Source organism: Actinoplanes siamensis, from assembly GCF_016862395.1.
In the GTDB taxonomy this organism is placed as follows: Bacteria; Actinomycetota; Actinomycetes; order Mycobacteriales; family Micromonosporaceae; genus Actinoplanes; species Actinoplanes siamensis.
The window spans coordinates 57672-114970 of the sequence record NZ_BOMW01000028.1; the positions used below are offsets into that span (position 1 = coordinate 57672).

The window sequence follows — 57299 nt, forward strand, 5'->3', positions numbered from 1 at the left end:
GCCGGCACCGCGCTGGTGCTGGTCCTGCTCGCCCAGTTCGGGCACGGACTGGCCACCAACCCGGGCTGGGACTGGTCCACGTTCGCCGGCTACTTCCTGGAGAAGTCGGTGCTCCAGGCCCTGCTGCTGACGCTGGAACTGACCGTGGGCGGCGCGCTGCTCGGCTTCCTCGGCGGCGTCCCGCTGGCCGCCATGCGCCTGTCCCGCAACCCGGTCCTGCAGTCGGTGAGCTGGACCTACATCTGGGTGTTCCGGTCCGTGCCGCTGATCGTGCAGCTGCTGTTCTGGGCCAACCTCGGTTACCTCTACGACAGGCTGCAGATCGGCGTCCCGTTCGGGCCCGGCTGGTCGTTCAGCACGTCCAGCCTGGTCAGCTCGTTCGGCGCGGCGCTGCTCGGGCTGGCGCTGCACGAGGCCGCGTTCGCCGGCGAGATCATCCGGTCCGGCCTGCTCAGCGTCGACCAGGGCCAGCACGAGGCGGCCGCCGCGCTGGGCCTGCCCCGGCGCCGGCAGTTCTTCCGGATCGTGCTGCCGCAGGCGATGCGGGCGATCCTGCCGAACGCGGCGAACCTGCTGGTCAATCTCCTCAAGAGCACGTCCATCGTGTACGTGCTGGCGATCGGCGAACTGTTCTACCAGGTCCAGGTGATCTACGGCCGCAACGGGCGGGTGGTGCCGCTGCTGATGGTCGCCACCGTCTGGTACGTCGTCCTCACCGCCCTGCTCTCCATCCTGCAGTACTACGTGGAGCGGCACTTCGCCCGCGGCGCCGTCCGCACCCTGCCGCCCACCCCGTTCCAGCGCCTGCGGGCGGCGATCCGCGGATGATCGAACTGACCGGTGTGCACAAGTCCTTCGGCACCCTCGACGTGCTGCGCGGCATCGACCTGACCGTGGCGGCCGGCACCGTCACGGTGATCCTCGGCCCCTCCGGCTCCGGCAAGTCCACGCTGCTGCGCAGCATCAACCACCTGGAGAAGGTGGACCGCGGCCTGGTCCGGGTGGACGGCGAACTGATCGGCTACCGCCAGGCCGGCGGGAAGCTGTACGAGCTCGGCGAGGGCCAGATCCTCGGACAGCGCGCCCGGATCGGCTTCGTCTTCCAGAACTTCAACCTCTTCCCGCACCTCACGGCCCTGGAGAACGTCGCCGAGGCGCCGATCTCGGCGCTCCGGAGGAACAAGACAGAGGTGTACGAACTCAGCCGCGCCCTGCTCGCCCGCGTCGGTCTCGCGGACAAGGCGGACGCCTACCCCCGGCAGCTGTCCGGCGGTCAGCAGCAGCGCGTCGCGATCGCCCGCGCCCTGGCCCTGGAACCCCGGCTGATCCTCTTCGACGAGCCGACCTCGGCACTCGACCCGGAACTGGTCGGCGAGGTGCTCGACGTGCTGCGTGACCTGGCCGCGGCTGGCACCACGATGATCGTGGTGACGCACGAGATCGGCTTCGCCCGGGAGGCCGCCGACACGGTGATCTTCATGGACGAGGGCCGGATCGTCGAGCAGGGTACGCCCGCGCAGGTGCTCGACCACCCCCGGCACGAACGGACCCGGACATTCCTCTCCAAGGTCCTCAATTAAGCAGAAACAGGGAGCCCCTTCCGTGCGTACCACAAATCTGGTTTTCGCCCTTGTCGCCGCCACGGCGCTGAGCCTGACCGCCTGCGCCGCCCCGGAGGAGAAGCCGGCCACGGCCGCGGCCGGGCCGTCCGCCGCGGCGGGCCCCGCGCTCAACCTCGGCCCTGATCAGAATCGGATCATCCCGGCCAAGGACGACGCCCTCGCGGCGCTCGTCCCCGCGGACATCCGCGCGACCGGCAAGCTGACCATCGGCGTCGGCGCGGCCGGATCCGGCTTCCCACCCCTGTCCTTCACCGCTACCGACAACAAGACGCTGATCGGCAACGAGCCGGACATCGGCTACGCCGTGGCCGGCCTGCTCGGGCTCACCCCGGCGGTCGACAACACCTCCTGGGAGAACCTGTTCATCGGCCTGGACAGCGGCAAGTACAACGTCGGCATCTCCAACATCACCGTCACCGAGGAGCGCAAGGAGAAGTACGACTTCGCCACCTACCGCCAGGACAACCTGGCCTTCGTGACGAAGAAGGGCAGCGGCTGGAAGGTGACCGGGCCGGCCGACGTCGCGGGCAAGAAGGTCGCGGTCAGCTCCGGGACGAACCAGGAGAAGATCCTGGTCGAGTGGAGCAAGCAGGCCGAGAAGCAGGGCCTCGAGCCGGTCGACATCAAGTACTACCAGACCAACCAGGCCACCTACCTGGCGCTCGGCGCCGGCCAGATCGACGCCTACCTCGGCCCCAACCCGAGCGTCGCCTACCAGGTCGCCATCGATGGAAAGCTCGAGATAGTGGGCACCTACTCGGGCGCCGGCGCCGGACTGCAGGGCAAGATCGCGCTGACCACGAAGAAGGACAACGGCCTGGTCAAGGCGCTCGGCGCGGCGGTCGACAAGCTGATCGCGACGGGCGACTACCAGAAGATCCTGCAGCGCTGGAACCTCACCAACGAGGCGGTCGCCTCCTCCGAGATCAACCCTCGGGGCCTGCCGAAGGAAGGAAAGTGACCACCTCGATCGAGGCCGGCCGGGTGTTGGACAACCCGGCGTGGCTGGCACTGCACGCCGAGCACGCCCGGTTCGCCCAGGTCAACGGGCTGGCGGCGCGCTATCACAGCGACGTGGCGCCGTTCCACGCGCTCGGCGACCCGGACGATCCGCGGGCCTGGGACGACCTTTGCGCGTTCGTCCCGCCCGGCGAGCAGGTTCTGCTCGCCGGGCTGGGCGAGCGGCCGGGCCCCGGCTGGCGGGTCGAGCGCAGCGTTCCCGGGGTGCAGCTGGTCGACGTGGCCCTGCGCGCCGAGCCGGATCCGGCCCTGGTGGTGCTGACCGCCGACGACGTTGCGGAGATCCTGCAGCTGATCGCCCGCACCCAGCCCGGGCCGTACCTGCGGCGGACCATCGAACTGGGCACCTACCTGGGCATCCGGGACGAAGGGAAGCTGGTCGCGATGGCCGGGGAGCGCCTGCGCCCGCCCGGCTGGACCGAGATCAGCGCGGTCTGCACCGACCCCGCCCATCGCGGCCGGGGCCTGGCCACCCGGCTGATCCGCGCGGTGGCGGCCGGGATCCGGGCCCGCGGTGAGACGCCGTTCCTGCACACCGGCGCCGCCAACGTCACTGCGATCCGGCTCTACGAGAAGATCGGTTTCGCGCTGCGCCGGACCGTCGACTTCACGGCCTACTCGCGTCGTCCGTAGAGATCAGCACGTGGCGGCACGCCTGCACCGCCGGCGTCAGCGGCCGGTCGCGGTGGTGGATCACCCCGGTCGGCGGATGCGCCGGCGGTGCGTGCAGGTTCCGTACCATGATCGCCGGCTCGTGATCTTTCTCGGCCACCGACCGGCCCAGCAGGGCGACGCCGAGACCCGCGGCCACCAACTCGCGGATGCTCTGCGGGCTGTGTGTCTCGAACTGCACCCGCGGCGTGAACCCGGCGGTGCGCGCCGCGTCGTCCAGGATCCACCGCAGGCCACTTCCCTCGGGCAGGCAGACGAACGGCTCGTCGCGGACCTCGCCCAGGGTCAGCCGGCCCTGCCCGCCCAGCGGGTGGCCCACCGGCAACGCCAGGACCAGCTGCTCGTCGGCGAGCGGCAGCGCCTCGAACCGGGCCGGCAGGTCCGCGTGCACCGGCCCGACCACCAGATCCAGTTCGCCGTTGTCGAGCGCGCCGAGCAGCCGGGTGATCGACCCGGACCGCAGCCGCAGCGCGATGCCGGGGAACCGGTCGCGGAACCGGGCCAGCGCCGCCGGCAGGTCGTAGGACCCGAGCACCGCCGTCGCGCCGACCGTCACCCGGCCGGTGACCACCGCGGTGATCTCGCCCATCTCCAGGCGGGCGCCGTCCAGCTCGGCGAGCACCCGCCGGGCCCGGGCCACGAACATCTCCCCCGCCGGGGTCAGCGCCACCCGCCGTGTGGTGCGGGCGAACAGCGCCACCCCGAGCTCCGCCTCCAGCGCCCGGATCTGCGCGGAGACCGCCGACTGGGCGACGTGCAGCCGCTCGGCGGCGCGGGTGAACCCGCCGTACCGGGCCACCGCCTCCACGTAGCTGAGCTGCCGGAGTTCCACCGGTCCATCGTGCCGCACGATCAATGCGCCGGAACCAGGTCCGGGACATATCAATCGGCGGGGCGGCTTTCCGGGCCCGCCGGCCATGCTCCCGGCCGGCGGCGAACAGTCCGATCCTCACCATACGGGCGAACCCCGAGCCGCTACGGCAGAGGTTCGTCAAGCGACCGAGACTCCCCCGGGAAGCCAGCCGGGCGAGCGGTCAGGCGGCCCACTCCTTGGCGAGGAGTTCGTAGGAGTGGACGCGGTCCGCGTGCCGGTGGGTGATCGTGGTGACCAGCAGCTCGTCGGCGCCGGTCACCCGCCGCAACGTCTCCAGCTTCGCCGCGACCGTCGACGGCGAGCCGACGAACTGCGTGTCCACCCGGTCGGCCACCAGCGCCCGGTCCTGCGGGGTCCAGGCGAACGCGGCCGCCTCCTGCTCGCTGGGGAACGGCACCGCCCCGAGCCCGGACCGGATGCTGCGCACCCAGTGGGCGTACGGCGCGGCCAGCCGCCGGGCCGTCTCGTCGTCCTCCGCGACCACCACGTCGGCCGACACCATCAGGTACGGCCGGGCCAGAGTCGCCGAGGGCACGAACGACTCCCGGTACGCCGACACCGCCTCCAGCACCTTCGCCGGCGCGACGTGGTAGTTCGCGGCGAACGGCAGCCCCCGTGCGCCGGCCGTGCGCGCGCTCTCCCCACCGCTACTGCCCAGCAGCCAGACCGACAGGTCCGCGCCAGCCCCGGGCACCGCTGTCACCTCGTTGCCCTTGCCGTCCGGGTACGGCCCGGCGAGCAGCCCGAAGATCTGGTCGAGGATCTCGTCGAGCCCCATCGGCTCGGCGCCGGGCTGCGCGAGCAGGCTGCTGGCCAGCGCGGTCCGGTCGGAGGCGAAGATCGGCGCCCAGGAGAACGGTTTCGGGATCAGCAGCCCGTCGACGACGCGATCCCCGGCGGGTTCGGCCGCCGCGGCGGCCGCGCGCAGCGCCTCCTTCTTGGCCTGCCCGGACCGGCCCAGCCCGAGGTCGAACCGGCCCGGATAGAGCGCGTCGAGCAGGCCGAATTGCTCGACGATCGACAGCGCCGTCTGGTGCCCGGTCTGCACCGCGCCGGATCCGAGCCGGATCCGTGAGGTCACCGCGGCGATCTGCCCGAGCAGCAGCGCCGGCTGGGCCGAGGCGACGCCGGGGGTGAAGTGGTGCTCGGCCACCCAGTACCGGTGGTAGCCGAACCGCTCGGCGCTGCGCGCCAGATCGAGCGTGCGGCGCAGCGCGTCGCCGACGTCGCCGCCGGACACGAGTGGGGCGAGGTCGAGGACCGACAGGGGTACGGACATGGCTTACCGACCTTTCAACTGGCGTAGCACGGGGGCGACCTCACCGGCGAAGAGCTCCAGGCTGGCCCGCTGCTGCTTCTCGGTCAGGCCTTCGGTGTCAGCGGACAGGTGGGTGAGCTCGTGACCGAACCGCTCGTGGTAGCGGTGCACCTTGTCGATGATCTGCTGCGGGCTGCCGATCAGCGCGGAGCTGCGCTCGACGGCGTCCTCGATGGTCGGGAACACCGGCTCGACCCCGACCTTACGGAACTGGTCGATCCGGGCCTGCCAGATCGGCCGGTACACGTCGAGCGCCTCCTGCGACGTGCGTGCGACGTAGAACCCGGCGCTGCCGGCGCCGATCCGGATCGCTGCCGGGTCGTGGCCGTGGAAGGCCCAGCGTTCCCGGTAGAAATCGATCAGTTCGGCGTACGGCTCGATCGGGTTGGTGACGTTCGCCGAGAACAGCGGGTCGCCGTACCGCGCGGCCAGCTCCACCGAGGCCCGGCTGGTCGCGCTGCCGTGCCAGACGGTGATCGGCTGCTGCAGCGGCCGGGGCCAGGTCTCCGCGTCGGTCAGCGACGGCCGGAACCTGCCTTCCCAGGTCACCGTGGGTTCGCGCCACAGCCGGCGGAACAGTTCGTAGCTCTCCCGTTGCCGTTCCCACTGGTCCTCGACGGTGACGTGGAACAGTTTCGCCTGCGCGGTCCCGTTGCCCTTGCCGACGATCAGTTCGAGGCGCCCGCCGCAGAGGTTGTCCAGCGTGCTGTAGTCCTCGAAGGCGCGGACCGGGTCGAGCAGGCTGAGCGTGGTGACGCCGGTCCAGAGCCGGATCCGGGACGTCCTGGCGGCGATGTGGCTGAGCACGACGGGCGGCGACGAGGACAGGAACGGCCGCTCGTGCCGCTCTCCCACGGCGAACCCGTCGAAGCCGAGCTCCTCGCCGAGGACCGCGCTGTCGACGACCTCGCGCAGCCGCTGCGCCGGGCTCTTGTCCCGGTCGAAGTGGGTGATCAGGGTGAGCAGCAGGAATTTCATGCCAGCCCCAGGTGGCCGCGCAGGGTCGTGGACGAGTACTCGGTACGGAACACGCCGCGCTCCTGCAGCAACGGGACCACCTGGTCCACGAAGTCGTCCAGGCCGGCCGGCGTCAGGTGCGGGACCAGGATGAACCCGTCGCAGGCGTCGGTCTGCACGTACTCGTCGAGCTGCTCGGCGACACGCGCGGCCGTGCCGATGAAGTTCTGCCGCCCGGTCACCTCGATCACCAGGTCCCGGATCGACAGCTTCTTGGCCTCGGCGAGGGCCCGCCACTCGTTGGCGGTCCTGATCCGGTCCGGGAACATGCCGGCCCGGCCCTTGATGATCGTGTCGTCCTCGTCGAGCACCGGGTCCGCCGTGGGCAGCGGCCCGTCCGGGTCGTAGGCCGACAGGTCCTGGTTCCACAGCTGCTCCAGCAGCAGGATCGCGGTCTGCGGGCTGACCTGCTGCCGCCGGATGTGGTGTGCCTTCTCCTGCGCGTCGGCGTCGGTGTCCCCCAGCACGTAGGACACCCCAGGGATGATCTTCAAGGAATCGGGACGGCGGCCGTACGCCGGCAGCCGGTCCTTGACGTCGCGGTAGAACTGCCGCGCGTCCTCCAGCCGGTGGTGCCGCGAGAAGATCGCGTCGGCGTGCCGGGCGGCGAGTTCGCGCCCTTGCGCCGAGTCGCCGGCCTGCAGGATCACCGGGTGTCCCTGCGGGCTGCGCGGCGCCCCGAACCGCCCGTGGATGTCGAACTGCGAGCTTCTGATCGCGAAGTCGCCGCCGTCGGTGTCCCACAGGGTGCGCGCCGCCTCGATGAACTCGCCGGCCCGCCGGTACCGGTCGGCGTGGTCGAGGAATCCGCCGCGCCGGAAGTTCTCGCCGAAGAACGCCCCGTGTGAGGTGACCACGTTCCACGCGGCCCGCCCGCCGGACAGGTGGTCGAGCGTCGCGAGTTGCCGGGCCAGCTCGTACGGCTCGTGGAACGTCGCGTTCAGCGTCCCGGCCAGACCCAGGTGCTCGGTGACCGCGGCCAGCGCGGCCAGCACGGTGAGCGTGTCCGGGCGGCCGACCACGTCGAGGTCGTGGATGAGCCCGCGCTGCTCGCGCAGCCGCAGGCCCTCGGCGAGGAAGAAGAAGTCGAACCTGCCGCGCTCGGCGGTGCGGGCCAGGTGCTCGAACGACGAGAAGTCGATCTGGCTGCCGGAATCCGGGTCGCTCCAGACGGTGGTGTTGTTCACGCCGGGGAAGTGCGCGGCGAGAATGATCTGCTTAGGCACGGGCGGCCTCCTGGTAACGGTTGACCGCCGCCGGCAGGCCGAGGCGCTCACGCAGGGTGGTGGCGGTGGAGGGCTCGAACAGGCCGCGCCGCCGCAGTTCGGGCACCAGGTCTGCGGTGATCGTGGCGAGGTCGCCGGGGCCGCCGGGGCGCAACCGGATGCCGGCGATCCCGGCCGGTTGCCACCCGGCGATCAGGTCGGCGAGCTCGGCGGGCGTGCCGGCGAAGACGGCCGCGTCGGAGGTGGTGGCGCCGCGCCGGCGGATCGCGGCCTCCTGGTCGGCGTCGAGGAACGCGACGATGTCGGCGAAGACCAGTTTGCCGGCCGGGATCCGCCGGACGAACCCGGCGGCGCTGCTCACGTCGGCCGGGGTCACGAAGTAGACGTCGACGTCGAGCCGCTCCCAGGCCTGCGGCCCGTGGGTGAGCGCGGCGACGACCGGCTGGCCCTGCGGCGGCCGCGGCACGATCGACGGGCCCTTCACCGAGAAGTACGTACCGTCGAAGTCGATGTAGTGCAGTTTGTCCCGGTCGATGAACCGGCCGGTGGCGACGTCCTTGATGATCGCGTCGTCCTCCCAGCTGTCCCAGAGCCGGCGCACCACCTCCACCGCGTCGGCCGCCTCGGCGAGCAGCTCGTCGGCGCCGAGCGGCTCGCGGCGCCCGAGCAGGGCCGCCTCGGCCGGGTCGGCGGAGACCCGCACCTGCCAGCCGGCCCGCCCGCGGCTGACGTGGTCGAGGGTGGCCAGCGAGGTGGACAGGTGGAACGGCTCGGTGTGGGTGGTGGTGGCGACCGGGATCAGCCCGACGTGCCGGGTCAGCGGCGCGACCCGGGCGGCGACCAGCACGGCGTCCGGGCCTTGCCGCCCGAACCGGTCGTCGAAGGTCACGAAGTCCAGCCGCGCCCGGTCGGCCTGCCGGACCGCGTCGATCCAGTCGGCGGCCGCGAAGGAGGCGTCCTCCAACGCCACCGCGATCCGTAGGGTCATGCGGGAACCTCCAATGTCGGCACAGCGGCCAGCAGTTCGCGGGTGTACTCGTGTGCGGGCCGGTCGAAGACGGCCGATGCGGGGCCCTGCTCGACCACCCGGCCGTCGTGCATGACCAGGACCCGGTCGGCCAGGTCGCGGACCACGCCGAGGTCGTGCGAGATGAACAGCAACGCGGTCCCGTCCTGTTCGCGGATCTCCGCGAGCAGGTCGAGCACCTGCGCCTGGACCGAGACGTCGAGGGCGGAGACCGGCTCGTCGCAGATGATCAGGCTCGGTCGCGGGGCGATGGCGCGGGCGATCGCGACGCGCTGCCGCTGCCCGCCGGAGAGCTGCCGCGGGTACCGGTCGAGGACGTCCTCGCCGAGCCCGACGCGCTCCAGGAACGGCGCCGGGGACGCGCCGCGGGGCAGGGCCTCGGCGACGATGCGCCGCACGGTCCAGCGCGGGTCGAACGCCGACAGCGGGTCCTGCGCGATGAACTGCAGCCGCCGGCGCAGCGGCCGCCGGGCCCGCTCGGGCACCCCGCTGAACCGCTGCCCCTCGAACCGGACCTGCCCGGACGTCGGCTCGGCCAGCCCGAACAGCAGCTGCGCCACGGTGGTCTTGCCGGACCCGGACTCGCCGACCAGCCCGACGATCTCGCCGCGCCGGACCGTCACGTCGACGTCGCGCACCACGGCCCGGTCGCCGTAGACCTTGCGCAGCGCGGTCGCCTCCACGACCACCGGGCCGGGTGCGGGGCCGGTCGCGCGCCGGCGTCCGGCCGCGGCTTCGACCAAAGTCCGGGTGTACGTGTGGACAGCGCCCGTGAGCAGTGCCTTCGTCGGCGCCGACTCGACGATCCGGCCGTCCTTCATGACCAGCACCCGATCGGCGAGCTGCGCCACCACGGCCAGGTCGTGGCTGATCAGCAGCAGCGTCTGGCCGGCCGCGCGACGCTCGGCGAGCAGCCTGAGGATCTGCGCCTGGACGGTGGCGTCCAGCGCCGTGGTGGGCTCGTCGGCGATCAACAGCTTCGGGGCGGCGGCCAGAGCCGAGGCGATCAGCGCGCGCTGGCGCAGGCCACCGGAGAGTTGATGCGGGTACTGCCCGGCCCGCCGCTGGGGTTCGGGGACGTGCACCTCCTCCAGGAGACGGTGTGCCTGTCTCGTACGAGCGGACCGGGAACGCTCGCCATGGACCCGCAGGACCTCGGAGATCTCCGCCCCCACCGTGCGCAGCGGATCGAGCGAGACCAGGGCGTCCTGCAGCACCAGCCCGGCGAAGCCGCCACGCAGCCGGCGCCAGTCGCGCGGCGCGAAGCGCCGCGCGTCCTGCCCGTCGACCTCCAAACGGACCGCGTCGACCCGGGCCCCCGGACCGGCCAGTCCGACCAGGCTGCGGGCGGTGACGCTCTTACCCGAGCCGGACTCGCCGACGATCGCGACGCACTCGCCGGGTTCGATCTCGAAGCTGACGCCGCGCACGGCGTCCACGGTCCGCCGGGGCAGCTGGAAGGTGACCCGCAGGTCTTCGACCCGGATCATGCGAGCTCCCGCCCCTCGAAGCGGCGCTGGTAGAAGCGCCCGGCCACGGTGAGCGCGACGATCGTGGCGGTGACCACGGCGCCCGGCAGCACCGAGGCCCACCAGGCGACGTGCAGGTATCCACGGCCTTCGGAGATCATCGCGCCCCATTCGGGTGAGGGTGGTTGCGGGCCCATGCCGAGGAAGCTGAGACCGGCGGCGAGCAGGATCGCCTCGCCCAGGCCGAGCACCGCGAGCACCGGGACCGGGCCCAGCACGTTGGGCAGCACGTGCCGCACCACCAGGCGGGACCGGGCGGCGCCGAACGCGACGGCGTGCGTGACGTACGCGGCCCGGCGCACCACGAACGTCTGCGCCCGCACCACCCGGGCGAAGTGCGGCACCAGCGCCATCCCGATCGCCACGATCAGGCTGGTGGTGCCCGTCCCGGCGATCGCGATGAACAGCAGGGCGAGCAGCACCAGCGGGAACGCCGACAGCGCGTCGAACGAGCGGCTCAGCGCCTCGTCGGCGATCTTGTGGCTGAGGCCGGCGAGCAGGCCGAGCAGGATGCCGGCGCCGACCGCGATCAGGGTGGCGGCGACACCGATGGACAACGAGTGCCGGGCGCCGTGCACCACCCGGGCGAACACGTCGCGGCCGAGCTGGTCGGTGCCGAACCAGTGCTGCCCGGACGGGGCCTCCAGCACGTGCAGCGGGTCGGCGGCCAGCGGGTCGCCGGCGAACAGCGCCGGCCAGAGGGCCGCGAGCAGCGCCAGGACCAGGAACACCGCGGCCGCGGCCAGGCCCGGCCGGGGCGCCCGCAGGCTGCGCGCCCGGGCGGCGCCGGGCCGGTCGAGAGCGATGGTCATGGTCAGCTCCTCCGCAACCGGGGGTCGATGAGCAGGTAGGCCAGGTCGGTCACGGTGTTGATCACGACGAACACGGCGGCCGCGAGGATCACCACGGCGAGCACCACCGGCAGGTCGCTGGAGTTGACCGCCTGCACGGTGACCTGGCCCAGCCCGGGCCGGCCGAACACCTGCTCGACGATCACGGTGCCACCGATCAGCACCCCGAACGACCAGCCGAGCATGGTCACCGCCGGCAGCAGCGCGTGCTTGAGCGCGTGCCGGATGAGCACCCCGCTCTCCCGCAGGCCACGGGCCCGCGCGGTGACCGCGAACGGCTCGTCCAGGGCGCGGTCCAGCCCGTCGCGCAGCACCTGGGCCAGGGTGCCGGCGATCGGCAGGCCCAGCGTGATCGCCGGCAGCACCAGGGCGGCGAAGCCGCGGTCCCCGGAGACCGGGAACCAGCCGAGCCGGAACGAGAAGATGCTGAGCAGGATGATCCCGATCAAAAACGGCGGGGTGGAGACCAGGATCAACCCCGCCGTCGAGGTGAGGCGGCGGGCGGTGACCGCGAAGAGCAGCGCCAGGACGACCCCGAACACGGCAGCCGCCACGGCCAGCTTCAGCGTCGGCGCGAGCTGGCTGCCGATCACGGCGGAGACCGGGCGCTGCAGCAGGTACGAGCGGCCCAGGTCACCGTGCGCCGCGCGCAGCAGGAAGTCCAGGTACTGCACCACGGCCGAGCGGTCGAGGTGCCACTCCTGGATGATCTGTGCCCGGATGCCCGGGGTGTCGGCGCCGTCGCCGACGATCGCGTCCACCGTGTCGCCGGGCGCGGCGAGCAGCGCCAGGTAGGCGGCGGTCGCGGCGGCCCAGAGGACCAGCAGCCCCGCGCCCGCCCGGCGCAGGATCGCGGTGATCACTTGCCCAGCCAGAGGCGGTAGGCGCTGCCCGGGACGCCGGCGGTGGGCTCGAACCCGACACCGCCCACGCTCCTGGACGCCGCGATCTGGTCCTGCGGCGCGTAGAGCGGGAGCACCAGGGCCTGGTCGGTGATCACCAGTTGCTGCACCTTGCGGTAGAGCTCGGTGCGCCCGGCCTGGTCGGTGGTGGCGACCGCGTCGTCGAGCAGCTTGTCCAGCTGCGGGTTCTTGAAGCCGGTGCGGTTGATCGAGCCGGTCGAGTAGAGCATCAGGTTCAGCGCGGCGCCGGCGTCGGTGTCGGCGCGGGAGTTGTCGAACAGCTCGTAGGCGCCGTCGGCCAGCGCCTTGGTGGCGGTGCCCTGGTCGACCAGCTGGACCTGCAGGTCGATGCCGGCGCTCTGCTTGACCGCGGCCTGCACGGCCTGGGCCAGCACGTCGCGGCGGTCGCGGACGAACGGGGCGGACTGCACCAGTCGTACCGTCAATCGCTTCCCGTCCCTGGTCCGGAAGCCCTCGGCGTCCCGAGCCGTCCAGCCGGCCTGGTCCAGCAGCTGGTTGGCCTTCTGCGCGTTCGCGCCGTAGGTGTTCTCCAGGCTCTTGTCGTAGAACGGACTGGTCGGTCCGATCACGCTCCAGGCGCGCGTCGCGGTCTTGCGGTAGACCCCGGCGAGCACCGCCGGCACGTCCAGCGCCTCGCGGAACGCCTGCCGGACCAGCACGTCGTCGAAGGGCGCGTGCGCGGTGTTGAAGTAGTACGAGTACGTCGACCCGGAGTTGAGCCCGCGCTGCAGCGACAGGCCGGGGGTCGCGCTGATCAGCGACTCGTCGGTGGCCGGCACGCCCTCGATCAGCTGGACCTGGCCGGAGGTCAGCGCGCCGACGCGCACCGACGACTCCTTGAGGAACCGGTAGGTGATCTCGTCGAGGTAGGCCGGGCCGCTGTGGCCGGCGTTCGGCGGCGCCCAGTTGTAGGCCGGGTTCCTGGTGAAGTGCACCTCCTGGCCGGGGGTGTAGCGGTCCAGCACGAACGGGCCGGTCCCGGCCAGTTGGGGGCCGCCGGCCTTGAGGTTCTCGGCCTCCTGCAGCGACTTCGGGGAGATCTGCGCGCCCTGCGGGGAGGAGAGGAAGTCGAGGATCAGCACGTCCGGTTTCCTCAGCCGGAAGACCACCGTGGCGGCGTCCCGCACCTCGACCTTGTCGAGGTTCTTCAGCTGTACGGCGGCGACGGCCGGCGCGTAGTTGGGCGCGAGCAACTGGTCGACGTTGGCCTTCACCGCGGCCGCGTCGAACCGGGTGCCGTCCGAGAACGTGACGTCGGTGCGCAGCTTGAAGGTGTAGGCCCGGCCGTCCGGCGACACCTCGTAGCCGGTGGCCAGCCAGGGCAGGTAGCCACCCTTGTCGTCGTGGGTGAGCAGGGCCTCGAAGGTGTTCCAGACCAGCAGCCGGGTCTTGGCCTGGGCGTACTGGTGCGGGTTGAAGGTGATCGGCTCGGTCTCCACGGCCCAGGTCAGGGAGCCGCCGCTGACCGGCTCACCGGCCTGCGCGGCGTTGCCGCCCGGCGAGCCGGACGAGCAGCCGGCGACGACCAGGGTGGTGGTGACGAAAAGACTGGCAAGGGTGGCGCGAAAGCGACGCATGGACGTCCTCCTCTCCATATTTCCTATCGGTTGCATAGGAGAAAGGCAAGAGGGCTATGACGTCGGTGACACCGAGTTGGTCACCCGCCTTGAACCTTCCGCGGGCACCGTCCGTTCCCCAAGGCGTGCAACCGACTGAGCTTGCCGACCAGCAGGAGACGCCCGCTCCCCGCAGCCGCGTCCGAACCTTTCTGCAGCGCCGCGGGGTCAACCGGACCCTCACCGCGCTGGCCTGCCTGATCATCTTCGGCGAACTGCTGTTCCCGAACATCCTGCGCCGCATCGCGGTGGGCAGCTTCACCCGGATCCCGATCGAGGCGGCCGTCGCCATCGCCGTCCTGATCGTGCTGCCGCTACGCGCCCGGCGCATCGCCGCCGCCCTGTTCGGTTTCCTGCTCGGCTGGCTGGTTATCGAGAAGTGCCTGGACATGGGCTTCTTCCACGTGCTCGCCCGGCCGTTCGACCCGGTCCTGGACTGGGTGCTCCTCGACGACGCGTACAGCTTCGTCATCGACTCCTACGGCACCGCCGGCGCCGTCGGCGCGCTCGCCGCGATCGTCCTGCTGATCACCGGCGTCCTCGGCGTCACCGTCTGGGCCATGCTGCGCGTCACCCGCCTGCTCGGCCAGGACCGGCGCAGATCCGCCGGCACCGCCGGCGGCATCGCGATCGCCTGGGGCCTGACGTTCGCCTTCGGCGTCACCACCCTGCTGCCCGGCGTGCCGGTCGCCGCCCGCACCACGTTCAGCTACGCCTGGGACCGGGTCGGCCAGGCTCGCACCGGCATCAGGAACGAGGCCGCGTTCGGCCGCGAGGTCCAGGTCGACGCGTTCCGCGACGTCCCCCCGGACCAGCTGCTCACCGGCCTGACCGGCAAGGACGTCATGCTCACCTTCGTCGAGAGCTACGGCCGCAACGCCGTCGAGGCCCCGAACCTGGCCCCCGGCGTCGACCCCGTCCTGACCGCCGGCAGCGCCAAGCTCAAGGCTGCCGGCTTCACCGCCCGCAGCGGCTGGCTCACCTCACCCACCTTCGGCGGCGGCAGCTGGCTCGCGCACTCCACCACCATGTCCGGCCTGTGGATCAACAACCAGGGGCGGTACCGCAACCTCACCGCCAGCAACCGGCTCACCCTGCCCAGCCTGTTCCGCTCGGCCGGCTGGGACACCGTCAGCGTCATGCCGGGCGCCACCCGCGCCTGGCCGGAAGGCAACTTCTACGGCTTCGACCGGGTCTGGGACAGCCGCAACCTCGGCTACAACGGCCCGAAGTTCAGCTGGGCGCCGATGCCCGACCAGTACACGCTGAAGAAGTTCGGCGAGGTCGAATACACCAAGGCCGGGCGCGGACCGCTCTTCGTGGAGATGCCGCTGGTGTCCAGCCACACGCCGTGGGCGCCCCTGCCCGAGTTCATCGACTGGGATCAGGTCGGTGACGGCTCGGTCTACCACGCGATCGTCGCCAAGCAGCCCGCGAAGGCCGACATCTGGACCGCATCCTCCAAGGTCCGCGGCCAGTACGGCAAGTCGATCCAGTACACGGTCACCACGCTCGTCGACTGGATCGCGAAGTACGGCAACGACAACCTGGTGATGATCTTCCTGGGCGACCACCAGCCGTCCCCCGTCGTCACCGGCGACAACGCCAGCCACGACGTGCCGATCACGATCGTCGCCAAGGACCCGGCGGTCATCGGGCGCATCGCCGGCTGGGGCTGGACCGACGGCATCAAACCGGCGGCCGGCGCCCCGGTCTGGCCGATGAACGCCTTCCGCGACAAGTTCCTGACCGCGATGGGCCCCGGCGGCACCAACCACTGACCGGGTATGGCACAGCCCTCGACCGGTGCCGCACGCGCCGCTCACCCCAGCAGCGGCCGCAAGGCCTCGAGCACCGCCGGGTCCTCGATGGTCGACGGCACCGGAGTCTCCGCGCCGTCGGCCATCCCGCGCATCCTGCCCCGCAGGATCTTCCCGGACCGCGTCTTCGGCAGCGCGGCGACCACGTCCACCCGGCGCAACGCGGCCACCGGGCCGATCTGCTCACGGACCCGCGCGATCAGTTCCGCCTCCAGCCCGGCGCCGTCCGCACCGGCGGTGAGCACCACGAACGCCCGCGGCGCCTGGCCCTTCACCGCGTCGTGCACGCCGATCACCGCGCACTCGGCGACCGCCGGATGCGCGGCCAGCACCTCCTCCATGGCGCCCGTCGACAGCCGGTGCCCGGCCACGTTGATCACGTCGTCGGTGCGGCCCAGCACGTACAGGTAGCCGTCCTCGTCGAAGCGCCCGCCGTCACCGGTCAGGTAGTTGCCCTGATACGCGGAGAGGTACGACCGGACGTACCGCTCGTCGTCCTGCCACAGCGTGGGCAGGCACCCCGGCGGCAGCGGCAGGCCGATCACGATCGCCCCCTCCTCCCCCGGCGGGAGATCATTTCCGGACTCGTCGACCACGCGCACCCGGTACCCGGGCATCGGCACCGAGGGCGAGCCCGGCCTGGTCGGCAGCTCCTGCAGGCCACGCGGGCTCGCCGCGATCGGCCACCCCGTCTCGGTCTGCCACCAGTTGTCGATCACCGGAACGCCGAGCAGCTCACCCGCCCACCGGTAGGTCTGCGGATCCAGCCGCTCGCCGGCCAGGAACAGCAGGCGCAGGGCGCTCAGGTCGTACCCGGGCAGGTGTTTACCCTCCGGGTCCTCCTTGCGGATCGCGCGCACCGCGGTCGGCGCGGTGAACAGGCTCACCACGCGATGGCGCGCGGCCACCCGCCAGAACGCCGCGGCGTCCGGCGTGCCGACCGGCTTGCCCTCGTAGAGCACCGTGGTGGCGCCCGCGAGCAGGGGCGCATAGACGATGTACGAGTGGCCGACCACCCAGCCGACGTCCGACGCGGCCCAGAACACCTCGCCCGGCCGGACATCGAAGATGTTCTCCATCGACCAGCGCAGTGCGACCGCGTGCCCGCCGTTGTCCCGCACCACCCCCTTGGGTCTCCCGGTCGTGCCGGAGGTGTGAAGGATGTACAGCGGGTCCGTGGCCAGGACCGGCACACACTCCGCCGGCTCCGCGCCGGCGACCGCTTCGGCCCAGGTCAGGTCGCGCTCGCCGAGCGGCTCGGCGGGCAGCTCCGGCCGTTGCAGGATCACCCGGCGGTCCGGGACGTGTGCGGCAGCGGCCAGTGCGGCGTCCAGCATCGGCTGGTACGCGACCACCCGCCGGCCCTCGATCCCACACGACGTCGCAACGATCACTTTCGGTTGAGCGTCGTCGATGCGGGCAGCCAGCTCGCGGGCGCCGAAGCCGCCGAAGACCACCGAGTGCACGGCGCCCAGACGGGCGCAGGCCAGCATCGCGATCACTGTCTCCGGCACCATCGCCATGTAGATCACCACGCGGTCCCCGCGGGCCACCCCCAGCCCGCGGAGCGCTCCGGCGAACAGCGCGACCTCGTCGCGAAGATCCCGATAGGTGTACGACCGGATCACACCGGTCACCGGGCTGTCGTGGATCAGCGCCGGCTGGTCGCCGCGGCCCGCCGCCACGTGCCGGTCCACGGCGTTGTGGCAGGTGTTCAGCTCCGCGCCGGGGAACCAGCGGAAGATCGGGGCCTCGCTGTCGTCCAGGATCCGGGTGGGCGGGACGTGCCAGTCGACGCCGGCGGCGGCCTCGCGCCAGAACGTTTCCGGGTCGGTGATGCTGCGCTGGTAGGTCTGCCGGTAGTCAGCCATGAGGTGACGGTGCGCCGGGATGGTCGGTTTGTCCACCCGTCTTCACCCCCCGAAAGCTCCGGCACCTCCCTCTGCCGCACCCGGCGCTCCCACCCGAAGCAAGGATCAGCCCACGAGCCTCTCCAACCACCCCGGGCACATCGTGTACGGCATCCTAGGAGGCTAGGCGAAGCACTGCCGGCGGCCGCGACCCCCGGATGCCGGCTCCCCACCGCAGACACCGCTCACCGCCGGCCGGAACCCCCGGCCTGTCCCCAGAAGGTGTCCCGGACCTCTTGAGCCGCCCCTGGCGACCAGCCGGAAGCTCGCGGCTGGTCGTCAGGGTCGGGCGGTGGGGTGGCCGGGTGCGGGCGGGCACTGTGGACGGGCAGTAGGGTGCGGGAGTGGGGGACGGCTACGAGGCTCGGCTGGCGCCGCGGTGGCGGCGGGCGCTGCTCCTGCTGGGGGCGGTTCTCGTCGCCCCAGCGTTCTGGCTCGGCGTCACCGGCCTGCCGCCCCTCGCCGGGCGGATCGCCGCCGTCGCGCTCGCCGCCGGCCAGGTGGCCGCGCTCTGGTGGCTGGACCGGGCGCCACAGGTGGTCACGGCGGGGGTCCTGGTGGCCGGGGCCGCGCTGCAACTGCTGGTGCCGGGGCTCGGGCCGGGGCTGGCCTTCGTGGTGCTGTGCACCTACGCCTGGGCGAGACCGGCCGCCGAGAGCCTCTGGGCGCTGGGCGCAACGGTCGTCGCCGTGGGTGGACCGGCTGTCGCGCAGGGCCGGTGGCCGCTGGCCGGCGGGTGGCTGGCCGCGTCGCTGCTGGCCTGGAGCTGGGGCGCGCTCGGGCGGGCCCGCGGCGCCCGGCGGGAGGCCGAGCGGCGGCAGGCGGTGCTGGAGGAGCGCGGCCGGATCGCGCGGGAGCTGCACGACGTCCTGGCGCACACGGTGTCCGTGATGGTGGTGCAGGCGGCGGCCGCCGACGACGTCTTCGACCTCGATCCGGCGCGGGCCCGGGCGGCGATCCGGCGGACGGAGACGGCCGGGCGCGAGGCGCTTGCCGAGTTGCGGACCTTCCTGCGTACGGTCGACGAGGGCCGGCACGACGCGCCGCCGCAGCCGACGCTGGCCGATCTCGGGCGGCTGGCCGGCACCATGGCCGGGGCCGGGCTGCGGGTGACGCTGCGCCGGGAGGGTGACGGCGAGCCGCCCGCCGGGGTGCAGCTCTGCGCCTACCGGATCGTGCAGGAGGCCCTGACCAACACGCTGCGGCATTCCGGCGCGGGCAGGGCCGAGGTGCTGATCCGGATCGGTCCGGCGGCGGTGGAGGTCGAGGTGCGCGACGACGGCGCGGGTCAGCAGCCGGGACACGGTCCGGGCAACGGCATCCGCGGCATGCGGGAGCGCGCGGCCCTGCTCGGCGGCACTCTCACCGCCGGCCCGGGTCCCGGCGGGGGCTTCGCCGTGCGGGCCCACCTGCCGTGGGCGGCGGCGTGACCGTCCGGGTGTTGATCGTGGATGACCAGGCGCTGGTGCGGGCCGGGTTCCGGATGATCATCGAGGCCCGGGACGATCTCGAGGTGGTCGGCGAGGCCGGGGACGGGGAGCAGGCGGTACGGATCGCGGCACAGACCCGTCCCGACGTGGTGCTGATGGATGTCCGGATGCCCGGCATGGACGGCCTGACCGCGACCGCCCAGCTCACCACGGTCCCGGACGCGCCTCGCGTGATCATGCTGACCACCTATGACCTGGACGAGTCCCTCTACGCCGCGCTGCGCGCCGGGGCGAGCGGCTTCCTGCTCAAGGACGTGCGCCCGGCCGACCTGGCCGAGGCGATCCGGGTGGTGGCGCGCGGCGAGGCCCTGCTCGCCCCGAGCGCGACCCGCCGGCTGCTGGACCGCTTCGTCGCCGCCGACCTGACCCCGCCGGACGCGGACGCCCGCCTGGACCGGTTGACCGCCCGGGAGCGTGAGGTCCTGGAGTTGCTGGCCCGCGGGGCCTCGAACGCCGAGATCGCCGGCCGGATGACGGTCACCGAGGCCACGGTGAAGACCCACGTCTCCGCGATCCTGCGGAAACTCGACGTCCGCGACCGGGTGCAGGCCGTCGTCCTGGCGTACGACCTCGGCGTCGTCTGGCCGCGCTCGTCCTGAAGTCGTAGATCGAAGACCATCCCCGCGCCGGAGGACCCGCGCGACCGGAATTCCTAACGTCGGGACATGACCAGGAAAGCCGTCGTCACGCTGCTGATCACCACCCTCGCCGTCAGCGTGCTGCTGGCGCTGAGCACCCTCGTACTGCACGATCCGATCCTCGCCTACCAGCGGCAGCACCATCCCGGCGCCGATCCGGCCGCGCTCTCCCGGACGCTGTGGACGCGGCCGCTGCCGATCCTCGGCGTCGCCCTGCTCCACGTCCGCTTCGCCCGGCAACTGCTGGCCGGCGACCCGCGCGCCCTGCGCCGCGTCCGGGTCGTCTCCGCCCTCGGCCTGGCCGGCGTCGCCTGGCTGCTGATCAGCGCGGAATATCCGGTGTGGCTGCGCGCCGCCGAGGTCGTCCAGCTCCTCCTGCTGGCCGCGCTGGTGATCACCGTGAACCGGCGGACCGTGCGGTCCGCCTTCGACGCGCACGTCCCCGCCGATCCCCGGCCGCGCGACCGTCGGGCGGCGTGGGCGCTGATCCTGCTGGCCCCGGTCGTCGCGGAGCTCACCCTGGGCAACCTGTCGCTGACGGAGCTGTGGGTGTTCCCGATCCTGGTGCCGATCTACGGGGCCGGCGCGCTGCTGATCCGCGAGGTGGTCCGGCGCTTCGGCGGCGGTTTCCCGAGCCTGTTGCTGATGGGCCTGGCCTACGGCCTGATCGAGGAGGGCCTGGTGCTGCAGAGCCTGACCAGCCCGCATCTCTACGGCGCCGCGGACTGGGCGCCGCGGCTGCTCGGCGTGAACAGCGCCTACACCGAGCTGAACCTGGTGTACCACCCGGTCTTCAGCATCACGATCCCGATCGTGCTGGTCGAGTCGCTCTTCGCGGGGCACGGGCAGCGGCCCTACCTGCGCCGGGGCGGCCTGATCGGCGCCGGCGCGGCCGCCCTGCTGGGCGCGCTGCTGCTGCGGGTGACGGTGGTGCCGAGCGAGGATCCGGGGTACCGCGTGCCGGTGGTCCCGGCCGTCGTGGTCGTCGCGGTGGCGCTGGCGGCCGGGATTACCGCTGTCCGGGTACGACTGCGGCCCGGCGGCCGCCCCGACGCCCGGTCCACCACACCCACCGTTGTCGCCGCCTGGACGGCTGCCGCCGCGTTCGCCTTCCTCGCGCTGTTGTTCCCGTTCGCCGGTGCGGAACAGTCGTTCTTCACGCACGGCGGGTGGGCGTTCGCCCCGATGGCCGCCGCGGCCGGGATCGCCGTCCTCACGGCGATCGCGCTGCGCCGCTGGACCCGAGCCCGCGACTGGTCCCCGGCCCACCTGCTGGCCGCGGCCATCGGCGCGATGGTCGGTCACACACTGTTCGGACTGGTGGCGAACGCGGGGACCGGGCCGGACCGACTGTTCCTCGGCGCGCTGGCGGCGATCACCGCGGTGGTGGGCGCCCGGGCGATCCGCCGGATGAGCGGACGGGCCGGGGCCGCGGCGGACACGGGAGCGCCGGGCGGCGGCAGGCAGGCGGAGTAGCTCAAGCGGCTCGCGGGAAGACCTTCTCCACCATGGTCAGCAACGTCGCCGCCAGCAACGTGTGCACCTGTTCCCGGGTGAGCGCGCCCCGCTGCAACCACTCCCGCGCCGTGTACGTCGCCATCCCCACGTAGGCCCGCGCCATCCCGCGCAGCCCCTCGCCGGCCGGCCGGTCCCCCAAACCGACCGCGGCCAGGATGCTGTCCGCCGCCACGTCCACCGCCTCCGCGATGACCTGGTCGACGTCGGCGTCACCGGCCATCCCGCCGGCGCTGATCGCGGCCAGCCACGAGGTGCTGTGCCGGGAGACGACGTCCAGGAACCACGTCACGATCGCGTCGACCCGCTCCGGCACACCGCCGCCGGGCAGGCGTTCCAGGGCCACCCCGGGGACGGTCAGCATCACCCGCACGACCTCCAGGTAGAGCTCCTTCTTCGTTCCGAAGTAGTGGTTGACCAGCCCCCGGGCCACACCGGCGCCGCGGGCCACGTCGGTGGTGGACACGTCCGCGTACGGCCGCTCGCCGAACAGGCGCACCGCCACCGACAGGATCTGTTCGCGCCGGGCGTCCGGTTCCAGCCGGCGCCGCCGGATCACCGGCGGGCGCACCGCGCCGGCGGGCGGGCCAGGCGTTGCTCCTGTGGACACGCAGGTGACCATACGGCAGATCGATTCATCGCCGGTCACGATGGGGTGAACGTGAATGGGTGCATCGCGGCCTCAGATCAAAACAAGTCATTCATCCGGCACTTGTTGACAGAGCGCCAACAGTGATCGAAGGTGTATCGATGCGGACGCCTGGACTGGATGGTTACGCCGAGCCGTGGCGCAAGCCGGAACACGACGATCTGGCCGAACTGGCGCGGGACTTCTTCCGCAACGAGGTGGTGCCGCACACCGTCCGCCTGGAGCGACAGGGCCATCCCGATCGCGAGCACTACCGCAGGGCCGGCGAGCTGGGCCTGCTCGGCCTGTCCGTGCCGGAGCAGTACGGCGGCGGGGGCGGCGACTTCACCCACGAGGCGGTGCTGCTGCACGAGCAGCAACAGGCCGGCGAGGGCAGCCTCGGCCTGGCCGTGCACAGCGGCATCGTGACCGGCTATCTGGTCGCGTACGGCACCGAGGAGCAGAAGCGGCGGTGGCTGCCCCGGCTCTGCTCCGGCGAGATGGTCGGCGCCATCGCGATGACCGAGCCGGACGGCGGATCCGACGTCCAGGCGATCCGGACCCGTGCGGTCCGGACCGGTGAGGACTACCTGGTGAGCGGGTCCAAGACCTTCATCACCAACGGGTATCTGGCGGACTTGTTGGTCCTGGCGGTCAAGACCGATCAGTCCGCCGGGGCGCACGGCATCTCGCTGCTCGTCTGCGAACTCGACGAGGACGCGCCCGGCTTCCGGCGGGGACGCAACCTGGAGAAGATCGGGCTGCACGCGAACGACACCGCGGAGCTGTTCTTCGACGAGTTCCGGGTGCCGGCCGCGAACCTCCTGGGCGGGCCGGACGCCGAGAACACCGGCTTCTACCAGCTGATGCGGCAGCTCCCGCAGGAGCGGCTGGTGATCGGGGTGGGCGCGGTGGCGGCGATGCAGCGGGCCGTCGAGCTGGCCACGTCGTACGCCAAGCAGCGGACGGCCTTCGGGAAACCGCTCATCGGCCACCAGAACACCCGCATGGTGCTGGCCGAATGCGCGACCCGGACCCGGGTGTCGCGGGTCTTCCTGGACGACTGCATCGCCCGGCACGCCCGCGGTGAACTGGACGTGGCCGCCGCCGCGGTGGCCAAACTGTTCCTCACCGAGGGACAGTGCGAGGTGGTGGACCGCTGTCTGCAGATCTTCGGCGGATACGGCTACACCACCGAGTACCCGATCGCCCGGATGTACGCCGACGCCCGGGTGCAGAAGATCTACGGCGGCACCAACGAGATCATGAAGGAGCTGATCGCCCGTGCCCTCTGAGGCCTACGTGTACGACGCGGTCCGGACCCCGCGCGGCCGGGGCAAACAGACCGGCGCCCTGCACGGGACCAAGCCGATCACCCTGGTCACGGGACTGATCGACGCCGTACGGGAAAGGAATCCCGGTCTTGATCCGAAAGTGATCGAGGATGTCGTCCTGGGCATCGTCACGCCGATCGGCGAGCAGGGCGGCGACCTGGCCCGGTCCGCGGCGCTGGTCGCCGGGCTGCCGGACACCACCGGTGGCGTGCAGCTCAACCGGTTCTGCGCCTCCGGGCTGGAAGCGGTGAACCAGGCCGCGGCCCGGATCCGCGGCGGCTGGGAGCACCTGATCCTGGCCGGCGGGGTGGAGTCGATGTCGCGCAACCCGATGGGCTCGGACGGCGGCGCCTGGTTCCTGGACCCGGAGACCGCCCTGGCGACCAGCTTCGTGCCGCAGGGGATCAGCGCCGACCTGATCGCCACCATCGAGGGGTTCGGCCGCGACGACGTCGACGGATACGCCCTGCGGTCGCAGGAACGGGCCGCCAAGGCGATCGCCGGGGGCGCGTTCAGCCGCTCGATCGTGCCGGTGCGCGACCCGAACGGCCTGGACGTGCTGACCGCCGACGAGCATCCGCGGCCGGACACCACCCGGGCCGGGCTGGCGAAGCTGAGGCCGTCCTTCGCGGCGATCGGCGAGCAGGCCGGGTTCGACGCGGTCGCGCTGCAGAAGTACCACTGGCTGGAGGCGATCGACCACGTCCACCACGCCGGCAACTCGTCCGGGATCGTGGACGGCGCGTCGCTGGTGCTGATCGGGTCGGAACGGATCGGCCGGGATCATGGCCTGACACCCCGCGCCAGGATCGTCGGCGCGGCGGTGAGCGGCGCCGACCCCACGCTGATGCTCACCGGCCCCACCCCGGCCACCCTGAAGGCGCTCGAGGTGGCCGGCCTGGACAAGACCGACATCGACCTTTTCGAGATCAACGAGGCGTTCGCCGCGGTGGTGCTCAAGTACATCCGCGATCTCGACCTCGACCCGGAGCAGGTGAACGTCAACGGCGGCGCGATCGCCCTCGGCCATCCGCTCGGCGCGACCGGGGCGATGCTGGTCGGGACAGTGCTCGACGAACTGGAGCGGCGTGACCTGCGTCGGGCCGTCGTGACCCTCTGCATCGGCGGCGGCATGGGCGTCGCCACGGTCATCGAGCGCGTTCAGGAGTTCTCCGCATGATCGACTATTCCGTGGACAACGGCGTCGTCACGCTGACGATGAATGACCCCGACCAATCGGCCAACACGATGAACGCCGCGTACGTGGCGGCGATGACCGCCGCGCTGGACCGGCTGGAGGCCGAGCGGGAGCAGGTCACCGGCGTGATCGTGACCAGCGCGAAGAGCACGTTCTTCGCCGGCGGCGACCTGCCGTCGATGAGCCGGGCCCGCCCGGAGGACGCGCCTGCGCTGTTCGAGCTGCTCGGCACGATCAAGCGGGACCTGCGGCGGCTGGAGACCTACGGCCGCCCGGTGGTCGCCGCGATCAACGGCGCGGCCCTCGGCGGCGGGTTCGAGATCGCGCTCGCCTGCCACCACCGGATCGCCCTGGACGCGCCGGGCACCCGGGTCGGGTTCCCCGAGGTCACGCTGGGCCTGCTGCCCGGCGCGGGCGGGGTCGCCCGGACCGTCCGGATGCTCGGCCTGGCCCCGGCGCTCACCGTCTGGCTGCTCACCGGCAAGCGGCTCACGCCGGCCGCGGCCCGGGACGCCGGGATGATCGACGAGGTGGTCGCCACGCCCGACGAGCTGATCGCGCGCGCGAAGGAGTGGATCGCGGCGAACCCGGACGCCGCCCAGCCCTGGGACCGCCCCGGTTACCGGATCCCCGGCGGCACCCCGGCCACCCCGAAGCTGGCCAACCAGCTGCCCGCCTTCCCGGCCACGCTGCGCAAGCAGCTCAAGGGCAACCGGATGCCGGCGCCCGAGGCGATCCTGGCGACCGCTGTCGAGGGCGCCCAGGTGGACCTGGAGACCGCGTTCACGATCGAGACCCGGCGGCTGATCACGCTGCTCACCGGGCGGGTCGCGAAGAACATGATCGGCGCGTTCTTCTTCGACATGCGGGCGGTCAACGGCGGGGCGGCACGGCCGGACACCGAGGTCCCGGCGGCCACCCGGGTCGCGGTGCTGGGGGCCGGGATGATGGGCGCCGGGATCGCGTACGCGTGCGCCCGCGCCGGCCTGGACGTGGTGGTCAAGGACGTCTCCGCGGAGGCGGCGGCCCGCGCGGTGGCCGAGGGCGACCCGGCCGTGCTGGCCCGGATCACCCCGACCGCCGACGTCGAGGACCTGCGCGGCTGCGACGTGGTGATCGAGGCGGTCTTCGAGGACCCGGAGCTCAAACGCCGGGTGTTCGCCGAGGTCGAGCCGGTCCTCGCGCCCGGCGCGCTGCTCGCCTCGAACACCTCCACGCTGCCGATCACCGGCCTGGCCGAGGGCGTCTCCCGGCCGGCCGACTTCATCGGCATGCACTTCTTCTCCCCGGTCGGGAAGATGCCGCTGCTGGAGATCGTGGCCGGCGCGCGGACCGGCGACGCGGCGATCGCCCGCGCCTTCGACCTGGGCCGCCGGATCGGCAAGACGCCGATCGTGGTCGGCGACGGGCGCGGCTTCTTCACCAGCCGGGTGATCGGCCAGTTCGTCAACGAGGCGATCGGCATGGTCGCCGAGGGGGTGCCGGCCGCGTCGGTCGAGCAGGCCGCGCTGCAGGCCGGGTATCCGACCGGTCCGCTGGCGCTGGCCGACGAGGTCACGCTGACGCTGATGCGCAAGATCCACCTGGCGTACCGGGCGGCCGGGGTGGCCGTGGGGCACGACCGGGCGCACGAGCTGGTCCGGGACATGCTGGAGAACCACGGACGGGCCGGGCGATCGTGCGGGAAGGGCTTCTACACGTACCAGGACGGCCGGCGCGGACCGCTCTGGGACGCGCTCGCCGGCTTCGCCACCGACGAGGGCCGCGCCGTGCCCTTCGCCGACCTGCAGGACCGGCTGCTGTTCAGCGAGGCCCTGGACGCGCTGCGCTGCCGGGCCGAGGGGGTGCTGCGCACCGACGCCGACGGCAACATCGGCTCGATCCTCGGCATCGGCTTCCCGGCCTGGACCGGCGGGGTGCTGCGGTACGCCGAGCAGCACCCGGACTTCAAGGGCCGGGCTGCCGAGCTGGCGGCACGATACGGGGACAGGTTCGCGCCGGCATGACCGCGCTGAGCGGCACCCGGGTGGTGGAGCTGGCCGGGCTGGCGCCCGGTCCGTTCGGCTGCATGGTGCTGGCCGACCTCGGCGCCGACGTGGTGCTGGTGGACCGGCCGGGCGGGACGGGACCGCTCGTTCCGCCGGCCGGGCCGCTGCAGCGCGGCCGCCGCGCGGTCACCCTCGACCTCAAGTCGCAGGACGGACTGGCCGGTCTGCTGTCCCTGGTCGAGAAGGCCGACGTGCTGGTGGAGGGCTACCGGCCGGGCGTCGCCGAGCGCCTGGGCTTCGGCCCGCAGACCTGCCTCACGATCAACCCCCGGCTGGTGTACGGGCGGATCACCGGCTGGGGGCAGGACGGCCCGCTCGCCGCGGCGGCCGGACACGACATCGACTATCTGGCGATAGCCGGCGCGCTGGAGCCGCTGGGCCGGTCCGGCGAGCGGCCGCACGCCCCGATCAACCTGCTCGCGGACTTCGCCGGGGGCGGGATGCTGCTCGCCGTCGGGGTGCTCGCCGCCCTGCTGGAGCGGGAGCGCTCGGGCCGCGGGCAGGTGGTCGACGCGGCGATGGTGGACGGGTCGGCGCTGCTCACCACATTCCTGCACGGGATGATCGGTTCCGGGCTGTGGCGCGGCGGGCGCGGGGAGAACCTGCTCGACGGCGGAGCGCCGTTCTATGACACGTACCGGACGGCGGACGGCGGCTACGTGGCGGTCGGCGCGCTGGAGCCGCAGTTCTACGCCGCGTTGCTGGCGGGTCTGGGCCTTACCGGCGACCCGGGGCTGCCGACGCAGTTCGACAGCCGCGGGTGGCCGGAGCTGCGGCGGGTCTTCACCGAGCGGTTCGCCGCCCGGACCCGGGACGAGTGGGCCGGGGTCTTCGCCGGGCTGGACGCCTGCGTGAGCCCGGTGCTGACGCCGGCCGAGGCGCCGGCGCATCCGCACAACCGGGCGCGCGACGCGTTCGTCGAGGTGGACGGGGTGCCGCAGCCGGCTCCGGCGCCACGGTTCAGCCGTACGCCGGCAGCGGTGCCGCAAGCGTGCCGGGCCGCCACCGTACCGGAGATCCTGGAACTCTGGTCCTGATCCGTGATCCCTGGGAAAGGGGCCGCCCAGCCGGACCGTTTGCCGGACCGGCCCGACTGGACGGCGTCTGACCACGGCCTCGGGCCGCGTGTTCACCTTCGGTCAGAACATCAAGGATCAACGGTCGCGGCGGCGGAACGGCACGCCCTCGGCCCGGAACGTCAGATGGTGAATCATGCGGCCTGCCCGGCGTGTTTCTCCCGATACATCACGACTTTCTCCCGATACATCGCGACGTCGGCCTCAGGCGACGCCCGCTCCGGCTCGACGATGTCGGTGCGCACAAGCCTCCATCGGCAGGCCGGGCGAAGACATGAGGAAGGCCGGTCGCGGGCGTGACCGGCCTTCCTGCTCCTCGTCCGGGTTACCGGGTCAGAACCTGAACGCGCCGACGAGCGCCCGGAGTTCCTCCGCGGTCCGGGAGACCTCCTCACTGGCCTCACGGGTTTGGTTGACGCCGCTGACGGTGACGCCGCTGGCGGCCGAGACGTCGTTGATGTTCGCGGCGATCCGGTTCGAGCCGGCCGCCACCTCGGCGATGCTGCGGCTCATCTCGCCGGTGGTGGCGGTCTGCTCCTCGACCGCCGAGGCGATGGTGGTCTGGAAGTCGTTGATCTGGGCGATCACCTCGGAGATCCGGTTGATCACCTCAACCGCGCCGCCGGTGTCCTGCTGGATGGCGTTGACCCGGGCGCCGATGTCCTCGGTGGCGCGGGCGGTCTCCTGGGCCAGGTCCTTGACCTCGCTGGCGACCACGGCGAAGCCCTTGCCGGCGTCGCCGGCCCGGGCGGCCTCGATGGTGGCGTTCAGGGCGAGCAGGTTGGTCTGCTCGGCGATGCTGGTGATCAGCTTGATCACGTTCCCGATCTCGGCGGACGAGTCACCGAGCCGGCGGATGCTCTCGGTGGCGCGGGCCGCCTCGGCGACCGCGACCGAGGCAACCTGGGCGGCCTCGGCGGCGTTGCGGGAGATCTCCCGGATCGACAGGCCCATCTCCTCGGAGCCGGCCGCGACGGTCTGCACGTTGCGGGAGATCTCGTCGGCCTCGGTCGCGGCGGACGAGCTCTGCCGGTCGGTGTTGTCCACCGCTGCGGCGATCTCGCCCGAGACGGCGGCGAGCTCGGTGGATGCGGTGGCCAGGGCGTCGGAGTCCTTGGCGATGGTGTTCATCGACCCGCGCAGCTTGTCCAGCGTGCGGTCCAGGCCCTGGGCCATGGCGCCCAACTCGTCGCGGCTGGTGATGCCGCTGCGCTCGGTGAGGTCGCCCTTGTCCAGCGCGTCGATGACCTTGCCGATCTTACGGATCGGGCCGAGGATCGACCTGACCAGCGGGACCGCCATGCCGATCAGCAAGGCGAACCCGATCAGCGCCACGACGATCGCGGTCCACCGGGTCGACGTGACAGTGCTTCCCATCGCGGCCTGCTCGGCCTCTACCAGCTTGGTCACTTCCTCGGTGAGCGCGTCGAGATCCCCGTCGGTCTTGGCGTTCTTCTCACCGATCTCGCTGGTCCGGCCGCGCACCGAGGAGGGATCCTTGACGCCGGCCGCGACGAAGTCCGTGATGAAGGTGTTGAAGTCGTCGAAATCACCCTGGTATTCGTCGAGCTTCTCGACGATGGCGGACGGCAGGCCGCAGTTGCGGATGGCGGCCGTCGCGTCGGCCGAGGACTGCACGTCGTCGGCGATGTCCTGGGTGACGTCGTCGCCGAGCCCCGCCCGGTAGCCGTCGACCTTCAGCTCGCTCTGCCGGTTGTTCAGGTGGTTCAACGCCGCCAGGCCGCACTGGAGCTGGTTGACCTTCAGGCCCTGCCGCGCCAACCGCTCCTGGCCGACCATCGTGATCGCGCCCATGCCGCCCAGGGCCAGCGAGCCGGTGGCCACGATGATGCCCAGCCGTCTGGCTGTGCCGATGTTCTCCAGACCGAGCATCTTCCCCCCAAGATTGTCCGACTGCACACACTGTCGACAGCGCGGCAGGCCAACTGAGGGAGAACCACGGCCTTCGCGCGGTTTTGCTCGGTTTCCTTCCGGTTGCGGGCGCTATGCTCTGATCGCTACCGGTGGATCTTCGAGCGCCAGTCCGCCGGGACGGCCCCCGCCGGGCCCGGCGTCGGCTGGTCCTCCGGGCGGCTGCGCGCCGGGGCCAGCTCCGGCCCGTCCAGGACCTCGTTCGTGTCGTAGTTCCAGAACCAGTCCTCGCCCGGCTCGAACGACTGGATCACCGGGTGGCCGGTGGCCCGGAAGTGCGCGGTGGCGTGCCGCGCCGGCGAGGTGTCGCAGCAGCCGATGTGCCCGCACTGCGCGCACCGGCGCAGGTGGACCCACCACCCGTGGGACTCGAGGCACTCCACGCAACCGGTGCCGGACGGCGGGACATCTGGCCGGATCGACGCGCTCACGCCGTGGAACCTACCGCACCCCGGCGGCATGGTCCCGGTCGTATTCCGCCCGAGCCGCCCGGACCTGGCCGATCTCGCCCTCCAGCAGATCGATCAGCTCCTTCAGCTTGGCGGCGGCACGTGCGCCGAGCGGGGTCAGGCTGTACTCCACCCGGGGCGGGATGGTGGCCTGCACCTCGCGCCGGACCAGGCCGTCGCGCTCCAGCGCCTGCAGGGTCTGGGCCAGCATCTTCTCGCTGACGCCGTCGACCCGGCGGCGCAGCGCGTTGAAGCGGTAGCTGCCGTCGTGCAGCGCGGCCAGGGCCAGACCGCCCCACTTGCCGGTGACATTTGTCAGAACACCCCGGGAGGCGCAGTCCCGGGCGAAGACGCTGGGGATCAGGTCGTCGGCGGGATCACTCATGACAGTGAGAATACCCAGCTCCGCAGCACTTCCCCGAGTGACGACGCACACTCCTGGTTGGTACTTTCTAATAGTTAGTGCATTCTCGGATGCAGCACTCGACGTCGAACCTCAAGGAGTTCGCCATGACCACCATCGCTGTCACCGGCGCCACCGGACACCTCGGCCGCCTCGTCGTGCAGGCCCTGCTCGACCGGGGTGTCGAGCCCGGCTCGATCGTCGCCGCGGTGCGCAGCCCGGAGAAGGCGGCCGGCCTGCTCGCCCACGGGGTGCAGGCGCGCGAGGCCGACTTCGACCGGCCGGAGACCCTGGCGTCCGCGTTCGCCGGCGTCGACAGGCTGCTGCTGGTCTCCACCAGCTCGCCGGGCAGTCGGCTCACCCAGCACGTCGCGGCGATCGACGCGGCCAAGGCGGCGGGCGTCGGCTTCGTGGCGTACACCAGCATCCTGCGGGCCGACACCACACCTGTCGCGCTGGCCGCCGACCACAAGGCCACCGAGGAGCACCTGGCGGCGTCCGGGCTGGCCCACTCGTTCCTGCGCAACGGCTGGTACATCGAGAATTACACCGCGCAGATCCCCACGGTGAAGGCGACCGGGTCGTTCCTGGGCAGCGCGGGCGAGGGCCGGATCGCCGGCGCGACGCGGCTGGACTACGCCGAGGCGGCGGCCGCGGTGCTGACCGCAGCGGCGCCGAAGACGGTGTACGAGCTGGGCGGCGACCAGCCGTTCACGATGGCCGAGCTGGCCGCCGAGGTGGGCCGGCAACTGGGCGCCGAGATCTCCTACACCGACGTCCCGGCCGAGAAGCTGGTCGAGATCCTGGCCGGCGCGGGCGTCCCGCAGGGCTTCGCCGAGATCCTCGCCGACACCGACGTCCAGATCCGCGAGAACGGCGCCCTCGACAACCCGGGCCCCGACCTGCGCGACCTGATCGGCCGCCCGACCACCCCGCTCGCCACCGCGGTAGCCGAGGCACTGAAAGCCTGATCCACCCGCTCCGACCGCCGTAGTAGTTTGGGAACGGTCGTCCTACCCAGGAGGGAAGATCGATGAGTGACAGGCCCCGCAAGCAGCCTGGACCCGACCACCCCATCACCGTCACGCCGACCGGCGAACGGGTGGTGGTGACGGTCGCCGGCAAGGTGGTGGCGGACACACAGAACGCGCTGAGCCTGCGCGAGGCGACGTATCCGGCGGTGCAGTACGTGCCGCTCGCCGACGTCGACCGGTCGCTGCTGGAGCGCACCGGCACGCAGACCTACTGCCCGTACAAGGGTGAGGCCGGCTACTACACGATCAACGTCGACGGGCAGCGCGCCGTCGACGCGATCTGGGAGTACGCGGACCCCTACGACGCGGTCGCGGAGATCAAGGACCACGTCGCCTTCTACCCGGACCGGGTGGAGAGCATCCGGATCGGCTGATCACCCACGCAACGCGCCGCGGACCGCCGCCAGTTGGTGGCGGTCCGCCTCGTACGGCGTGTACAGCGAGATGCGGTCGATCGTCGTACCGAATCGGGCCGTCAAGCGATCGGCGACGGTAACCGGGTCGCCGGACACCGCGAACGTGTCCAGCACCTCGTCGGTGATCTCCGCGCCCATGGCGGCCCAGTCCTGTCGCCGGGACAGCAGGTTCAGCCGGTCGGCCAGCTCGCCCCAGCCGTGCATGTCGAGAACCGGGCGGTAGGCCGGCGTCGACGCGTAGAACGCGATCTGCCGGCGCACCGCCTGTTCGGCCTCGGCGCGCCGCGCCTCGTCCGTGCCGAGCACCACCATCGCGGACAGGCTGAGGGTGAAGCCGTCCAGCGAGCCGCCGCGCGCGTCGCGCAGCGCCGGGACGATCCTTTCCCCGAGGTACGCGACGCTGGTGAGCGGGTGCACGAGAAGCCCGTCGGCGACCCGGCCGGCGGCAGCCGTCATCCGCTCCCCCACCGCGGCCAGCTCCACCGGCGGGTTGCCGTGCGGGTTCGGGCCCGGGTCGAAGAACTCGCTCATCAGCGTGTGCTTGTAGAACTCGCCGCGGAACAACAGCCGCTCGCCGGTGGCCCAGGCGTGCCAGATCGCCCGCAGCGCCGCGACGAACTCCTCCATCCGCGCCGCCGGCCGGCTCCACGGCATCGAGAAACGGCGCTCGATGTGCGGCTTGACCTGTGAGCCGAGGCCGAGCCGGAACCGCCCCTCGGAGATCAGCCGCAGGTCGTTGGCGAGCACCGCCACGGTCATCGGATTGCGCGCGAAGGCCACCGCGATCCCGGACTGCAGCGAGATCCGCCGGGTGGCCCGCGCCGCCAGGGTCAGCGTGGTGAAGACGTCGTGTCTGGTCTCCGCCGCGCCGAAACCGTCGTAGCCGCCCTCCTCGGCGGCGACCGCCGCGGCCTCGACCTCGGCGGGGGACGCGGACACGGGTGCGGTGAAGTCGACGAGCACCCCCCAGTGATAGCAGGTCAGGAAACCGCGGCGCGGATCGCCCGGGCCATCACCTCGGTGGTCGCCGCGCGCAGCAGGTCGAGGTCCACCTCCTCGGTCACCTCGCCGGTGGCCAGGGCGACCACGGCGTCCCCGTCGTGGCGCGAGTGCGCCGGGTGCAGGGCGCGGGCGAAACCGGTGTGGCCGCTCTGGGCGAGCAGGTGGCAGTCGGTCTTGGTGAGCCGCGCGTCGGTGAGGACCACGGCGATCGTGGTGTTCTCCCGGCCGAACCCGGCGACCGGCCGTTCCACCGGGCCGCCGCCGAACAGCGGCCGGCCCTGCTCGCCGAGGACGTCGCCCCACGCGTTCACCACGGCCAGGGCGGTGACCAGGGCCGGTCCGACCCGGCCGTCGGCGCGGCCCAGGCCGCCCGGGTCGGAGCGGCCGCGCCAGCGGCCGGTCCGGGCGCCGGCGCCGGCCCCGGCGGACCCGGTGCGGAACTCCTCGCCGTCCAGCGCCGCCAGCGCGGCCGCCCGGCCGGACCCGGCGGACGGCGGGATGCCCGCCACCGACCCGTCGAAGATCGACATGCCGACCACGATCGGGACCGGGCCCAGCGCCGTGGGGAAGCCCAGGCCACGCTCGCGCAGCACCTGCATCACACCGTCCACGGCGGCCAGGCCGAACGCCGAGCCGCCGGAGAGCACCACGGCGTCCACCCGGTCGACCAGGCGGGTGGGATGCAGCAGGTCGAACTCGCGGGTGGCCGGGGCGCCGCCGCGCACCTCGCCGGAGCCCACCGTGCCGGGCGGCGGGAGGATCACCGTCACGCCGGTGCCGTCGCCGGTCCAGTTGCCGAGCCGCATGGGACCAGCCTAGTGAACGGACCGCACGGTCCCGTGGGACGCCGGAGACTGCCGGGAACAGCGGGAACCGGCGGACGGATGTTGCCGCGGCGGGCGGCCGGAAAGCCGCCGGGCCGGGCGGCGGCTTCGTACCGTAATCCTGGAAGTTGACACCAGCCGCCTGGTTGCCCGGGGGATCCTGATGAGCGCGACGACCCTGACCGAGCCGCCCCCGCGGCGCGCCTTCTTCGCCGACCTCGGCGTGGGCTACAAGATCAGCGCGGTCGTCGCGGTCGGCGTCCTGGTGTCGGTGATCGCCGGCGTCCTGGCCACCCGCGCCCTGAGCCGGTCGGCCAACTCCGCGCAGGAGCTCTACCGGTCGAACCTGGCCAGCGAGTCGGCGCTGGCCGAGCTGGAGACCCTCTCCGTGAGCACCCGCAACAACCTGGTGAACCTGCTGATCTCGCAGTCGGCCGCCGACGACGCCAAGTACGAGCAGCGCGTCCGGGACGACTTCACCGGCTTCGACACCGCGCTGGACCGATACCGCGCGGCCGAGCCGGCCGGCGATCCGGACACCATCGCGGCCCTGGAGTCCAATTGGAACACGTACCGGAACGTCGTGGAGAGCACCCAGATCCCCAACGCCCTGGCCAAGCGCGTCACGGCGTACGTCCAGGTGCGCGACACCCAGACGTCCCCGATCATCGACAAGGTCAACGCCGGCTTCGCGGAGCTGGGGCAGGCCGAGACGAAGGACGCCGAGGCGGCCGCCGCCGACGCCGAATCCACCTACCGCACCAGCCGCAACATGATCATCACGGTCCAGGTGGTCGGCGGCCTGCTCGCCATCCTCATCGGCGGCCTGGTGATCCGCGGCGTCGTCGGCGCGCTCACCCGGGTCAAGCAGGTGTGTGCCGCCCTGGCCACCGGCGACCTGACCCACCACACCGGCCTGACCAGCAACGACGAGACCGGGCAGGCGGGCCGTGCGCTGGACAGCGCGCTGGTGAACCTGCGCGACACGATCGCCACCATCGACCAGTCGGCCACGTCGCTGGCCGGCGCCGCCGGTGAGGTCAACGAGGTGGCCACCGAGATCGCCGGGTCCGCCGAGCGCACCACCAGCCAGGCGCAGACCGTGTCGGCCGCCGCCGAACAGATCTCCCGCAGCGTGGACACCGTCTCCGCAGGCAGCGAGGAGATGGGCGCGTCGATCCGGGAGATCTCGCAGAACGCGTCCGAGGCGGCCCAGGTCGCCACGTCCGCCGTGGGCCTGGCGTCGCGCACCTCGGCCACGATGAACCAGCTCGGCGAGTCGTCCAGCGAGATCGGCGACGTGATCAGGACGATCACCTCGATCGCCGAGCAGACCAACCTGCTGGCCCTGAACGCGACGATCGAGGCGGCGCGTGCCGGCGAGGCGGGCAAGGGCTTCGCGGTGGTCGCCAGCGAGGTGAAGGACCTCGCCCAGGAGACCGCGCGGGCCACCGAGGACATCTCCAAGCGGGTCGAGGCGATCCAGGCGGACACCGCCGGCGCGGTCGGCGCCATCGAGGAGATCACCCGGGTGATCGCGCGGATCAGCGACTTCCAGACCACCATCGCGTCCGCTGTGGAGGAGCAGACCGCGACCACGGCCGAGATGAACCGCAGCGTCAGCGAGGCCGCCGCGGGGACCGGCGACATCGCGCAGAACATCACCGGGGTGGCCGAGGCGGCGCGCTCGACGAGCGAAGGGGTGGAGCGTTCCCAGCAGACCACCGCCGAGCTGGCCCGGATGTCGGCCGAGTTGACCTCGCTGGTGAGCCGGTTCCGCTACTGACAGGTCGAGTCGGCTCGGCGGGCCGACCTCGGGGGCGCCGGGTCCGCCGGGCTGGGCCTCGAGAGCGCCGGGCCCGGCCCCGGCAGGCTCGGCGCGGCCGCGACGGGCTTGGCGGAAGGGGCGGTGGGCCGCGGCGTACGCTGGCCTTCATGCCCGAACCGCGTACGGTGCGCATCGGCACCCGCAACAGTCCGATGGCGCTCGCCCAGGTCGACCGTGTCCGGAACATGCTGGCCGCCCGGCACCCGGACGTGCGGGCCGAGGTGCGGTCGATGACCACCAGCGGCGACCGGTGGCAGGGTGACCTGTCGCAGCTCGGCGGCAAGGGCGCGTTCACCAAGGAGGTCGACGCCGCGCTGCTGGCCGGTGAGGTGGACCTGGTCGTGCACTGTGTCAAGGACGTGCCCGGCGACCGGCCCGCGCCGGCCGGCACGGTGATGGCCGCCTACCTGCCCCGCGACGACGTCCGGGACGCCTGGATCCACCCGGGTGGCGTCGCGATCGGCCAGGCCCCGGCCGGGACGGTGGTCGGCACCTCCGCGGTGCGCCGGATCGCGCAGATCGCCCTGCACTGGCCGCACCTGGTGATCCGGCCGATCCGCGGCAACGCCAACCGCCGGCTGGCGAAACTCGACGCCGGGGAGTACGACGCGCTGCTGCTGGCCGTCTCCGGCCTGGACCGCATCGGCGAACCCGGCCGGATCACCCATCCGCTGGACGTCGACACGATGGTCCCGGCGGTCGGCGCCGGCACGCTGGTGTTGCAGTGCCGCGAGGACGACAACGCGGTCCGCGACCTGGCGGCGAGCCTCGGCGACACCCGGGCCTGGGCGGAGACCACCGCCGAGCGCACCATGCTGCACATCCTGCAGGGCTCCTGCCACTCCCCGATCGCCGCGCTGGCACGCACCGAGCCGGACGGCCGGATCGGCCTGCGAGCCCGGGTGATCTCCCCGGACGGCAAGACGGTCGCCGACGCGCACGAGTGGGAGCGCGACCCGGTCCTGCTCGGCACGGCGGTCGCGGTATCCCTGATGCGCCAGGGCGCCCGCGAGATCCTGGCCGCCGCCGAGGCCGCGGCCGCCTGACGGCTGCCCACCGGTCGGCGTGCCGCACAGCAGCCGGGCGGCACGCGCAGCCTCGCCGCCGGCCGCGAAATCGCGTGTCCTGGTCGGACGCCGGCAGGCTACTGTGTCTTTGGTGGGTATCTCCGCGCACCTGGCACGACTGCGGGCGATGATCGGCCACGAGCTGGTCCTGCTGCCGTCGGTGTCGGTCATCGTCGTCGACGAGCAGGCACGGCTCCTGTTGGTGCGGCATGCGGGCCACCGGGACGGGTGGGCGGTCCCGGGCGGCGCCGTCGACATCGGCGAATCGCCGGCGCGGGCTGCCGTGCGGGAGATCCAGGAGGAGACCGGCCTCCGGATCGGCTCGCCCCGGCTGCTGGATGTGCTCGGTGGCGCCGACTACGAGGTGACCTATCCCAACGGCGACCGGGTCGCCTACGTCACCGCCGTCTACCAGGCAGGTGTCGCCGGTGGGAGACCCGTCCCCGACCAGGAGGAGATCAGCGAGCTGGGCTGGTTCAGCCCGGCGCAGCTCCCCGGCGCCGACCTCAACCGATTCAGCCGGGCACTGCTACGGGCGACGGGCCACCTCGCCGGCTGAGGCCGGGCAATGGTCGAGGTCACCGGACACGCCACCGGAAGCCCGGCGCCGCCACGGGCCTCGCCGGCTGAAGCCGGGCGGGTTGTCCACGCGAATCCGGCTCCCTGGCCGGTGAGCCACGTAGCGCGGAACGGACCTCGCCCATCGTTGCCTGACGGCGCGCCGGGCCGCCCGCGACGACACCTGACCTCCCGCCCGTGTCCCCCGCGGAAAGAAAGCGTCAGGAGAACTGCGGGATGACCTCTTCGGCGAACGCCAGCAGCGGCTCGTGCTCGTACGCCACCCGCGGAATGTAGATGATCACGTAGTCCGCCCCGGCGGCCGCGATCTTCTCCAGCTTCTCCCGGATCTGCGCGCTGCTCTCCCCCGGCTCCAGGGACAGCCCCGTCGACTTGACGATCCGGCCGTAGTCGGTCCCCTGCTCGTCGCAGTGCTTGCGCAGCACGGCCAGCTTCTGCCGGATCAGCTCGGGGTCGCCGCCGCCCACGTTGCAGCCGTCCGCGTACTTCGCGACCAGCTTCAGCGTCACCTTCTCGCCACCGCCGCCGAGCCACAGGTCCGGCTTGCGGCCGCCGGCGCCCTTCGGCTCGTTGATCGGCCCGTCGATCCGGTAGTGCCGCCCCTGGAAGACCGGCCTCTCCTCGGTCCACATCCGGTGCACGATCTCCACGGCCTCGCGGAACGCGCGCATCCGTTCCGGCACGTCGGCCCACTCGTAGCCGTACGCCTTCCACTCGTGCTCGTACCACCCGGCGCCGAGCCCGGCCAGCAGCCGCCCGTGGCTGGCCACGTCCACAGTCGACGCGATCTTGGCGAACAGCGCCGGGTGCCGGTACCCGTTGCAGCCCACCATCTGACCGATCTTGACCCGGCTGGTGTCCCGCGCGAGCGTCGAGCTCACCGTCCACGCCTCGAACGTGGTGTTGATCGTCGGCTCCGGCACGGTGTGGAAGTGGTCGTACACCCACACCGAGTCCCACGGCCCGGCGTCGGCCAGCTTGGCCACGGCGGTCATCGCCTCGTACTGCTCCACCGGGTCGTCGATCTCGACCAGGTCCATCCGCCAGCCCTGCGGCACGAAAAGCCCGAACTTGATGCTCATCCCCCCAACCTATCCACTGATCACCGCCGAGCCGCGCACCCTCACGACACACCGCCAGCGCCCCGCCGCACCCTCCCGCCGGCATCGGCGTGTGCCTGGCGACACCGTCAGGCACCCCCAGCTGCCGGCCGCGCGCTTCCGGCTGGCGCCGGTGGGTGTCTCCGGCCACCCCTTGTGGGCCGGCTGGGCTCTTCGGCCGGGAGTCAGTGGCGGGGTGGGCGGGCTCGGGTGTCCAGGGGCGGGGCCACACCGGGGATGACACCGGCTCGGTGATCATGAGGTGCGTCACCTCTGGTTCAGTGAACGGCCATGGCCGCTTCCGTACGTGCCTCTCTGCAGCGCTGCAACCCACGACCCGTCGCTGACCTGCGTGCTCTTTCTCCTCGGCGGCGAAACGGGAGCCCTCTCCGTAACTTTCGGCAACGGCACCGGAAGCGCTCCCACGGCAAAACCGCAGCCCGCGCTTAACCGGTTAACAGAAATCGGTCACTTTCCAGCGTATTGAACTCGTGGGTAGCCATGGCATGATTTCGGTGCCGGGCCCGGAAGTTGCAGACATTGCGCCCCGGCGGTAAGGAGCGCGTCCCCATGGCAGTCGGCAAGCAGCGGGTCACCATCGCCGCCATCGCGGACGCCGCCGGTGTCTCCGTGCCTACCGTCTCCCGCGTGCTCAACGGGCGCTCGGACGTGTCCCCGCAGACCCGGGAGCTCATCGAGCGGCTGCTCCGCGAGCACGACTACCGGCCTCGCAACTCTCGGCACTCGGGACGAGCCCGGCTGATCGACCTGGTCTTCAACGACCTGGACAGCCCGTGGGCCTTGGAGCTGGTGCGCGGTGTGGAGGACGTGACCCACGCGGCAGGCGTCGGGACCGTGGTGTCCCAGGTGCACCGGCGCACCACAGCCACCCGCCAGTGGCTGCAGAACCTGCGGGCCCGCGCCTCGGACGGGGTGGTCTTCGTGACCTCCGACGTGGCCGAGCCGGTGCACAGCGAGCTGCACCGGCTCCGCGTGCCGGTGGTGATCATCGACCCGGCCGGCGGGGCGGCGACCGACGTGCCGACGATCGGGGCGACCAACTGGTCGGGCGGGCGCACGGCCACCGACCACCTGATCAGTCTCGGACATCGGCGCATCGGGTTCATCGCCGGGCCGAAGGATCTGCTGTGCAGCCGCGCGCGGCTCGACGGGTTCCGCGCGGCGATGGAGGCGGCAGGTGTTCCGGTCGACCCGTGCCTGCTGGAGCAGGGCGACTTCCGCAACGAGTCGGGTTTCCTGGCCGGCAGCCGGCTGCTCGACCAGCCCGACCGGCCGACCGCGATCTTCGCGTCCAGCGACCAGATGGCGCTCGGGGTCTACGAGGCGGCCCGCCGCCGTGGCCTGCGGGTGCCCGACGACCTGAGCGTGATCGGCTTCGACGACCTGCCGGACGCGTGCTGGTCCTCGCCGCCGTTGACCACGATCCGCCAGCCGCTGGCCGAGATGGGCGCGCTCGCCGCGCGGACGATCCTGCGCCTGTCGCGCGGCGAGACCATCGAGACCCCGCGGGTGGAGCTGGTCACCAAGCTGATCGTGCGGGAAAGCACGAAGTCACTCGCCGAGACGGCCGGCTGACATCCGCCCGGCTCCGCCACCGGCGCCGCCGGCGGCTCACCGCGATCTCGGCGCAACGGCAGCCCACTCCCCCGGGATCGCGGCAAGAGGGGCACCTCCCGCAGCAAGGCAGCGAGGAAACAGCAGGCCGGTGACGAGCAGAGCCGGGGAGGCGCGGCCCGAGCAACACGCGAGGCGCGCGGCACGCGGAATGGGCGACACGCGAGGCGGTGACGCGCCAGTGCGGCACGGGCAAGAGCGCGACGGGCAAGGGCGCGACGCGCCAGTGCGGTGACCCCCGGGGGTCACCGCACTGGACAGCGCGACGTCGCCTACTTGCCGAAACCGGCCGTCAGACCGCTGAGCATCTGCCGCCGCCCGAGCACGTACAGCGTCAGGATCGGCAGCGTCGTCAGGACGACAGAAGCCAGCACCGCCGGGATGTTGATGTTGTACTGACCCTGGAACGCGGTCAGCGCCAGCGGCAGCACCCGCCGCTCCGGGCTCTGCGTCAGGATCAGCGGCAGCAGGAAGCCGTTCCACACCTGCAGGCCCTGGTAGATCGTGACGGTGACCAGCGCCGGCCGGGTCAGCGGCAGCGCCAGCCGCCACAGCGTGCCCCACTCGGTCGCCCCGTCCATCCGCATCGACTCGAAGAGCTCCTTCGGGATGTCCCGGATGAAGTTGGACAGCACGAGCACCGACAGCGGAATGGCGAACGCGATCGAGGGCAGGATGATCGCGCCCAGCGTGTCGTACATCTGCAGCTTGATGATGATCAGGTAAACCGGAATGATCACCGCCTGCAGCGGGATCGCCAACCCCATCAGGAAGACCGCGTTGACGGTACGCAGGAAGCGGCTCACCGCGCTGCCCCGCACGATCGCGTACGCCGCCATGAACGACACCAGGATCGCCGGGGCGACCGCGCCGACCGTGACGATCACACTGTTGAAGAAGTACCGGACGAAGTGGTTCTCCAGGACGAACCGGTAGTTCTCCAGGGTGGGCTTCGCGGGCGGGACGAGCGGGTTGGTGGAGAAGTAGTCGGCCTGCAGCTTGAAGCTGGTGATCACGATCCAGTAGATCGGGACCAGCACCACCACCAGCCAGATCCAGCCGGCCAGGCCGCCGAGCCAGTTGTACTGCAGGAACTTGGGACGCCGGCCGGTGGCCGGGGGCGCCGCGTGAGCCGCCCGCCCGGTCTGCCGGTTGTCGAGCACGGTGGCCATCTCAGATTCCCTCCAGCTGGCTTTCGGCCGCGTCCCGGCCGCCGAGCCGGCGCACCAGCAGGGCCAGGCCCAGTCCGAGCAGGACCAGGATCACCGCGATGACACTGGCCGGGCCCATCAGGGCGGACCGGAAACCGCGCTGGTACATGTCGACCGCGAGGGCCCGGGTGGCGTCGCCGGGACCGCCGGCGGTGAGCACCCAGATCAGGTCGAAGAAGGTCAGCGAGCCGACCACCATCAGCGTCGACGATGTGATGATCGTGTACTTCAGCTGCGGCAGCGTGATGCTGAAGAACTTGCGGACCCGGCCCGCGCCGTCGATCTCCGCGGCCTCGTACATCGAGGTCGGGATCTGCCGGACGCCACCTTGGTAGATCAGCGAGTGGAACGGGATCCACTGCCAGGACACCACGAAGATCACCACGCCGACGGCGAGCTTGCTCTCGCCGAGCCAGTCCTGCTGGAGGAAGCCCCAGCCGAGACCGGCGCCGAGCCCGAAGTTCGGGTCCAGCAGCATCTTGTAGGTGATCGCGATGGCCGCCTGGCTGAGCAGCAGCGGGATGAAGAACAGGACCGCGAGCACGCCGCGGTAGCGCTTGTGCGCCGCGATGAAGACCCCGATCAGGATCGAGAGCGGGGTCTGCGCCAACCAGGACAACGCCATGATCAGGAAGGTGATCCAGAGCGCGTGCGGCAGCCCCGGGTCGGACAGCACGCTCTTCCAGCTGTCCAGCCCGGTGAACGGGATGTCCTGGGTGAGGCCGCTCCACGACGAGAAGCTCAGCACCAGCACACCGAAGAGCGGGATGATCCCGAAGATCGTGAACGCGACCAGTGCCGGCCACGCCATCCAGGAGACGGAGCCGCTCCGCGCGCCGCTGGACGCGGCGGGCGGAGCGGACCGCACTGCGGGCGGTGCAATCGTCATTTGCCGATGACCGCGTTCATGTTGGTGGCGAACTGCTGCGGGCTGATCTGCAGCTGGAACAGCTTGGAGATGTTGTCCAGCAGCGTCTCGGCAGCGGTCGGGCTCAGCGCCTGGTCCCAGGACTGGGCGAAGTTGCCGGCCTTGCTCGACACGTCGTAGATGAAGTTGAGGAAGTCCTTGTCCGGCGAGGACGCCAGCTTGGCGTTCGAGCCCTGGACGATCGGCACGCCGCCGGACTCGATCCAGCCCTGCTGCTCGGTGTCGTCGAGCAGGCTGGCGAAGAACTTCTTCGCGGTCTCCTTCTGCTTCTCGGAGGCCTTCGAGTAGATCGACAGGTACTGGCCGGCGTTGCCGACGGTGTTGCTCGGGTCGCCCTTGCCGCCGTCGACGGCCGGGAAGTTGAAGTAGCCGAGCTTGCCGTCCTTGATGAAGTTGCCGCCGTCGGCCTTGATGATGCCGTACGACCAGCTGCCGTGCAGTTCCATCGCGGCCTTGCCGCGGTAGAGCAGCGCCTGGTCGGCGTTCGAGTCGGCGGTGACCGAGGAGAAGCCCTTGACGAAGCCCTTGGCGTTGATCAGCTCCTGGATCTTGGTGAGGCCCTCGATGGCGGCCGGGTTGCTCCAGGCGTCCTTCTGGCCGTCGTAGGCGTTGTTGAACACCTCGGGGCCGCCGATCCGGTCGAAGAGGAACTCCAGCCACATCATGTTGGTCCACCGCGACTGCCCGGCCAGCGAGAAGGGCGCGACGCCCTTGTCGTTGAACTTGGGCAGGATGCTCATCAGCTCGGACCAGGTCTGCGGCGGGTTCTGCACGCCGCACTTCTCGAAGACTTCCTTGTTGTACAGCATGATGATCGGCTGCACGGTCTCGGCCGGCATCGCGTAGATCTTGCCGTCGACCGTGGCCGGGCCGAAGGACGACTTGAACAGCCGGTCCTTGACCGCGGCGTTCTGTGCGAACCAGTCGGTCAGGTCGTCGACCTGTCCGTTCTGGACGTAGCTCTTGAGACCGCCGCCGCCCCAACCCCAGATGATGGTCGGGGCTTGGCCGGCGCCGAGCGCGGTCTTCAGCTTGTCCTTGTACGTGTCGTTCTGGAAGGTGGTGACCTTCACCTGGTTGCCGGAGCCGGCCTTGTTGAACCGGTCCACCGCGCCCTGCCGGATCGGCTCGCCGGGCGGGCCGCTGAGGAACCAGTAGCTGGCGGCGTCAGCACCGCCGGAGCCGCCGCCGGAGGTGTCCGCCGGGCCCGAGTTGCCGCAGGCGGCGAGACCGGTGGCCGCGGCCGCACCCGCGGAGAGACTCAGAAAATTCCTGCGCTTCACGCTTTTCTCCGTACTCGAAGCTAGCCACGGCAGGCCGCGGCGGGTGATATTCGATGGCGACGGCGGTCACCGAGTTCCGGAACTTTCGAGTGACAGCCGCAAATTAACGCGAGGTTTCGTTAACGTAGGGTTTCGCTGTGACGGGTGTCAAGGCCCTTGCCGTAACCGTGCCTGGAGCGCGAGAGTAGGCACCGTCGGCGACCCTTCCCGGTGCGCCGGCGCGCATCTCAAGGCACCCGAAAGTTTCGGGAACCCCTCGGAGGAAACGTTGACCACAGAACAGGTGACCCAGCCGTGGCGCGACCCGGCGCTGCCCGTCGCCGACCGCGTCGAGGCGCTGCTCGCCGAGATGACCCTCGAGGAGAAGGTCGCGCAGCTGGGCAGCCGCTGGGTCGGCAACGACATGGGCGACGCCGGGCACGAGGAGGGCTACGACCCGGACGAGCAGCACAACGTGGCCCCCATGCAGGACGTCTTCGCGGCCGGCGGGACGGTCCCGCTCGAGGACGCGGCACGGCACGGCCTCGGCCATCTCACCCGGGTGTACGGCAGCGTCCCGCTCACCCCGGCCGAGGGCGCCGCCGAGCTCATCCGCCAGCAGCGCGTGGTGATGTCCTCCCGGCTCGGTGTCCCGGCGCTGGTCCACGAGGAGTGCCTGACCGGTTTCACGGCGCTCGGCGCGACCGTCTACCCGGCCGCGATCGCCTGGGGCGCCACGTTCGACCCGGAGCTGATCGAGCGGATGGCCACCGCGATCGGCCGGGACATGGCCGCGCTCGGCGTGCACCAGGGCCTGTCCCCGGTGCTCGACGTGGTCCGCGACTACCGGTGGGGACGCGTCGAGGAGACCATCGGCGAGGATCCGTACCTGGTGTCGATGGTCGGTTCGGCGTACGTCCGCGGCCTGCAGAACGGCGGGGTGATCGCCACCCTCAAGCACTTCGCGGGGTACTCCGCCTCGCGCGGCGCGCGCAACCACGGCCCGGTGCCGATGGGCCGCCGTGAGCTGATCGACCTGATCCTGCCGCCGTTCGAGACAGCGGTCCGGCTCGGCGGCGCCCGCTCGGTGATGAACTCCTACTCCGATGTCGACGGTGTGCCGGCCGGCGCCGACTCCTGGCTGCTCACCGAGGTGCTGCGGGACGAGTGGGGCTTCACCGGCACGGTCGTCTCGGACTACTGGGCGATCCCGTTCCTGGCGCTGATGCACGGCGTCGCCGAGGACAACACCGACGCCGGCGCGCAGGCCCTGGCCGCCGGCATCGACGTGGAGCTGCCGGACACCATCGGGTACGGCGCCGGCCTGGTCGAGCGGGTCCGCCGCGGCGAGGTGCCGGAGGAGCACGTCGACCGGGCCGCCCGCCGCCTGCTCACCCAGAAGGCCGAGCTGGGCCTGCTCGACCCGGGCTGGACGCCGGAGGCCTCGGTGAGCGCCGCCGGGCACACCGACCTGAACGCGCCGGAGAACCAGCAGATCGCGACCGACCTGGCGGAGCGCTCGATCGTGCTGCTGGAGCAGGGCAGCGCGCTGCCGGTCACCGAGCCGTTGCGGATCGCCGCGATCGGCCCGTGCGCCGACGACGCCCGCACCTTCCTCGGCTGCTACGCGTTCCCCAACCACGTGCTGCCCCGCTATCCGCAGCTCGGTCTCGGGCTGGAGATCCCGACCGCGCTGGACGGCCTGCGCGCCGAGTTCCCGGCCGGCGACATCGTCCACGCCAAGGGCTGCGAGGTCAGCGGTGACGACCGGTCCGGTTTCGCCGAGGCGGTCGAAGCGGCCCGCGGCGCCGACCTGGCGGTGGTGTTCGTCGGCGACCTGGCCGGTCTGTTCGGCAAGGGCACCTCCGGCGAGGGCTGCGACGCCGAGGACCTGCGGCTGCCGGGCGTGCAGCCGGAGCTGATCGAGGAGCTGCTGGCCACCGGCACGCCGCTGGTCGTGGTCGTGGTCTCCGGCCGGCCGTACGCGCTCGGCGACCTGGAGGGCCGGGTGGAAGGGCTGGTGCAGGCCTTCATGCCCGGTCAGGCCGGCGGCGCCGCGATCGCCGGTGTGCTCAGCGGCCGGGTCCAGCCCACCGGCAAGCTGCCGGTGCAGATCCCCCGGCACCCGGGCGGGCAGCCGGGCACCTACCTGCAGCCGATCCTGGGCGCCACGCACAGCGGGGTCAGCAACCTGGACCCGACGCCGCTCTACCCGTTCGGCCACGGCCGGTCGTACACCACGTTCGAGGTGGACGACCTGCGGCTGGACACGGAGACCGCGCCCACCGACGGCGAGTTCACCGCTACCGTGCGGGTGCGCAACACCGGCGAGCGCGACGGCGCCGAGGTGGTGCAGCTCTACCTCTGCGACCCGGTCGCCCAGGTCACCCGCCCGGTCCGGCAGCTGACCGGTTTCCAGCGCGTCGAGCTGGCCGCCGGCGCCGCCGCCGAGGTGACGTTCCGGGTACACACCGACCGGGCCGCGTTCGCCGGCCGGGACCTGCGCCGCGTGGTGGAGCCGGGCGAGCTGCGGGTGCTCGCCGGCACCTCGGCCGGGGACCTGCCGCTGCAGGCCACCGTCCGGCTGACCGGACCGGCCCGCCCGGCCGGCGCGGACCGCCGGCTCACCACCCCCGCGCAGGTCCGGCCGATCCAGGGCTGACCCGCCGGGGCCCGGTCCCCGGTCCATCGACGACGAGCTGCTGGACGCGCCCGCCCGGCAGCTCGTCGTCGTGGCGGGCGGAGGACGGCCGGACGAACGCCGGAAACCCGGGCCGCGTCCGTGCGACGGTGGGGACGGCAACCGGCCACGACGCGGCCGGAACGCACACCTCGCCGAACACGGAAAAATGCCTGTGCCCCCTTGTTCGCCACGGAATCAGCGGAAAAGATGGGGCAGCATTCGCTGATCCCCTTACCTGGAGGCCGGATGACCGCCAAGCAGACCCTGCACAATTTCATCGGCGGCGCCGCGGTCGCGCCGGCCGGGGGACGGTATTCCGACCTCGTCGACCCGGCCACCGGCGAGGTCTTCGCCTCCGCCCCGGTCTCCGGCCCCGAGGACGTCGACCGCGCCATGTCGGCGGCCGCCACCGCGTTCGAGGGCTGGCGCGACACCACCCCGGCCGACCGGCAGCGGGCGCTGCTGAAGTTCGCCGACGCGGTCGAGGCGCGGGCCGGCGAGCTGGTCGCCGCCGAGTCGCGAAACACCGGCAAGCCGCTCGGCCTGACCGCCAGCGAGGAGCTGCCGCCCGCCGTCGACCAGCTCCGGTTCTTCGCCGGCGCGGCCCGCCTGCTCGAAGGCCGCTCCGCCGGGCAGTACCTGAACGGTTTCGAGAGCTACGTGCGCCGCGAGCCGGTCGGCGTCTGCGCGCAGGTCACCCCGTGGAACTACCCGCTGATGATGGCGGTCTGGAAGATCGCGCCGGCGCTGGCCGCGGGCAACACCGTGGTGCTCAAGCCGTCCGACACCACACCTGTCACGTCGGTCCTGCTGGCCGAGATCGCCGCCGAGTTCTTCCCGGCCGGCGTGTTCAACGTGGTCCTCGGCGACCGGGACACCGGCCGCGCGCTGGTCGAGCACCGGACGCCGCAGATGGTGTCGATCACCGGCTCGGTGCGCGCCGGCATGGAGGTGGCCGGCAGCGCCGCGGCCGATCTCAAGCGCACCCACCTGGAGCTGGGCGGCAAGGCCCCGGTCGTGGTCTTCGAGGACGCCGACGTCGCCGCGGCCGCCGCCGACATCGCGGTCGGCGGCTACTTCAACGCCGGCCAGGACTGCACCGCCGCCACCCGGGTGCTGGTCGCCCCGGCGATCTACGCCGACTTCGTGGCCGCCCTCGCCGAGCAGGCCAGAAACACCAGGACCGGGCAGCCGGACGACGAGGACGTGCTCTACGGCCCGGTCAACAACGCGGGCCAGCTGGCCCGGGTGACCGGCTTCATCGACCGCCTGCCCGACCACGCCACGATCGAGGCGGGTGGCGCCCGGGTCGGCGACCGCGGCTTCTTCTTCTCACCGACCGTCGTGGCCGGACTCCGCCAGCAGGACGAGATCATCCAGAACGAGGTGTTCGGACCGGTCATCACGGTGCAGCGGTTCACCGACGAGGACGAGGCGGTCCGCCTGGCCAACGGCGTCGACTACGCCCTCGCCTCCAGCGTCTGGACCAGGGACCACGGCCGTGCCATGCGGATGACGCAACGGCTCGACTTCGGCTGCGTCTGGGTGAACTGCCACATCCCGCTGGTCGCCGAGATGCCGCACGGCGGCTTCAAGCACTCCGGGCACGGCAAGGACCTCTCGGTGTACGGCCTGGAGGACTACACCCGGATCAAGCACGTCATGCACAACGTAGGGGCCTGAGCCGTGTCACATTCGGCTGACCTGCACAAACGCCGCCTCGCCGCGGTCGCGCGCGGGGTCGGCTCGACCATCTCGTCGTACGTCGCGCAGGCCGGCGGCGGCACGCTCACCGACGTCGACGGCCGGGAGTGGATCGACTTCGCGTCCGGCATCGCGGTCACCAACGTCGGCAACGCCGCGCCGAAGGTGGTCGAGGCGGTCCGCGCGCAGGTCGAGCGGTTCACCCACACCTGCTTCATGGTCGCGCCGTACGAGTCCTACGTGGCGGTCTGCGAGCAGCTGATCGAGTTGACCCCGGGCTCGTACGAGAAGCGGGCCGCGCTGTTCAACTCCGGCGCCGAGGCGGTGGAGAACGCCGTCAAGATCGCGCGGCACGCCACCGGCCGGCAGGCGGTCGTGGTGTTCGACCACGCGTACCACGGCCGGACCAACCTGACCATGGCGCTGACCGCGAAGAACATGCCGTACAAGCACCGGTTCGGCCCGTTCGCGCCGGAGGTCTACCGCGCGCCGATGTCGTACCCGCTGCGCGACGGCGGGCTGGACGGCGCCGAAGCGGCCCGCCGGGCGATCGACGTGATCGAGAAGCAGGTCGGCGCCGGCAACGTGGCGGCCGTGCTGATCGAGCCGATCCAGGGTGAGGGCGGCTTCGTCGTACCGGCGCCGGGTTTCCTGCCGGCGCTCGCCGCCTGGGCGGCCGAGGCCGGCGCGGTCTTCATCGCCGACGAGATCCAGACCGGTTTCTGCCGGACCGGGCAGTGGTTCGCGTCGGAGCACGAGAACCTCACGCCGGACCTGATCACCACGGCCAAGGGGATGGGCGGCGGCCTGCCGATCGCGGGCGTCGTGGGCCGCGCCGAGCTGATGGACGCCGTGCACGCGGGCGGCCTGGGCGGCACCTACGGCGGCAACCCGGTGGCCTGTGCCGCCGCGCTGGCAGCCGTCGAGACCATGCGCGAGCTGGACCTGGCCTCGGCCGCGCGGCGCATCGAGTCGATCCTGGTCCCCGCCCTGGTCGCGATCAACGATCAAGATCAAGGGATTGCGGAGGTACGCGGCCGGGGCGCGATGATCGCGATCGAGCTCGTGACGCCCGGTGGCAACGAGCCCGACCCGCTGCGCACGGCAGCCGTGTCCAAGGCCTGTCACGACGCCGGCCTGCTCACGCTGACCTGCGGAACCTACGGCAACGTGCTCCGTTTCCTGCCACCTTTGGTGATTCCCGACGCGGACCTCCACCGCGGGCTGGACATTCTGCGCGAAGCTCTCCGGAACTAGCTCAAGCGTGTGCTCCCAGGGAAGAATCGCGCCGTGAGCGACACGGGCCTCGACGAGATCAACAAGCAGATCATCGATCACCTGCAGCGCGACGGGCGGATGTCGTACGCCACGCTGGCCAAGACGATCGGGCTGTCCGAGGCCGCTGTGCGCCAGCGCGTGCAGCGGCTGCTGGACAACGGCCTGATGCAGATCGTCGCGGTCACCGACCCGCTCACGCTCGGCTTCGCCCGGCAGGCGATGGTGGGCCTGCGGGTGAACGGGGACCTCCGGGAGATCGCCGACAAGCTGGCGGCGATCCCCGAGGTCGACTACGTGGTGATCTGCGCCGGGCGGTACGACCTGCTGGTCGAGCTGGTCTGCACCGACGACGCGCACCTGCTCGACCTGCTCAACGACAAGGTCCGGGCGATCGAGGGCGTCTGCGCCGTCGACACGTTCATGTACCTCAAGCTCGCCAAACAGACCTACGCCTGGGGAACCCGATAGATGAGCTTCTGGCTGGAGTCGCTCGGCCCGGTCGAGCGACGGCCACCGCTGCCCGTCGACCGGGACGCCGACGTGGCCATCGCCGGGGGCGGCTTCACCGGCCTCTGGACCGCGTACTACCTGGCCAAAGCCGATCCGTCGGTGCGCGTCACGGTGTTGGAGGCGGAGCACTGCGGGTTCGGCGCGTCCGGGCGCAACGGGGGCTGGGCGTCCGGCCTGTTCCCGGTCTCCGAGGAGAAACTGGCCCGACGGTACGGGGCCGCTGCCGCCCGGGCGATGCACGCGGCGCTCGAGGACTCGGTGGACGAGATCGCCCGGACCGGCATCGACTGTGACTACGCGAAGGGCGGGATGCTCTCGCTCCTGCGTACACCTGGGCAATTGCGCCGGGCATCAGCCACCGGGCTGCTGGACGCCGCGGCGGCCCGGGCCATCTGCAACGCCGAAGGCGTGCTGGGCGGCGTCTACAGCGAGCACTGCGCGGCGCTGCACCCGGGCAAGCTGGTCCGCGGGCTGGCCGCCGAGGTGCAGCGGCTCGGCGTGACGATCCACGAGGGCACCCGGGTGCTCGGGCTGCGCCGCGGCGCGGTGGTCACCGACCATGGCACGGTGCGCGCCGGGACGGTGCTGCGGGCGCTGGAGGGCTGGACCGCCTCGCTGGCCGGGCACCGCCGCGAACTGGCCCCCGTCTACTCGCTGATGATCGCGACCGAGCCGCTGCCGGCGGCGGTGTGGGAGCGGATCGGGCTGCGGCGCCGGGAGACGTTCACCGACGACCGCCGCATGGTCATCTACGGGCAGCGGACCGCTGACGACCGGCTGGCGTTCGGCGGGCGGGGCGCGCCGTACCACTTCGGGTCCCGGGTGCGCCCGGAGTTCGACCGGGTGCCGGCGGTCTTCGGCAGGCTCCGGCACACCGTGCGCGAGCTGTTCGGCATCGACGTGCCGGTCGCGTACCGGTGGGGTGGGCCGCTGGGCATCCCGCGCGACTGGATGCCGGGCGTGGGATTGCGCGACGGGGTGGCCTGGGCGGGCGGCTACGTCGGCGACGGGGTCGCCGCCACGAACCTGGCCGGGCGCACCCTGACCGACCTGATCCTGGGCCGGGAGTCCGCGCTGACCGGGCTGCCCTGGGTCGGGCACCGCTCGCGCCGCTGGGAGCCGGAGCCGGCGCGCTGGCTCGGCATCAACGGCGGCCTGCACGGCACGGCCCTGCTCGACGCCCTCGACCGCTGACCCGTCCGCCCACACACACGCCTCCGCACCGCGGCCCACACGGGGACGCGGACCACTCACCGCGCCACCGGCGGGACCCGGCCGGGGGCCAGCGCCGCTGAACCGGGCCCGTGACCACCACCAGGACCAGCCGGCACACCGGGCTGGGGCGATCGTTGGAATGGTCGGCCCGGCGGCTTCTCCGGGGTTGATGTGCCCGCCGTCCAGCCCGGCCAGGTCGACCCGGTGCCTTTCTATACAGCGCAGCGCTGGCCGTGCTGATGCGGACCGTTGTCGAGCAGTTCCTGGATGGTCGCCAGCAGCTGGTCGTTCGGGCAGGGCTTGAGCAGCACGGCGCACACCTCGGCCGCCGCCGCGCGCGGGTCGCCCGGGGTGAGCTGGCCGGTCAGGATCGCCACCGGCAGATCCGCCACCTCCGGATGCTCGCGCACCCGCCGGATCAGCTCCCAGCCGTCCATCCGGGGCATGCCGAGATCGGTCAGCAGCGCGTCCGGATGTTTCTCGACGATCATCTCCAGCGCGGCCTGCCCGTCCGGCGCATGCAGCACGGTCAGGCCGGCCCGCTTGCACACCCTCGCCAGGACGGCGGCGATGTCCTCGTCGTCCTCGGCGATCAACAAAGTGGCCATTCTGTAAGCATGCGCTCGTCCCGGGCGGACCGGGAGTTTTTGCAACGATTACCCAGGTGGATGCGCCGGCTGCCGGGCCCCGCACGGCATGGCCGGCGCCGGACGGGCAACGATCGACGGCGACAAGACCCATAAGACCCTTTATCCGTACGGGGCATGATCGGAACCGGGCAGAAGTAGTCAACCGTCGATACCCTCGAACAGGTGACACATCGAGTACCCGTAGTGTTCATCGCCGCGCTCGGCGAGCCGGGGCGCACCTGGCAGCCCGTGCTCGACATCCTCGAGGACCTGACCACCGTAACCTACGACCGGCCCGGGATCGGCCGCACGCCGCACCGCCCGGCGCCCAATCCCCCGCTGCCGTACAGCGCGTTCGCCGACGAACTGGCCGCGGAGCTCGACGCCCGGGGCGTCACCGGCGCGGCGGTGGTCGCGGCGCACTCGATCGGCAGCCTGATCGCCCGGGTCTACGCCGACCGGCACCCGCACCGGGTGGCCGGCCTGGTACACGTGGACGGCTCGATCCCGCAGTTCCACGTGGTGCCCGGCCTGGAGTCGGCGCAGGACGGCGCCGACGGCGATCCGGACGCCACCGAGATCGACGTGGTGAGCGGGGAGGTGGAGGTGCTCTACGCCGCGACACCCACAGTGCCGACGCTGGTGCTGACCCGGACGCCGGGCCGGTGGGACGGCGCGAACCCCGCGCCGTCCGGGGCCGAGGAGCTGTGGCTGGCCAGCCAGCGCATCCTGGCCCGGGAGACCGGCTCGCCGCTGATCGTCGCGGAGCATTCCGGCCACCGGATCCCGACCGAACAGCCGGACCTGGTGGCCTACGCGATCCGGGCCGTGCACACCGCCGCGACGACCGGCCGGCCCGTGCGCCTGGCCGCCGAGGCCCTTGCGGCAGTCGGCGCTCACCTGGACAAACACTGATTCGGCGGTACGCCGCGCGACAAAGCCCGCGCTTCCGGCCGCCGAGCGAGATCGCCGGCGCCGAGCAGTCTTCGCCACCGACACCCACCGAGCTCCGCACTCATCGTCGCCACCGATGACGCTTGACCGCCATGAGCGCCAGCCGCGCTTGCCCGGCCGGCGCTCATGGTGGCTACGGCGGCTTCCGTTACGCCGATGGAGCCCAGCGGGGAGCGACAGGGCGGGGCGCGGTGAGGCGCGGGGTGGGCGGAACGCCGCTGCGCGAGGCGGGGCGGAGCGCTGCCGCACCGGGCGAACGCGGAACGCAGCGAAGCTCCGGCGCGCGGCGGGCGGGCGGCAGGCGGGCGCGATGAAGCGGGGACGCGGTGCGGCAGGTTGGCGGTGCGCCAAGAGCGCGACGCGGCAGCAGGTCGGTGAGGTGGGTGGCCGGGGGGTGGGGTGGGCCCGCCGTCCGGGGGGTGGGGTGGGCCCGCCGTCCGGGGAGGGCGGCGGGCCGGCGCGTCAGCGGGTCACAGGCGGTTCCAGGCCTCCGTCAGCACGCCCCGCAGGATCTGCTCGATCTCCGCGAACTGGGTTTCCGTCGCGGTCAGCGGCGGCGCCAGCTGGATCACCGGGTCGCCCCGGTCGTCGGCCCGGCAGTAGAGGCCGGCCTCGAACAGGGCGCTGGAGAGGAAGCCGCGCAGCAGCCGCTCCGACTCGTCGGCGGTGAAGGTCTCCTTCGTCGCCTTGTCCTTGACCATCTCGATGCCGAAGAAGTAGCCGTCGCCGCGGACGTCGCCGACGATCGGCAGGTCGAGCAGCTTCTCCAGGTACGACCGGAAGAGCGGGCTGTTGTCCCGGACGTGCTGGTTGAGGTTCTCCCGCTGCATGATGTCCAGGTTGGCCAGGGCGACCGCGGCGCCGACCGGGTGGCCGCCGTAGGTGATGCCGTGCGCGAACCAGTTGGCGCCGGTGAGGAAAGGCTGGGCCAGGCGCTCCGACGCGATCATCGCGCCGAGCGGGACGTACCCCGAGGTCAGCCCCTTGGCGACGGTGATGATGTCGGGCTGGTAGCCGTACCTGTCGGCGCCGAAGAACTCGCCGAGCCGGCCGAACGCGCAGATCACCTCGTCGGAGACGAGCAGCACGTCGTACCGGTCGCAGATCTCGCGGACCCGTTGGAAGTATCCGGGCGGCGGCGGGAAGCAGCCGCCGGCGTTCTGCACCGGCTCCAGGTAGACCGCGGCGACGGTGTCCGGGCCCTCGAACTCGATCATCTCGGCGATGCGGTCGGCGGCCCAGACGCCGAACTGTTCCGGCGTCATGTTCTCGTCGGGGCGGCGGTAGTAGTTCGTGTTCGGTACCCGCACGGTGCTCGGGACCAGCGGCTCGAAGTCCTGCTTGAACGGCGGGATGCCGGTGATCGACAGGGCGCCCATCGAGCTGCCGTGGTAGGCCACGGCGCGTGAGATCACCTTGGTCTTCAGCGGCTTGCCGACCTTCTTGAAGTACGACCGGGCCAGCTTCCACGCCGACTCGACGGCCTCGGAGCCGCCGGTGGTGAAGAAGACCCGGTTCAGGTCGCCGGGGGCCATCTCGGCCAGGCGGCCGGCCAGCTCGATGGCCTTGGGGTGCGCGTACGACCAGATCGGGAAGTACGCCAGCTCACCGGCCTGCTTGGCGGCGGCCTCGGCGAGTTCCTGCCGGCCGTGCCCGGTCTGCACCACGAACAGGGCGGAGAGCCCGTCCAGGTAGCGGCGGCCGGTGGAGTCCCACACGTAGCAGCCGTCACCGCGGGTGATCACCGGGACCGGCGCGTCCTGGTACGACGAGAGGCGGGTGAAGTGCATCCACAGGTGGTCACGGGCGGTCGCGGAGAGGGTTTCCACATCGTCGGGCTGTCGGTCGGTCACGGGGTCTCCACTGGCCACTAGTCCTGTTGTTGCCCCTGATCCTGCCCACGGAATCCGTCGCGCACAAGTCCCGAGACAACCATTTCCGTGTTGTTAGCGGAAAAACCTCACGTCGCGGAAGGCGCCGGCCACGGCATTCGTGACCGGCGCCGGCGGCGGGCGTCAGCCCCGGCGCGCCTTCGACCGGGACCGCAGGTTGGTGATCACCGCGATCAGCACGCCGGCCGCGAAGATCAGCGTGCCCATCACGTTGACCTGCGGCGGCAGGCCGACCCGGGTGGCACCCCAGATCCACAGCGGGAACGTCACGGTGGTGCCCGCGGTGAAGTTGGTGACCACGAAGTCGTCGATCGACAGCGCGAAGGCGAGCATCACGCCGGAGAACACGGCCGGCAGGATGATCGGGAAGGTGACCTTCCAGAACGTCGTCCACGGGCCCGCCCCGAGGTCGGCGGCGGCCTCCTCGATCGACCGGTCCAGGGTGATCACCCGGGCCCGGACCACTGTGGAGACGAACGAGATGGAGAACATCACGTGCGCGATGGTGATGGTGACCGCGCCCAGGCCGACCCCGGCCGAGACGAAGAGCGTGAGCAGCGAGATGCCCATGATCAGCTCGGGCGAGGACATGGTGGCGAACATGATGAGGTTGACGCCCTCCGCGCCGCGGAACCGGTAGCGGCCCAGCGCGTATCCGATGCCGGTGCCCAGCGCCCCGGCCAGCAGCGAGCTGATCACCGCGATCACCAGCGAGATGACCAGGGCCGAGGTGAGGTCGCCGATCTCGAAGAGCTTGGCGTACCACTTGACCGTGAAGCCCTGCCAGGTCTGGTTGTAGCGGCCCTTCGGGTTGTTGAACCCGAAGGCGATCATGATCAGGATCGGCGCCACCAGCCAGGCGATGACCAACCAGGTGTACGTGAACAGCGCCCGCTCACCGGTGAGGCGGAACCGGCGCGCCCTCGTGGCCGGAGCCGGCATCGTCGTGGTCATCGCGCCGCCGCATTCATGACGTCCTCGGTGCCGAGCACCCGCGCGTACGCGAAGACGCCGGTCAGCAGCACTGCCATCAGGAAGAAGGACAGCGCCGAGGCCATCGGGTAGTTGGAGTTGGCCAGCGCCTGCGCCTGCACGACCTGGCCGATCATGGTGGTCGACGAGCTGCCCAGCACCCCGGAGTTGACGTAGTCGGAGCTGGCCGGGACGAACGTCATCAGCACACCGGCGAAGACGCCGGGCAGCGCGAGCGGGAACACCACCCGCCGGAAGACCGTCATCGGCGCCGCGTACAGGTCCCGGGCCGCCTCCACCACGCGCGGGTCGATGCGCTCCAGGGCCACGTAGATCGGCAGCACCATGAACGGCAGGAAGTTGTAGATCAGACCGAAGATCACCGCGTACGGCGTACCCAGGATGTGGAAGCCGGGCGAGAGCAGCCCGGCCTCCTTCAGCGGGTGCAGCAGCATCCCGTCGTCGGTGAGGATCTGCCGCCACGAGATCGTCCGCAGCACGAACGACACGAAGAACGGCAGCAGGACGAGGAACAGGTAGGTCGGCTTGCGCCGGCCGCCGTAGAAGGCGATCCAGTACGCGACCGGGAAGCTCATCACGATCAGCGCCACCGTCGTGATGAGCCCGTACACCAGCGAGCGGATCAACTGGACGCGGTAGTCGGTGATGGCGTCGAGGTAGTTCTGCCAGTGACCGGTGAACCGGTATCCGTTGATGATGTCGCCCTGCTGCAGGGAGAGCGAGAACATGGTGACCATCGGCACCACGAAGAACAGCAGCAGCCACAACCCGCCGGGCAGCACCAGCAGGTAGGGCGCGAGTGTACGTTTCACCCGGTTCATCGGCTCAGCTCAGTGTGATCGGTTCGAAGATGCGCTGGAAGTTCTGCTGCTCCTCCGCGGTGTTGAAGTCCACGTAGTAGTGCAGCTTGGCGTAGTCGGACTCGCCCGGGAACACCAGCGGGCTGTCCGCGACCTCGGTCAGCGTGGCCCTGTCGTCGCCGCTCGCGGCCGCCGCGTCCTTCTTGATCTGCGCCTGCGCGGCCGGCACCGGGCAGACGTAGTTGATGTACTCGGCCAGCGCCGCCGCGTTCTCCACCTCGTAGAAGAAGTCCATCAGCATGATCGCGTCGACCGGGTTGGTAGCGGTGACCGGGATCGTCATGTTGTCGGTCCAGATCGTGCCGCCCTCCGACGGGATCACGAACCGGAAGTCCGTACCGTCCGACACGTTCTTCTGGAAGACGTCGCCGGACCACGCCTGGGTCAGCCAGACCTCGCCCTTGCCCAGCGCGTCGACGTAGCTCTGGTCGTAGTAGTTGCGGACCATGCCCGCGTCCTTCTGCTCCTTGAGCTTGGCCGCGGCCTTCTTCCAGTCGCCCTCCTCCGAGTCGCCCGGCTTGAGGCCCGCCGCGAGCAGGCCGAAGTTGGCCAGCTCCTGGGTGTCGGAGAACATGCCGACCTTGCCCTTGAACTTCGGGTCCCACAGGTCGGCCAGCGAGGTGATCTCCCGGCCGGTCTTCTTGATGTCGTACGCGATGCCGGTGATGCCGGACGCCCACGGGATGCTGAAGACGTTGCCCGGGTCGAACGCCTCGTTGGCGTACGACTTGGCGGCGTTCGCGGCGTAGTTCGGCAGCTTGGAGTGGTCCAGCGGGGCCAGGAAGCCGCCGGAGCGGAACTGCCCGAACTGGAGCGAGTTGGTGATCACCATGAGGTCGAAGCCGATCGACTGACCGGCCGAGAGCTGGGGCTGCACCTTGGCGAACCAGGGGCCCATCTCCTGGATGACCTCCTGGTAGTTGACCGTGATGCCGGTCCTCGCGGTGAACTTCGCGAGCTCGGGCTTCTTCGGGTCCATGTAGAGCGGCCAGTTGGCGAAGTCGACCTTGCCGTTCTTGACCTTGCCGCCCCAGAACTTCTGCACCGCGTCGGGAGCGACGCTGGCCTCCGGCGAGCCCTTGCCCTGCACGCCGCAGGCCGCGAGGAAGGCACCAAGAGCCGACACCCCGCCGAGGCGCAGGGCGTCACGGCGGCCGAGCCGCCGCGACGTCAGGCCGCGGAGGAGGGCGGGGTCCGGCTTGTTGGTCGGGAACATCAGACTCCGATCGGGTACGAGTGCTGCGGGGCCCAGGTGAGGAAGACGCGCTCGCCGCGCGAGGCGACGTCCTCGGCATCGTGCGCGTTCTGATCGAACACCACGAAATCAGATCCAGCGGACGTCGCCACTGTGTAGTTTGTCGATGTCCCGTGGTAGACGACCTCGGTGACGGTCCCGGCGAGGACGCTGCCGGCGGCCTGCAGGGGCGCCGTGCGGTGCAGGCCGATCTTCTCGGGCCGCACCGACACCTCGATGCCCTGCCCGGCCCGCACCGAGCCGGGCACCGGCGCCACGATCCGCTCCCCCGGCCCGACGTCCAGCACGGCCCATCCGTTCTCCA

Annotated in this window: 50 protein-coding genes (2 of these 50 cut by a window edge); 24 read left to right on the forward strand and 26 right to left on the reverse strand. The window is 71.7% G+C overall.

The annotated features are described in order from the left end of the window. The 4 genes in view from Asi03nite_RS15610 to Asi03nite_RS15625 are tightly spaced (at most 22 nt apart) and all read left to right on the forward strand, a layout consistent with a single transcriptional unit that may run on beyond the window. Positions 1-828, forward strand: partial view of an amino acid ABC transporter permease gene (locus Asi03nite_RS15610; RefSeq protein ID WP_203680438.1) — the 3' portion only. The gene continues 84 nt to the left of window position 1, outside the view; the window shows 828 of its 912 coding nt (coding positions 85-912); its start codon lies beyond the left edge, outside the window; its stop codon occupies positions 826-828. Next, on the forward strand, positions 825-1580 hold the full coding sequence (locus tag Asi03nite_RS15615; protein ID WP_203680440.1) for an amino acid ABC transporter ATP-binding protein: 756 nt from the start codon (positions 825-827) through the stop codon (positions 1578-1580). Before Asi03nite_RS15610 ends, Asi03nite_RS15615 begins: the two co-directional genes overlap by 4 nt. Positions 1581-1602: 22 nt before the next feature. Then, positions 1603-2583, forward strand: coding sequence for an ABC transporter substrate-binding protein (locus tag Asi03nite_RS15620; RefSeq protein WP_203680441.1), 981 nt, complete (start codon positions 1603-1605; stop codon positions 2581-2583). Continuing rightward, a complete protein-coding gene (locus Asi03nite_RS15625; protein ID WP_203680442.1) occupies positions 2580-3275 on the forward strand; it encodes a GNAT family N-acetyltransferase in 696 nt (231 codons plus the stop codon). Before Asi03nite_RS15620 ends, Asi03nite_RS15625 begins: the two co-directional genes overlap by 4 nt. Here Asi03nite_RS15625 and Asi03nite_RS15630 read toward each other — a convergent pair. The 9 genes from Asi03nite_RS15630 to Asi03nite_RS15670 all read right to left on the reverse strand — a co-directional run bounded on the left by Asi03nite_RS15630 (position 3250) and on the right by Asi03nite_RS15670 (position 13656). Beyond that, the gene (locus Asi03nite_RS15630; protein ID WP_203680443.1) at positions 3250-4146 is read right to left on the reverse strand and encodes a LysR family transcriptional regulator; all 897 of its coding nucleotides are present in this window, start codon (positions 4144-4146) and stop codon (positions 3250-3252) included. The genes Asi03nite_RS15625 and Asi03nite_RS15630 overlap by 26 nt on opposite strands. Positions 4147-4348: 202 nt before the next feature. Further along, entirely contained in the window at positions 4349-5467 is a 1119-nt protein-coding gene (locus Asi03nite_RS15635; RefSeq protein WP_203680444.1) for an LLM class flavin-dependent oxidoreductase, read from the reverse strand. 3 nt (positions 5468-5470) lie between these two features. Continuing rightward, the gene (locus Asi03nite_RS15640) at positions 5471-6484 is read right to left on the reverse strand and encodes an LLM class flavin-dependent oxidoreductase (protein ID WP_203680445.1); all 1014 of its coding nucleotides are present in this window, start codon (positions 6482-6484) and stop codon (positions 5471-5473) included. Next, positions 6481-7749 carry an LLM class flavin-dependent oxidoreductase gene (locus Asi03nite_RS15645; RefSeq protein ID WP_203680447.1) on the reverse strand — a complete coding sequence of 423 codons (1269 nt, stop codon included), beginning with the start codon at positions 7747-7749 and terminating at the stop codon, positions 6481-6483. The genes Asi03nite_RS15640 and Asi03nite_RS15645 overlap by 4 nt, the downstream gene beginning before the upstream one ends. After that, the gene (locus Asi03nite_RS15650; protein ID WP_203680449.1) at positions 7742-8737 is read right to left on the reverse strand and encodes an LLM class flavin-dependent oxidoreductase; all 996 of its coding nucleotides are present in this window, start codon (positions 8735-8737) and stop codon (positions 7742-7744) included. Before Asi03nite_RS15650 ends, Asi03nite_RS15645 begins: the two co-directional genes overlap by 8 nt. Continuing rightward, positions 8734-10266 carry a nickel ABC transporter ATP-binding protein NikE gene (nikE, locus tag Asi03nite_RS15655; protein ID WP_203680450.1) on the reverse strand — a complete coding sequence of 511 codons (1533 nt, stop codon included), beginning with the start codon at positions 10264-10266 and terminating at the stop codon, positions 8734-8736. Before nikE ends, Asi03nite_RS15650 begins: the two co-directional genes overlap by 4 nt. Next, positions 10263-11117 (reverse strand): ABC transporter permease, encoded by an 855-nt coding sequence (locus tag Asi03nite_RS15660; RefSeq protein ID WP_203680451.1) that lies wholly within the window; start codon positions 11115-11117, stop codon positions 10263-10265. The genes nikE and Asi03nite_RS15660 overlap by 4 nt, the downstream gene beginning before the upstream one ends. A 2-nt stretch (positions 11118-11119) precedes the next feature. Further along, a complete protein-coding gene (locus Asi03nite_RS15665; protein ID WP_203680452.1) occupies positions 11120-12019 on the reverse strand; it encodes an ABC transporter permease in 900 nt (299 codons plus the stop codon). Continuing rightward, positions 12016-13656 (reverse strand): ABC transporter substrate-binding protein, encoded by a 1641-nt coding sequence (locus tag Asi03nite_RS15670; RefSeq protein ID WP_203680453.1) that lies wholly within the window; start codon positions 13654-13656, stop codon positions 12016-12018. The genes Asi03nite_RS15665 and Asi03nite_RS15670 overlap by 4 nt, the downstream gene beginning before the upstream one ends. Positions 13657-13781: 125 nt before the next feature. On the opposite strand from Asi03nite_RS15670, the gene Asi03nite_RS15675 reads away from it, so the two are divergent. Then, a complete protein-coding gene (locus tag Asi03nite_RS15675; protein ID WP_239102711.1) occupies positions 13782-15476 on the forward strand; it encodes a sulfatase-like hydrolase/transferase in 1695 nt (564 codons plus the stop codon). 41 nt (positions 15477-15517) lie between these two features. Here the strand turns inward: Asi03nite_RS15675 and Asi03nite_RS15680 are convergent, their stop codons facing one another. Then, entirely contained in the window at positions 15518-17386 is a 1869-nt protein-coding gene (locus Asi03nite_RS15680) for a propionyl-CoA synthetase (RefSeq protein ID WP_203680456.1), read from the reverse strand. Positions 17387-17769: 383 nt separating this feature from the next. Here Asi03nite_RS15680 and Asi03nite_RS15685 point away from each other — a divergent pair, with 383 nt between their 5' ends. From Asi03nite_RS15685 to Asi03nite_RS15695, 3 genes are all read left to right on the forward strand, one after another. Further along, complete coding sequence (locus tag Asi03nite_RS15685; protein ID WP_203680458.1) at positions 17770-18855, forward strand: sensor histidine kinase; 1086 nt, start codon at positions 17770-17772, stop codon at positions 18853-18855. Next, entirely contained in the window at positions 18852-19514 is a 663-nt protein-coding gene (locus tag Asi03nite_RS15690; protein WP_203680460.1) for a response regulator, read from the forward strand. Before Asi03nite_RS15685 ends, Asi03nite_RS15690 begins: the two co-directional genes overlap by 4 nt. A gap of 66 nt (positions 19515-19580) precedes the next feature. Beyond that, complete coding sequence (locus Asi03nite_RS15695) at positions 19581-21029, forward strand: AF_0692 family protein (RefSeq protein ID WP_203680462.1); 1449 nt, start codon at positions 19581-19583, stop codon at positions 21027-21029. A 1-nt stretch (position 21030) separates the two neighbouring features. Here the strand turns inward: Asi03nite_RS15695 and Asi03nite_RS15700 are convergent, their stop codons facing one another. Continuing rightward, a complete protein-coding gene (locus Asi03nite_RS15700; protein WP_239102712.1) occupies positions 21031-21678 on the reverse strand; it encodes a TetR/AcrR family transcriptional regulator in 648 nt (215 codons plus the stop codon). A 140-nt stretch (positions 21679-21818) separates the two neighbouring features. Between Asi03nite_RS15700 and Asi03nite_RS15705 the strand changes: the two genes are divergently transcribed. From Asi03nite_RS15705 to Asi03nite_RS15720, 4 genes are read left to right on the forward strand one after another with little or no spacing between them, the layout of a single operon-like run. After that, complete coding sequence (locus tag Asi03nite_RS15705; RefSeq protein WP_203680464.1) at positions 21819-22991, forward strand: acyl-CoA dehydrogenase family protein; 1173 nt, start codon at positions 21819-21821, stop codon at positions 22989-22991. Beyond that, a complete protein-coding gene (locus Asi03nite_RS15710; protein ID WP_203680466.1) occupies positions 22981-24210 on the forward strand; it encodes an acetyl-CoA C-acetyltransferase in 1230 nt (409 codons plus the stop codon). Before Asi03nite_RS15705 ends, Asi03nite_RS15710 begins: the two co-directional genes overlap by 11 nt. Continuing rightward, positions 24207-26234 carry a 3-hydroxyacyl-CoA dehydrogenase NAD-binding domain-containing protein gene (locus Asi03nite_RS15715; protein ID WP_203680468.1) on the forward strand — a complete coding sequence of 676 codons (2028 nt, stop codon included), beginning with the start codon at positions 24207-24209 and terminating at the stop codon, positions 26232-26234. Before Asi03nite_RS15710 ends, Asi03nite_RS15715 begins: the two co-directional genes overlap by 4 nt. Further along, positions 26231-27313: a CaiB/BaiF CoA transferase family protein gene (locus tag Asi03nite_RS15720; protein ID WP_203680470.1), complete on the forward strand. Its 1083-nt coding sequence runs from the start codon at positions 26231-26233 to the stop codon at positions 27311-27313. Before Asi03nite_RS15715 ends, Asi03nite_RS15720 begins: the two co-directional genes overlap by 4 nt. A 372-nt stretch (positions 27314-27685) precedes the next feature. On the opposite strand, the gene Asi03nite_RS15725 is transcribed toward Asi03nite_RS15720, so the two are convergent. The 3 genes from Asi03nite_RS15725 to Asi03nite_RS15735 form a co-directional block, all read right to left on the reverse strand. After that, positions 27686-29245: a methyl-accepting chemotaxis protein gene (locus Asi03nite_RS15725; protein WP_203680472.1), complete on the reverse strand. Its 1560-nt coding sequence runs from the start codon at positions 29243-29245 to the stop codon at positions 27686-27688. A gap of 125 nt (positions 29246-29370) precedes the next feature. Beyond that, positions 29371-29715 carry a UBP-type zinc finger domain-containing protein gene (locus Asi03nite_RS15730; RefSeq protein WP_239102713.1) on the reverse strand — a complete coding sequence of 115 codons (345 nt, stop codon included), beginning with the start codon at positions 29713-29715 and terminating at the stop codon, positions 29371-29373. Positions 29716-29725: 10 nt separating this feature from the next. Further along, the gene (locus tag Asi03nite_RS15735; protein WP_203680476.1) at positions 29726-30118 is read right to left on the reverse strand and encodes a winged helix-turn-helix transcriptional regulator; all 393 of its coding nucleotides are present in this window, start codon (positions 30116-30118) and stop codon (positions 29726-29728) included. A gap of 125 nt (positions 30119-30243) precedes the next feature. On the opposite strand from Asi03nite_RS15735, the gene Asi03nite_RS15740 reads away from it, so the two are divergent. Continuing rightward, positions 30244-31107, forward strand: a complete 864-nt coding sequence (locus tag Asi03nite_RS15740) for an SDR family oxidoreductase (RefSeq protein WP_203680477.1) — start codon at positions 30244-30246, stop codon at positions 31105-31107. A gap of 62 nt (positions 31108-31169) precedes the next feature. After that, on the forward strand, positions 31170-31544 hold the full coding sequence (locus Asi03nite_RS15745) for a DUF427 domain-containing protein (protein ID WP_203680478.1): 375 nt from the start codon (positions 31170-31172) through the stop codon (positions 31542-31544). Here the strand turns inward: Asi03nite_RS15745 and Asi03nite_RS15750 are convergent, their stop codons facing one another. Beyond that, positions 31545-32549, reverse strand: coding sequence for a TIGR03617 family F420-dependent LLM class oxidoreductase (locus Asi03nite_RS15750; RefSeq protein WP_203680479.1), 1005 nt, complete (start codon positions 32547-32549; stop codon positions 31545-31547). 17 nt (positions 32550-32566) lie between these two features. Continuing rightward, the gene (locus tag Asi03nite_RS15755) at positions 32567-33394 is read right to left on the reverse strand and encodes a P1 family peptidase (RefSeq protein WP_203680480.1); all 828 of its coding nucleotides are present in this window, start codon (positions 33392-33394) and stop codon (positions 32567-32569) included. A 181-nt stretch (positions 33395-33575) separates the two neighbouring features. Between Asi03nite_RS15755 and Asi03nite_RS15760 the strand changes: the two genes are divergently transcribed. From Asi03nite_RS15760 to Asi03nite_RS15770, 3 genes are all read left to right on the forward strand, one after another. Then, positions 33576-35198, forward strand: coding sequence for a methyl-accepting chemotaxis protein (locus tag Asi03nite_RS15760; protein ID WP_203680481.1), 1623 nt, complete (start codon positions 33576-33578; stop codon positions 35196-35198). A gap of 149 nt (positions 35199-35347) precedes the next feature. Continuing rightward, the gene (hemC, locus tag Asi03nite_RS15765) at positions 35348-36286 is read left to right on the forward strand and encodes a hydroxymethylbilane synthase (protein ID WP_203680482.1); all 939 of its coding nucleotides are present in this window, start codon (positions 35348-35350) and stop codon (positions 36284-36286) included. A gap of 112 nt (positions 36287-36398) precedes the next feature. Continuing rightward, entirely contained in the window at positions 36399-36866 is a 468-nt protein-coding gene (locus tag Asi03nite_RS15770) for an NUDIX domain-containing protein (RefSeq protein ID WP_203680483.1), read from the forward strand. Between the two features lie 220 nt (positions 36867-37086). Here the strand turns inward: Asi03nite_RS15770 and Asi03nite_RS15775 are convergent, their stop codons facing one another. Then, positions 37087-37968 carry an LLM class F420-dependent oxidoreductase gene (locus tag Asi03nite_RS15775; protein WP_203680485.1) on the reverse strand — a complete coding sequence of 294 codons (882 nt, stop codon included), beginning with the start codon at positions 37966-37968 and terminating at the stop codon, positions 37087-37089. A gap of 588 nt (positions 37969-38556) precedes the next feature. Here Asi03nite_RS15775 and Asi03nite_RS15780 point away from each other — a divergent pair. Next, positions 38557-39582, forward strand: a complete 1026-nt coding sequence (locus tag Asi03nite_RS15780) for a LacI family DNA-binding transcriptional regulator (protein ID WP_203680487.1) — start codon at positions 38557-38559, stop codon at positions 39580-39582. A gap of 311 nt (positions 39583-39893) precedes the next feature. Here Asi03nite_RS15780 and Asi03nite_RS15785 read toward each other — a convergent pair whose 3' ends face one another. The 3 genes from Asi03nite_RS15785 to Asi03nite_RS15795 all read right to left on the reverse strand — a co-directional run bounded on the left by Asi03nite_RS15785 (position 39894) and on the right by Asi03nite_RS15795 (position 43043). Then, positions 39894-40793: a carbohydrate ABC transporter permease gene (locus tag Asi03nite_RS15785; RefSeq protein ID WP_203680489.1), complete on the reverse strand. Its 900-nt coding sequence runs from the start codon at positions 40791-40793 to the stop codon at positions 39894-39896. 1 nt (position 40794) lies between these two features. After that, positions 40795-41643, reverse strand: coding sequence for a carbohydrate ABC transporter permease (locus Asi03nite_RS15790; protein ID WP_239102714.1), 849 nt, complete (start codon positions 41641-41643; stop codon positions 40795-40797). 74 nt (positions 41644-41717) lie between these two features. Further along, positions 41718-43043, reverse strand: a complete 1326-nt coding sequence (locus tag Asi03nite_RS15795; RefSeq protein WP_239102715.1) for an extracellular solute-binding protein — start codon at positions 43041-43043, stop codon at positions 41718-41720. A gap of 268 nt (positions 43044-43311) precedes the next feature. Between Asi03nite_RS15795 and Asi03nite_RS15800 the strand changes: the two genes are divergently transcribed. The 5 genes from Asi03nite_RS15800 (at position 43312) to Asi03nite_RS15820 (ending at position 50391) form a co-directional block, all read left to right on the forward strand. Then, entirely contained in the window at positions 43312-45684 is a 2373-nt protein-coding gene (locus Asi03nite_RS15800) for a glycoside hydrolase family 3 N-terminal domain-containing protein (RefSeq protein ID WP_307834013.1), read from the forward strand. 267 nt (positions 45685-45951) lie between these two features. Continuing rightward, positions 45952-47388, forward strand: a complete 1437-nt coding sequence (locus Asi03nite_RS15805) for a gamma-aminobutyraldehyde dehydrogenase (RefSeq protein WP_203680493.1) — start codon at positions 45952-45954, stop codon at positions 47386-47388. A 3-nt stretch (positions 47389-47391) separates the two neighbouring features. Next, positions 47392-48666 carry a 4-aminobutyrate--2-oxoglutarate transaminase gene (gene gabT / locus Asi03nite_RS15810; RefSeq protein ID WP_203680495.1) on the forward strand — a complete coding sequence of 425 codons (1275 nt, stop codon included), beginning with the start codon at positions 47392-47394 and terminating at the stop codon, positions 48664-48666. Positions 48667-48699: 33 nt separating this feature from the next. Continuing rightward, the gene (locus Asi03nite_RS15815) at positions 48700-49155 is read left to right on the forward strand and encodes an Lrp/AsnC family transcriptional regulator (RefSeq protein WP_239102716.1); all 456 of its coding nucleotides are present in this window, start codon (positions 48700-48702) and stop codon (positions 49153-49155) included. Next, positions 49156-50391 carry an NAD(P)/FAD-dependent oxidoreductase gene (locus tag Asi03nite_RS15820; RefSeq protein ID WP_203680498.1) on the forward strand — a complete coding sequence of 412 codons (1236 nt, stop codon included), beginning with the start codon at positions 49156-49158 and terminating at the stop codon, positions 50389-50391. Positions 50392-50624: 233 nt separating this feature from the next. On the opposite strand, the gene Asi03nite_RS15825 is transcribed toward Asi03nite_RS15820, so the two are convergent. Further along, a complete protein-coding gene (locus tag Asi03nite_RS15825) occupies positions 50625-51020 on the reverse strand; it encodes a response regulator (RefSeq protein WP_203680499.1) in 396 nt (131 codons plus the stop codon). A gap of 204 nt (positions 51021-51224) precedes the next feature. On the opposite strand from Asi03nite_RS15825, the gene Asi03nite_RS15830 reads away from it, so the two are divergent. After that, on the forward strand, positions 51225-51956 hold the full coding sequence (locus tag Asi03nite_RS15830) for an alpha/beta fold hydrolase (RefSeq protein ID WP_239102717.1): 732 nt from the start codon (positions 51225-51227) through the stop codon (positions 51954-51956). A gap of 509 nt (positions 51957-52465) precedes the next feature. Here the strand turns inward: Asi03nite_RS15830 and Asi03nite_RS15835 are convergent. From Asi03nite_RS15835 to Asi03nite_RS15855, 5 genes are all read right to left on the reverse strand, one after another. Continuing rightward, a complete protein-coding gene (locus Asi03nite_RS15835; RefSeq protein ID WP_275409406.1) occupies positions 52466-53848 on the reverse strand; it encodes an aspartate aminotransferase family protein in 1383 nt (460 codons plus the stop codon). 162 nt (positions 53849-54010) lie between these two features. Then, entirely contained in the window at positions 54011-54841 is an 831-nt protein-coding gene (locus Asi03nite_RS15840; RefSeq protein WP_203680500.1) for an ABC transporter permease, read from the reverse strand. Next, positions 54838-55701, reverse strand: coding sequence for an ABC transporter permease (locus tag Asi03nite_RS15845; protein WP_203680501.1), 864 nt, complete (start codon positions 55699-55701; stop codon positions 54838-54840). The genes Asi03nite_RS15840 and Asi03nite_RS15845 overlap by 4 nt, the downstream gene beginning before the upstream one ends. A gap of 4 nt (positions 55702-55705) precedes the next feature. After that, a complete protein-coding gene (locus Asi03nite_RS15850; protein ID WP_203680502.1) occupies positions 55706-56956 on the reverse strand; it encodes a polyamine ABC transporter substrate-binding protein in 1251 nt (416 codons plus the stop codon). Further along, positions 56956-57299, reverse strand: the 3' end of a protein-coding gene (locus Asi03nite_RS15855) for an ABC transporter ATP-binding protein (protein WP_203680503.1). 814 nt of this gene lie beyond the right edge of the window; the window shows 344 of its 1158 coding nt (coding positions 815-1158); its start codon lies off the right edge, out of view — the gene reads right to left on this strand; the stop codon is at positions 56956-56958. Before Asi03nite_RS15855 ends, Asi03nite_RS15850 begins: the two co-directional genes overlap by 1 nt.

Excerpts from the sequence above, each read along its gene's own strand:
- Asi03nite_RS15735 (WP_203680476.1), bottom strand. The coding sequence starts at position 30,118 with ATGAGTGATCCCGCCGACGACCTGATCCCCAGCGTCTTCGCCCGGGAC.
- Asi03nite_RS15725 (WP_203680472.1), bottom strand. The coding sequence starts at position 29,245 with ATGCTCGGTCTGGAGAACATCGGCACAGCCAGACGGCTGGGCATCATC.
- Asi03nite_RS15640 (WP_203680445.1), bottom strand. The coding sequence starts at position 6,484 with ATGAAATTCCTGCTGCTCACCCTGATCACCCACTTCGACCGGGACAAG.
- Asi03nite_RS15705 (WP_203680464.1), top strand. The coding sequence starts at position 21,819 with ATGCGGACGCCTGGACTGGATGGTTACGCCGAGCCGTGGCGCAAGCCG.
- Asi03nite_RS15715 (WP_203680468.1), top strand. The coding sequence starts at position 24,207 with ATGATCGACTATTCCGTGGACAACGGCGTCGTCACGCTGACGATGAAT.
- Asi03nite_RS15745 (WP_203680478.1), top strand. The coding sequence starts at position 31,170 with ATGAGTGACAGGCCCCGCAAGCAGCCTGGACCCGACCACCCCATCACC.
- Asi03nite_RS15695 (WP_203680462.1), top strand. The coding sequence starts at position 19,581 with ATGACCAGGAAAGCCGTCGTCACGCTGCTGATCACCACCCTCGCCGTC.
- Asi03nite_RS15850 (WP_203680502.1), bottom strand. The coding sequence starts at position 56,956 with ATGTTCCCGACCAACAAGCCGGACCCCGCCCTCCTCCGCGGCCTGACG.
- Asi03nite_RS15635 (WP_203680444.1), bottom strand. The coding sequence starts at position 5,467 with ATGTCCGTACCCCTGTCGGTCCTCGACCTCGCCCCACTCGTGTCCGGC.
- Asi03nite_RS15760 (WP_203680481.1), top strand. The coding sequence starts at position 33,576 with ATGAGCGCGACGACCCTGACCGAGCCGCCCCCGCGGCGCGCCTTCTTC.
- Asi03nite_RS15805 (WP_203680493.1), top strand. The coding sequence starts at position 45,952 with ATGACCGCCAAGCAGACCCTGCACAATTTCATCGGCGGCGCCGCGGTC.
- Asi03nite_RS15740 (WP_203680477.1), top strand. The coding sequence starts at position 30,244 with ATGACCACCATCGCTGTCACCGGCGCCACCGGACACCTCGGCCGCCTC.
- Asi03nite_RS15785 (WP_203680489.1), bottom strand. The coding sequence starts at position 40,793 with ATGGCCACCGTGCTCGACAACCGGCAGACCGGGCGGGCGGCTCACGCG.
- Asi03nite_RS15755 (WP_203680480.1), bottom strand. The coding sequence starts at position 33,394 with ATGCGGCTCGGCAACTGGACCGGCGACGGCACCGGCGTGACGGTGATC.
- Asi03nite_RS15660 (WP_203680451.1), bottom strand. The coding sequence starts at position 11,117 with ATGACCATCGCTCTCGACCGGCCCGGCGCCGCCCGGGCGCGCAGCCTG.
- Asi03nite_RS15845 (WP_203680501.1), bottom strand. The coding sequence starts at position 55,701 with ATGAACCGGGTGAAACGTACACTCGCGCCCTACCTGCTGGTGCTGCCC.
- Asi03nite_RS15840 (WP_203680500.1), bottom strand. The coding sequence starts at position 54,841 with ATGACCACGACGATGCCGGCTCCGGCCACGAGGGCGCGCCGGTTCCGC.
- Asi03nite_RS15680 (WP_203680456.1), bottom strand. The coding sequence starts at position 17,386 with ATGGCTGACTACCGGCAGACCTACCAGCGCAGCATCACCGACCCGGAA.
- Asi03nite_RS15670 (WP_203680453.1), bottom strand. The coding sequence starts at position 13,656 with ATGCGTCGCTTTCGCGCCACCCTTGCCAGTCTTTTCGTCACCACCACC.
- nikE (WP_203680450.1), bottom strand. The coding sequence starts at position 10,266 with ATGATCCGGGTCGAAGACCTGCGGGTCACCTTCCAGCTGCCCCGGCGG.
- Asi03nite_RS15650 (WP_203680449.1), bottom strand. The coding sequence starts at position 8,737 with ATGACCCTACGGATCGCGGTGGCGTTGGAGGACGCCTCCTTCGCGGCC.
- Asi03nite_RS15825 (WP_203680499.1), bottom strand. The coding sequence starts at position 51,020 with ATGGCCACTTTGTTGATCGCCGAGGACGACGAGGACATCGCCGCCGTC.
- Asi03nite_RS15615 (WP_203680440.1), top strand. The coding sequence starts at position 825 with ATGATCGAACTGACCGGTGTGCACAAGTCCTTCGGCACCCTCGACGTG.
- Asi03nite_RS15720 (WP_203680470.1), top strand. The coding sequence starts at position 26,231 with ATGACCGCGCTGAGCGGCACCCGGGTGGTGGAGCTGGCCGGGCTGGCG.
- Asi03nite_RS15790 (WP_239102714.1), bottom strand. The coding sequence starts at position 41,643 with ATGGCGTGGCCGGCACTGGTCGCGTTCACGATCTTCGGGATCATCCCG.
- Asi03nite_RS15820 (WP_203680498.1), top strand. The coding sequence starts at position 49,156 with ATGAGCTTCTGGCTGGAGTCGCTCGGCCCGGTCGAGCGACGGCCACCG.
- hemC (WP_203680482.1), top strand. The coding sequence starts at position 35,348 with ATGCCCGAACCGCGTACGGTGCGCATCGGCACCCGCAACAGTCCGATG.
- Asi03nite_RS15775 (WP_203680485.1), bottom strand. The coding sequence starts at position 37,968 with ATGAGCATCAAGTTCGGGCTTTTCGTGCCGCAGGGCTGGCGGATGGAC.
- Asi03nite_RS15780 (WP_203680487.1), top strand. The coding sequence starts at position 38,557 with ATGGCAGTCGGCAAGCAGCGGGTCACCATCGCCGCCATCGCGGACGCC.